Source organism: Nocardioides pyridinolyticus, from assembly GCF_054653575.1.
Window position 1 is genome coordinate 55,757 of record NZ_BAAIFY010000011.1, and the last position, 54,230, is coordinate 109,986.

The window sequence follows — 54,230 nt, forward strand, 5'->3', positions numbered from 1 at the left end:
GGGCTGACCGGTCTGCGAGTCGACGAAGTGCGCCTTGATGCTGCTCACCTCGCGCGACGCGATGGTCTTGGGGTGCACCCGGTAGAGGAGCTGGTCGATCGTGGCGGCCAGGTTCTCCCTGGTCTCCTCGATCTCACGCTCCAGAGCAGACAGCGACGGGTCCTGGCTCACGGGGTGACTCCTCGTTCTCGGCGACGGTTGAGGCTACCAACGCGCCGGCACCCCGGTCAGGGGTGGGGCATGGCCGTCCGCGGGTCGAACCCGAACGGGAGCTCCAGCCGGTGCTCCTTCATCAGCGCCTCGTCGGTCAGGACGTCGTAGGTCGTGCCGTCGGCGACCACGGTGCCGCCGCTCAGCACGACCGATCGGGGGCACAGCTCGAGGGCGTACGGCAGGTCGTGGGTGACCATCAGGACGGTCACGTCGAGGGAGCGCAGGATGTCGGCGAGCTCGCGCCGGCTGGCCGGGTCGAGGTTGGAGGACGGCTCGTCGAGCACGAGGATCTCGGGCTCCATGGCGAGCACGGTGGCCACCGCGACCCGGCGGCGCTGGCCGAAGGAGAGGTGGTGCGGGGGCCGGTCGACGTACTCCTCCATGCCGACCTGCTCCAGGGCGTGCAGGACCCGGCGGTCGAGCTCCTCGCCCCTGATCCCGAGGTTGGCCGGCCCGAAGGCGACGTCCGCGCGCACCGTGCCCATGAAGAGCTGGTCGTCGGGGTCCTGGAAGACGATCCCGACCCGCCGGCGGATCTCGGCCAGGTGGGCCTTCTCGACCGGCAGGCCGCTGACCGTGACGCTGCCCGCGCCGGCGGTGTGGATGCCGTTGAGGTGGAGCACGAGCGTGGTCTTGCCGGCGCCGTTGGGACCGAGCAGCGCGACCCGCTCGCCGCGGTGCACGTGCAGGTCGACGCCGAAGAGCGCCTGGTGGCCGTCGGGGTAGGCGTAGGCCAGGCCGCGCACGTCGAGGACGGGGGTGCTCACGGGTTCATCACCGGGGCATTCTCCCCGTGTAGCCGCGCGACAGCATCGCCAGGTGCACGCGCTCGCCGCGCTCGTAGGACCGGATGAACAGCGCGCCGGCCGAGCGGGCCAGCACCGGCCAGTGCCGCGGGTCGCGGGCCGAGAAGCCGCGGGACTCCCGGGCGACCTTCATCCGCTGCATCTCGCCGGTGACGACGTCGAGGTAGCGGACCATGAACGCCATGATCTGCACCAGCTGCTGCGGCATGCGCAGCCGCTCCAGGCCGAGCAGCAGGTCGTTCGGCTCGGTCGTCGCCGCGAGCGTGAGGCTGGCGACCACGCCGAGCGTGCCCTTGACCAGCAGCGCGATGCCGGCCTCGAGGCCGTGCTCGCTGACGCTGACGCCGAGGACCTCGGTCCGCGGGCCGGTCGCGACGAACGGCAGCAGCACCGCGAACACCACGAACGGGAGCTCCACGACCGTGCGCTTGAGCAGGTAGGTCGGCGGCACCCGGCTGACCCCGATGACGACACCGAGGAGGACGGCGTACGCCGCGAAGAGCGGGTAGGCATCGCGCGGCGTCGCCACCACGACGATCGCGAACGCCAACAGGGCCAGGATCTTCAGGTGCGCCGGGGCCCGGTGGACGGGCGAGTGCCCGTGGAAGTGCAGCTTGTGGCCGTGACCGGCGCCCACGCCGGGACTACCCGCCCTGCGGGTGCCGGCGGCGTACGGCGTAGGCGACGCCGCCCGCGATGCCGAGCACGACCAGGACGCCGACGACGCCGGTCAGGCTGCCGTAGTCGCCGAGGAGGCCGTCGCGCGGCTTCTCGGTGTGGGCGAAGCCCTGGTCCTCCGACACCTTGGTGAGCCCGTCGGGGTCACCGCTGGCGAACCGGCTGACGACGCCGGCGAGCAGCAGCGCGACGACCGCGATGCCGAGGACGAGCCACCTGGTCGGCACCCTGCTCGCGCCGCGGCTCACGCGGCCACCGCGTTCTTGATGACGAGCTCGCGCCGCGCGAGGACCGGGCGGGCGGCGTACACGAGGTCGGGCCGGGCGGCGACGATCGCGCCGACCGCCAGGCCGGTGATCACGCCCTCGCCGATGCCGATCAGCGTGTGCACGCCGAACATCGCGGTCACCAGCGTGTCGAGCGGGATCTGCGCCGTACCGCCGACGGCGTAGAGCAGCACGAACACCAGCGCGGCCGCCGGGACCGACACGAACGCCGCGATGCCCGCCTGGGCCGGCACCAGCGTGAGGCGCTTGGGCAGGACGAGCTGGAGCAGCCGGAAGACGACCCAGCCGACCAGGACGGTCGCGATCGCCATCAGCACGATGTTGGTGCCGAGCGCGGTGATGCCGCCGTCGGCGAAGAGCAGGGACTGCACGAGCAGCACGACGCTGACGCACAGGATCCCGGTCCACGGACCGACCAGCACCGCCGCCAGGGCGCCGCCCATGAGGTGTCCGCTGGTGCCGGCGCCGACCGGGAAGTTGAGCATCTGCACGGCGAAGATGAAGGCCGCGACCAGGCCGGCCATCGGCGCGGTCTTGTCGTCGAGCTCGGAGCGGGCCTTGACCAGCGCCACGCCCACCACCGCGACCGCGACCGCGCCGGTGACGGCGGAGGTCGGGGCGTCGAGGAAGCCGTCGGGGACGTGCATCTGCTCTCCTGCTCAGCAAGTAGGTTTTCCATGGAACCCGAGAACGTGCCCACCCTACGCTATTGCACATGACTTGCAACAAGGAGTCCGACCCGTGACCGAGCGCCTCTCCCCCGGCGACACCGCCCCCGAGTTCACCCTCACCGACGACACCGGCGCGGAGGTCGCGCTCAGCGACCTCCTCGGCCGCAAGGTGATCGTCTACTTCTACCCGGCCGCGATGACGCCGGGCTGCACCAAGCAGGCGTGCGACTTCACCGACACCCTGGACTCGTTCAAGGCCGAGGGCTACGAGGTCCTGGGCATCTCCCCCGACAAGCCGGAGAAGCTCGCGAAGTTCCGCGAGCGCGACCACCTGACGATCACGCTGCTCTCCGACCCCGACAAGCTCGTGATGAAGGAGTACGGCGCGTACGGCGAGAAGAAGCTCTACGGCAAGCTCGTCGAGGGCGTCATCCGCTCCACCGTCGTCGTCGACGAGGACGGCAAGGTCTTCCTCGCCCAGTACAACGTCAAGGCCACCGGCCACGTCGCCAAGCTCCGCAAGGACCTCAAGCTCAACCTGGCCGACGAGCAGCCCGGCAACGGCGCCTGACGCCCGCGTCCCGCCGAGTCGGCGCTGTCTCAGCTGAAACAGCGCCGACTCGGCGTTGCTGTAACACTGGCTCCCGCGCGCCCGTAGCCCAATTGGCAGAGGCACCAGGTTTAGGTCCTGGCCAGTGAGAGTTCGAGTCTCTCCGGGCGCACCGGTCGGCGATCTCCCACCACAAGGAGACCGGCGTCACTAGAGTCCGCGCATGGACTCCGCGCTCACCACCGTCGGGCTGCCGCTGGCGCTCGGCATCATCATGTTCGGCCTCGGGCTCTCGCTGACCCCGGACGACTTCCGACGGGTGGGCCGCGCACCGAAGGCGGTGGCCGTGGCGCTGGGGTGCCAGCTGATCGTGCTCCCGCTGATCTGCTTCGGGCTGGTCAAGGCGCTCGACCTGCCGGCGCTGCTCGCCGTGGGCATGATGCTGCTGGCGGCGTCGCCGGGCGGCACGAGCGCGAACCTGTTCAGCCACCTGTTCCGCGGCGACGTCGCGCTGAACGTCAGCCTCACCGCGATCAACTCGATCGTCGCGATCGTCACGCTGCCGATCATCACGAACGTCGCGATCAACCACTACGACCTGAACGACTCGGTCAGCCTCCAGTTCGTGAAGGTCCTCGAGGTGTTCGCGATCGTGCTGGTCCCGGTCGCCCTCGGCATGCTGGTCCGCGCCCGGGCGACCGCGTGGGCGCTGCGCATGGACAAGCCGGTGCGCATCGGGTCGGCGGTCATCCTGGCCGTCCTGGTGCTCGGCATCCTGCTCGACCAGGCCGAGAACGTCGGTGGCTACCTGGCCGACGTCGGCCTGGCAGCCGGCCTCTTCTGCGCGATCTCGCTCGTGCTCGGCTACTTCCTGCCGAAGGCGGCCGGCGTCAGGGACGAGCAGGCGATCGCGTCGTCGATGGAGATCGGCGTGCACAACGGCACGCTCGCGATCTACGTCGCCGTCGAGGTGCTCGACAACACCGAGATCTCGGTGCCGGCCGCGGTCTACTCGCTCTTCATGTTCGTCCTCGCCGCCCTCTGGGGCTACACGATCGCCAAGCGCCTGGCGCCGAAGCAGGCTCAGCCCGCCTGAGCCAGCAGGTGCGCCACGATCGGCGCCATCCGCCGCAGCGCCCAGCCCCGGTGGGAGATCGCGTCCTTGTCGGCGACCGACAGCTCGGCGGTGGTCAGGCCGGGTCGGTCATCGGCGACGAACAGCACGTCGTACCCGAACCCGCCGCTCCCCCGGCACTCGCGGATGACCCGGCCCGGCATCGTGCCGGACGCGCACTCCTCGCCGCCGGCGTGGACGAAGGCGACCGCGCACATGAAGTGGGCGGTACGCCGCTCGTCCGGGACGTCCTCGAGCTGGGCCAGCAGCAGCTGGTTGTTGCGGTCGTCCTGGCCCTCCTTCGAACCTTGCGGGGGCCCCGACCATCGCGCGGACAGTACGCCGGGCATGCCGTTCAGCGCGTCGACGCAGAGTCCGCTGTCGTCGGCCAGTGACGGCAGCCCGGTCGCCGCGTACCCGGCGCGGGCCTTGAGCAGCGCGTTGCCCTCGAACGTGGGCCGGTCCTCGACCGGCTCCTCGTAGCCGTCGACGTCGTCGATGCCGAGGACCTCGATCCCGGGGAGGCGCTCGCGGAGGATCCGCTCCATCTCCTCGATCTTCTTGCGGTTGCGCGAGGCGAGGAAGACCTGCGTCATGAGCCGATCGCCTGCCGCTGGAGCCGGGTCAGGTCGGCGCAGCCCTTCTCGGCCAGGCCGAGCAGCGCGTCGAGCTCGGCCCGGTCGAAGGCCGCGCCCTCGGCGGTGCCCTGGACCTCGACGAACTTGCCGTCGCCGGTCATCACCACGTTCATGTCGGTCTCGGCACGGACGTCCTCGACGTAGGGCAGGTCGAGGCGCGGGACGCCGTCGATGATGCCGACGCTGACCGCCGCGACCGAGCCGGTCAGCGGCTCGCCGGTGAGCGCGCCGGTCGAGCGCAGGTGCGCGACGGCGTCGGCCAGGGCGACGTACGCCCCGGTGATGGCGGCGGTGCGGGTGCCGCCGTCGGCCTGGAGCACGTCGCAGTCGAGCTGGATGGTGTTCTCGCCGAGCGCCTTGTAGTCGATGACCGCCCGCAGCGACCGGCCGATCAGCCGGCTGATCTCGTGGGTGCGCCCACCGATGCGGCCCTTGACCGACTCGCGGTCCGAGCGGGTGTTGGTGGACGCGGGGAGCATGGCGTACTCGGCCGTGACCCAGCCCAGCCCCGAGCCCTTGCGCCAGCGCGGCACGCCCTCGGACGCCGACGCCGCACAGAGCACGCGGGTGCGGCCGAACTCGATCAGGACCGACCCGGCGGCGTGGTCGAGCCAGTTGCGGGTGATCGTGATCGGGCGGAGCTCGTCGTCGGCCCTGCCGTCTTCCCGGGGCGCGTCCTGGCGTGCAGTCATGCCCCGACCCTAGCCGCGCGCTACTTCACCTCCGCGCGCAGCACGCGCCAGGTGCCGATCGCGAGCGGCAGGCCGAGCCAGAGCAGCCCGGAGACCACCAGCTGCGCCCAGTCCTCGCCGTCCGAGGACCAGTCCCAGATCGCCGTCTGCGCGCTCTGGAAGTCGATCCACGGCGCGACCGACCCGAACCAGCCGACCAGCGCGGCGCCGAGGACGAACAGCCCGGGCAGCACCCACTTGTAGACGAAGAACGCCACGATCGCGGCCGGCGTGTTGAGCAGCAGCGCGGCGAGCGCGAAGCCGCCGAGCATCGCCAGCACCTGGGTGATCAGGAAGGCCGCGAACTCCGTCCAGCCGAAGGTCCAGTCGGCGTTGCCCTCGATCAGGCCGAACAGCACGGTGCAGACGAACCCGATCGCGATCGACACGGCCACGGTGGCCAGCGTCAGCAGCACGCCCACGAGCGCCTTCGCCGCGATGACCAGCGGGCGCCGCGGCTCGAGGGCGAACGTGACCATCGCGGTCCGCTGGCTCCACTCGCTGGTGAGCACCATGATCCCGAGGACCGGCAGCAGGAACGAGGTCAGGAACGCCGCCACCCCGATGAAGTCCCCGAAGCTGATCGCCTCGTCCTGCGTGGTCACGACCGCGAGCACGATCACCTCCGCGGCCAGCACGACCAGGCCGATGATCGCCAGCAGCCAGAACCCGGAGCGGGTGTCGTAGGACTTGCGGAGCTCGGTGCGGACCAGGCGGTGGAAGGGCGTCCGCGGCGTCGCCGAGACGTCCAGCGTCATCGCGGACACCTCACTTCACCTCCGCTCGCAGCACCCGCCAGAACCCGATCACGAGCGGGACCACCAGCCAGAGGAAGCCGGACACCGCGAAGTGCGCCCAGTCCTGGCCGGACATGCCCCCGCCGTCGAACAGCGGGGCCTGCGCACTGGCGAAGTCGATCCACGGCCGCAGGTCGGAGAACCAGCCGATCAGGGTGGAGCCCAGCTCGAACAGTCCCGGCAGGACGAAGGAGTAGACCATGTAGAGCACGATCGCGGCGGGCGAGTTCAGCAGCAGCGCGGCGAACGCGAAGCCGGTCAGCATCCCGATCTCCTGGAGGATCACGAAGTACGCCGTCTGCTCGAGGCTCAGGTCCCACTCGCCGCCCAGGTCGGACATGCCGCCCAGGAGCGCGTTGCAGATCGCGGCGAGCGCGAGGGCGATGACGACCGCGGCGACGCCCAGCAGCAGGCCGACCACGAGCTTGGCGAGGATCACCCGCTGCCGGTTCGGCTCGAGGGAGAAGGTGACCATCGCGGTCCGCTGGCCCCACTCGCTGGTGAGCAGCAGGATGCCGATGACCGGCAGCAGCAGGGCGATGGAGAAGTTCGTCGAGGTGAGGAAGTCGTTGTAGGAGACCACGAGGTCCTGGGCCAGCACGACCGCGAGCTGGATGACCATGACGGCGCCGGTCAGGACCGCGGTCGCGAGCAGCAGCCAGAAGCCGGCCCGGGTGTCCCAGGTCTTGCGGAGCTCGGCCCTGACCAGGCGGGCGAACGGGGTGGGCGACGTACCCGAGATGTCCATCGTCGGGGGCGCGGTCGTGGTCACGAGACCGCCTCGCGCTGGGTCGCCGCGGTGAGCTCGAGGAACAGGTCCTCCAGACCGCCCTCGCCCGCGCGGAGGTCGGTGAGGACGACGCCCGCCTCCAGAGCGGTGCGGCCGACCTCGACCGGCTCGGCCTCGACGCGCAGGCCCTCGCCCGCGCTGGCGACGGTGATGCCCTTGGCGCCGAGCGCCGCGGACAGCGCCTGGTTGTCGAGTGCGGTGACGAGGGAGTGCACGCCGCCGGACGCCCCGGCGAGCAGCGTCTTCTTGTCGCCCTGCGCCACGATCCGGCCGTTGCCGATCAGGATCATCTCGTCGGCGATCTGCTCGACCTCGTGCAGCAGGTGGCTGGAGAGCAGGACGGTGCCGCCGCGCTCCGCGTAGCCGCGCAGCAGGCCGCGCATCCAGCGGATGTCGGCGGGGTCGAGGCCGTTGGCGGGCTCGTCGAGGATCAGCACGGAGGGGTCGCCGAGCAGGGCGTGCGCGATGCCGAGGCGCTGCTTCATGCCGAGGGAGTAGTTGCGCAGCCGGCGCTTCGCCTCGGGCTGCGTGAGCGAGACCAGCTCGAGCATCTCGTCCACGCGGGAGCGGGGCAGGCCCATGGTCGCGGCGCCGAGCTCGAGGATCTCGCGGCCGGTGCGGCCGGCGTGCTGCGCGGACGCGTCGAGGAGCACGCCCACGTGGCGGCCCGGGTTCGGGATGTCCTGGTAGAGGTGGCCGCCGATGGTCACCCGGCCCGACGTGGGCGGGGTGAGGCCGACCATCACGCGCATCGTGGTCGTCTTCCCGGCGCCGTTGGGGCCGAGGAAGCCGGTCACCCGCCCGGGCTGGCAGACGAAGCTGACGTTGTCGACGGCGGTGAAGGTGCCGTACTTCCTGGTGAGTCCCGCGACTTCGATCATGCCCCCACCCTGCCCGACGGGACGGGATCGGCGCAGCGGACCCGCGGATCGCTGCCGCGGAAGGTGCGTCAGATCTCGTAGACCGCGCCGGGCACCGCGAGCTCGGTCGGCCCGTCGTACGCCGCCTTCGCCTCGGCGAGCGCGTCCTGCGGGTCGAACCACGGCGGCACGTGCGTGAGGACGAGCCGCTTCACCCCGGCCCGGGCCGCGACCTCGCCCCCGTCGGCGCCGGTGAGGTGCAGGTCGGGCGGGTTGTCGTCCTGCGAGCGGAAGGACGCCTCGGCCAGGAACAGGTCGGCGTCGCGGGCGAGGTCGTCGAGCACCGGGGCCGGGCCGGTGTCGCCGGTGTAGGCGAGCGTCGCTCCCCCGGCCGCGATCCGCAGGCCGAACGCGTCGACGGGGTGCGCGACCTCCATCGGCGTGACCGCGAACGGGCCGATCTCGACCGGCCCGTCCCAGGTGCGGAAGTCGAACTCCTCGGTCATGCCCGGGTCGAGCGGCAGGTCGTAGGCCCGCGCCATCCGCTGCGCGGTGTCCGGCGGTCCCCACACCGGGATCAGCGGCTGGTGGCCGGTCGGGTGGTACTTCCGCATGACGTAGTAGCCGCAGAGGTCCAGGCAGTGGTCGGCGTGCAGGTGGCTGACCAGCACGGCGTCGATCGACAGCGGGTCGGCGTACCGGTGGAGCTGGCCGAGCGCGCCGTTGCCGAGATCGACGAGCACCCGCCAGGTGCGGCCGTCGGCGTCGTCCGCCTCGAGGAGGTAGCAGCTCGCCGGCGAGGTCGGACCGGGGTAGGAGCCCGAGCAGCCGACGATGGTCAGCCTCATCGGGGTGCTCACACCAGCCCCCCGACGAACTGGCGGGTGCCGGCCATCTCCGGGCCGAGGAACCGGCGGCCGATGGTCTCGAACTCCTCCGGCGAGCCGGTGGTGAGGAAGGTGTAGGTGGGCGTGCCGTCGGGGCGGAGCAGGTCGGCCTGCGTGAGCGTCCGGTAGACGTCCTTGGCGCACTCCTCCGCGCTGCTGATCAGCGTGACGTTGTCGCCCATGACGTAGGAGATGACGCCGGTGAGCAGCGGGTAGTGCGTGCAGCCGAGGATCAGCGTGTCGACGCCCTCGCTGGTCAGCGGGTCGAGGTACTCGTGGGCGAGGCCGATCAGCTCGTCGCCGCCGGTGACGCCGGCCTCGACGTAGTCGACGAACGCCGGGCAGGCGCGCGTGGACAGCCGCACGTGCGGCGCCGCGGCGAACGCGTCGTCGTAGGCGAGCGACTCGGCGGTGGCGCGGGTGCAGATCACGCCGATCCGGCCGGTGCGGCTGGCGGCGACCGCGCGCCTGGTGGCCGGGAGGATCACCTCGACCACCGGGACGTCGTACCGCTCCCGCGCGTCGCGGAGCATCGCGGCGCTGGCGGAGTTGCAGGCGATGACCAGCGCCTTGACCCCCTGCTCGACGAGATGGTCGAGGCATTCGAGCGCGTACTCGCGGACCTCGCCGATCGGCTTGGGGCCGTAGGGCTGCCGGGCGGTGTCGCCGACGTAGACGATCGACTCGTGCGGCAGCTGGTCGATGACGGATCGGGCGACGGTCAGGCCGCCGAACCCGGAGTCGAAGATGCCGATGGGGGCATCGGTCCCGGTCCCCGTCGCCGTCCCCGTCACAGTGCGCACAGCGGCAAGGCTAGGACGTCCCGCCCCCGGACGCATGGGCACGCGACCCACGTCACCAGAGACGGCGATCACTCCGGGTTATGTTGGAAGGGTGTTCACCGCCTTCCTCTCGGCCGTCGTCGCGCTCGCCACGCTGGTCCCCGCCGCGGTGGGCGAGCCGGCGCCCGAGTCCCACCCCGAGTCCCACCCCGAGTCCCACCCCGAGTCCCAGGTCGTCGCGATCTCCGTCGACGGGCTCAACGTCGACGCGATCCGCCGGCTCGGGCGCGCCGGAGCGCCGACCCTCCACCGGATGCTGGACGAGGGTGCGGGCACGCTCAACGGACGCACGGAGTACGAGCAGTCGGTCACGCTGCCCAACCACGCCAGCATGATGACCGGGCGCCGGATCACCGCGCGGTTCGGCGGACACGGCGTCACCTGGGACGACGACCGTCCCGGCACCACCGTGCAGCGCGCGGCCGGGCACGCGGTCGCGTCGGTGTTCTCGACGGTGCACCGGGCCGGCGGCGACACCGCGCTCTACTCCACCAAGGCGAAGTTCGCGCTCTACGAGCGGTCCTGGCCGCGGGCGATCGACACGTTCGTCACCCGGGAGAACCAGCGCCGACTGGTCGCCCTGGCCCGCGCCGACCTGCGCGACGGCGCGCCAGCCTTCACCTTCCTGCACGTCTCGCTGCCCGACCGGGCCGGGCACGCGCACGGCGGCCTGTCCCCGGAGTACCTCGCCGCCGTGCGGCGCACCGACACCCAGCTCGGCACCGTGCTGCGCGCCGTCGCCGGGAGAGATGTCACCGTGGTGCTGACCGCCGACCACGGCTTCTCCCCCGACGGGCTCAGCCACTCCGACCGCACCGATGCCGCGAACTACACGATCCCGTTCCTGGTGTGGGGCGCCGGCGTCGAGCCGGGCGACCTCTACGACCTCAACCCGGACTACCGGGACCCGGGCACCCGCCGTCCGTCGTACGCCCCGGACCGCCAGCCGGTCCGCAACGGCGACCTGGCCAACCTGGCCACCGGGCTGCTCGGTCTGGACCGCGTGCGCGGGAGCCGCTTCGGCTCGGCGCAAACGCTGGTCGTCGCCCCCTGACCGGGTGACAATCGCGGGATGACCGCCGAGGAGCAGCTCGAGATCCTGCGCCAGCGCATGGACAACGCCCAGCAGTTGGCCAACATGGGCGACTACGACTGGCACATCCCGACCGACACGAACCGGTGGTCCGACCAGCTCTACCGCATCTACGGCTACGAGCCGCAGGCCTTCGCGATGACCTACGAGCGGTTCATGGCCCTGGTCCACCCCGAGGACCGGGAGGTGATCCGGAGCATCCACCAGCACGCGTACGCCACCGGCGAGCCCTACGAGATGGTCGAGCGGATCGTGCGGCCGAACGGCGAGGTCCGCTACCTGCACTCCAACGGCCAGGTCATGATGGGTCCGGACGGCTCGCCGGAACGGATGCGCGGCACCTGCATCGACGTGACCGACCAGGTGCTGGCCGAGCGGGAGCGCGAGGCCGCGGCGGTCGCGCTCCACGAGCAGGAACTGCGGCGCCGTCAGACCGTCGAGATCAACGACAACATCGTGCAGGGGCTGACCGCCGCGTTGTATGCCCTCGAGCTCGGCGAGGCCGAGAGCTGCCGCTCCTACCTCGACGCCACGCTGGCGGCCGCGCGGTCGATGATGGAGCCGGACGCCGACCTGGTGCGGACGGAGCCGGCGTCGCTGGACCAGCGCGGCCGGGGTTTCGACTGCTGACCGCCCGGAACCCGCGCTACGCCCAGAGCTGGCCCTCGAGGCGGTCCTCCGCCTCGTCGACCGTGCCCTCGTAGGCACCGGTCGAGAGGTACTTCCAGCCGGCGTCGGCGACCACGAACGCGATGTCGGCGCTCTCGCCCGCCTTGATCGCCTTGGCGGCCTGGCCGAGCGCGGCGTGCAGGATCGCGCCGGTCGAGATGCCGGCGAAGATGCCCTCGAGCTCGAGCAGCTCGCGCACCCGGCGGACGGCGTCGCGCGGGCCGACCGAGAAGCGGCTGTCGATCAGCGCGGCGTCGTACAGCTCGGGCACGAAGCCCTCGTCGAGGTTGCGCAGGCCGTAGACGAGCTCGCCGTACCGGGGCTCGGCGGCGACGATGCGCACGTCCGGCTTCGCGGACCGGAAGTACCGCGAGACGCCCATGAGCGTGCCGGTGGTGCCGAGGCCCGCGACGAAGTGGGTGATCGACGGCAGGTCGGCGAGCAACTCGGGGCCGGTGCCCTCCTCGTGCGCGAGGGCGTTGGCGGCGTTGCCGTACTGGTAGAGCATCACCCAGTCGGGGTGCTCCGCCGCGACCTGCTTGGCCACGCGGACGGCCTCGTTGGAGCCGCCGGCGGCCGGCGAGGAGACGATCTCGGCGCCCCACATGCGCAGCAGCTGGCGCCGCTCCTCGGAGGTGTTCTCGGGCATCACGCAGACGATCCGGTAGCCCTTGAGCTTCGCGGCCATGGCCAGCGAGATGCCGGTGTTGCCCGACGTCGGCTCGAGGATCGTGCAGCCGGGCCGGAGCGTGCCGTCCTTCTCCGCCTCCTCGATCATCCGGAGGGCCGGGCGGTCCTTGATCGAGCCGGTGGGGTTGCGGTCCTCGAGCTTCGCCCAGAGGCGTACGTCGGGCGACGGCGACAGCCTCGGCAGCCCGACCAGTGGCGTGCCGCCGACCGAGGCGAGGAGGTTGTCGTAGCGGGTCATGGCCCGGTCAGCTCAGCGTGCGCCGCCGGCGACCGCCGGCAGGACGACGACCTGGTCGCCGTCGCTGAGCTCCGCCTCGAGGCCGCCGATGAAGCGGACGTCCTCGTCGTTGACGTAGACGTTCACGAACCGCCGCAGGTCACCGTTCTCGATGAGGCGGTCCTTGATGCCCGGGTGGTTGGACTCCAGGTCGTCGATCAGCGCGCTCAGGCTGGCGCCCTCACCGTTGACGGCCTTCTCGCCGCCGGTGTAGGTGCGCAGGATAGTCGGGATCCGGACCTCGATGGCCATGTCTCTTGCTCCTCAGTTTGCGGGCAGCTCATCGACCACGGTGACCTCTTCCTCGGTCACTTCGCCGTCGACGATCCTGTACGACCTGAACTCCACGGGGCCCTCGTTATTCCCGTGCTCGCGTGTGCTGACCAGCACGTAGTGGGCGTTGGGCTCCATCGCCAGGCCGATGTCGGTGCGGCTCGGGTACGCCTCGGTCGCGGTGTGCGAGTGGTAGATGACCACCGGCTCCTCGTCGTTCTGGTCCATCTCCTTGTAGAGCTGGAGCAGGTCGGTCGAGTCGAACTCGTAGAACGTCGGGCTGCCGGCGGCGTTCACCATCTCCACGAACCGCGTCGGGCGGTCGCTGCCCTCGGGCCCGGCGACGATCCCGCAGGCCTCGTCCGGGTGGTCCCTCCTGGCGTGCGCGACGATGGCGTCGTAGGTCGCGCGGTCGATGGTCAGCACGCGTGGTCACCGCCCAGGGATCGGCGAGGGCGGCCCGTGCTCCGGGTGCGTGCATCGCAAGGCGCCGGAGCGAAGCCGTACCGGCTCGTCCCGCGAGCGACGGCAACGCCGCGAGGTGCGTGCCCGGGGCGCGGGACGCGCGACGAGCTCTGGGTGGTGTCCACGTCCCTAGGTTACGAGGGCGCGGGACGGAACCGCGCCGCGGTCTCACCTGCGAGGACGTCGTCGATCCGCTCGCGCAGCCAGCGGGTCATCGGCGGCAGGCCGTCGACCGGCCACCACCGCACGTCGAGGTTCTCGTCGTCGTTGACGCGCGCCTCGCCGCTGACCCAGGTGCAGGCGAAGGTGAGGTCGAGGTAGACGCCGAGGTCGCCGTTGCCGTGCACGACCCGGGGGCTGGCGCCGACCGAGGCGAGCCGGTCGACCGTGACGACGACGCCGGTCTCCTCGAGCGCCTCGCGGGCGGCGCCGACCGCGGGCTCCTCCCCCGGGTCGAGGATGCCGGTGACCGGCGCCCACTCGCCGTTGTCGGCGCGCCGCGTGAGCAGGATCTCGTCCCCGCGCCGTACGACGGCGGTGACGGCGGGCAGCCAGAGCTCGGTGGAGCCGACGAGAGCGCGCAGCTCCGCGACGAAGGGCGGGATCGGCATCAGTCGCCCCTCATGAGCTCAACGCACCGACGAGGGTCTCCTGGAGGTAGCCGACCCACTCGTAGATGTCGTGCGCCTGGGCGCGCGGGTCGTCGTCGGGCAGCGAGTGCCAGTAGGCCTCGTCGCCGTCCTCGATCTCGAGCCGGGTGGCGAGCGCGAGCCGCAGGTCGGTGAAGGACCGCATCCAGGTCTCGGCGGTCGCGTCGTCGAGCTCGACGTCGATCATGAGCCCGTCCTCGGTGAGCTCGCGCGGGAGCCCGGCGTCCTCCAGGCCGTCGATGATCGTGATCGCCGCCGCGGCCTTGCCGTCGCGCAGCGAGCCCTCGGTGAACCGTCGGAACTCGGCCGCCGCCTCCTCGTCGCGGGGGTACGCCGTCGGGAACAGCCGCGCCAGCACCGGGTCCTCCGGCTCCTGGGTGGGGCCGGAGAAGTCCAGCATCGCCTCGAGCGGGTCCGCGGTGTCGTTCGGGACCGCCGCCTCGTTGCGCAGCAGCTCGACCAGCTGGCCCGCGAGCGAGCGCAGCAGGTCGGCCTCGAAGCCGGTGAAGTTCGCGATGATCAGCTTGCTCCGCCGGTGCCGGTGGAAAGCACTCATCTCTGGCAACTCACGTCAGTCAGTCCTGCTTGTCCATGGTCGCCCAGAGTCCGTACTCGTGCATCGCCTGCACGTCGCGCTCCATCTCCTCGCGCGTGCCCGAGCTGACAACCGACTTGCCGTCCTCGTGGACCTCCATCATCAGCTTCTCGGCCTTCGACTTGTCGTAGCCGAAGTACTTCTGGAAGACGTAGGTGACGTAGGACATGAGGTTGACCGGGTCGTTCCACACGATGGTCACCCAGGGCTTCGCCGTCTGGACGGTCTCATCGGGGGTGGTGGTCGGTTCGACCTCGACGGGCGCGGTCACGATGCCCATGTTGGCACACTGACCCACGTGACTCCCCCCGTGACACCATCGACGGCGCTGCTCACCGACCACTACGAGCTGACCATGCTCCAGGCCGCGCTGCGCTCGGGCGCCGCGCACCGCAGATCGGTGTTCGAGCTGTTCCCGCGGCGGCTCCCCGAGGGCCGGCGGTACGGCGTCGTGGCCGGCGTCGGGCGGGCGCTCGACGCGATCGAGGCGTTCCGCTTCGGCCCGGCCGAGCTGGCCGTGCTGGAGGACGTCGTCGACGGGCCGACGCTCGAGTGGCTGGCGGCGCGCCGCTTCTCGGGCGACGTGTGGGGCTACGCCGAGGGCGAGGCCTACTTCCCGCACTCGCCGCTGATGATCGTCGAGGCGTCGTTCGCGGAGGCGGTGCTGCTGGAGACGCTGCTGCTCTCGATCTACAACCACGACTCGGCGATCGCGTCGGCGGCGTCGCGGATGACGCTGGCCGCCGGCGACCGGCCGTGCATCGAGATGGGGTCGCGGCGCACCCACGAGGAGGCGGCGGTGGCGGCCGCGCGGGCGGCGTACGTCGCGGGCTTCGCGACGTCGTCGAACCTCGCCGCGCGGGAGCGGTACGGCGTGCCGACGACCGGCACCAGCGCCCACTCGTTCACGCTGCTGCACGACACCGAGACCGACGCGTTCCGCGCGCAGGTCGACTCGCTCGGGGTGGGCACGACGCTGCTCGTGGACACCTACGACGTCGAGGCCGCCGTGCGCGCCGGCATCGAGGTCGCGGGCACCTCGCTCGGCGCCGTCCGGCTCGACTCCGGCGACCTGGCCGTGCAGGCGTTCCAGGTGCGGGCGCTGCTGGACTCGCTCGGCGCGACGTCGACGCGGATCATCGTGACCAGCGACCTCGACGAGTACGCGATCGCCGCGCTCGCCGCCGCCCCGGTCGACGGGTACGGCGTCGGCACCCAGCTCGTGACGGGCAGCGGCCATCCCACGTGCGGGTTCGTCTACAAGCTGGTCGCGCGCGAGGGCGACGCCGGCGAGATGGTGTCGGTCGCGAAGCGCAGCGTCGACAAGGCCTCGGTCGGTGGCCGCAAGTACGCGCTGCGGCGCCGGTCCGCCGCCGGGATCGCCGAGGCCGAGGTGATCGGCATCGGCGCGCCGCCGGTCGACGACGGCGACGACCGTCCGCTGCTGGTGCCGCTGGTGCGCGCGGGCGAGGTGGTCGGGCGCGAGCCGCTCGACGCGGCGCGGGAGCGGCACCTGGACGCGCGGGCGGAGCTGCCGGTGGAGATCCAGCAGATGTCCCGCGGGGAGGCCGTGATCCCGACCGTTACGGTGTGAGCATGACGCGCGCGCTGCTGGTGGTCGACGTCCAGAACGACTTCTGCGAGGGCGGGTCGCTGCCCGTTGCCGGCGGCGCCGCCGTCGCGGCCGACATCCACACGCTGCTCACCGCGTGGGTCGAGAAGGGGCCCGACGCCCCGGCGTACTCCCACGTGGTGGCGACCAAGGACCACCACGTCGCGCCGGGATCGCACTGGTCCGACGAGCCGGACTACGAGCACTCGTGGCCGGTGCACTGCGAGGTCGGCACCGACGGCGAGGCGTTCCACCCCAACCTCGACCCGCAGCCGTTCGACGCGATCTTCCTCAAGGGCGAGCACGAGGCGGCGTACTCCGGCTTCCAGGGGAAGTCGATCGAGGGCGTGCCGCTCGCGGACTGGCTGCGCGCGCACGGGGTGGACGCGGTCGACGTCTGCGGGATCGCGACCGACTACTGCGTGCGGCAGACCGCGCTCGACGCCGCGAAGTTGGGCTTCCCGACGCGGCTGCTGCTGCCGCTCTGCGCCGGCGTCGCGCCGGAGACGTCCGCGGCGGCGGTGGACGAGATGGCGGCCGCCGGGGTCGTCGTTGAGTGAGCTGCTGGAGTCGTACGCCGACGGCGTGCTGACCCTGACGTTCCACCGGCCGGAGGCGCTCAACGCGGTGACGCCGTCGATGATGACGGGGCTGGCGTCGACGCTGGAGGGCGTGAGCGCTCGCCCGGAGGTCCGGGTGGTGGTCATCACCGGGACCGGCGCCGGCTTCAGCGCCGGCGCCGACACGGCCACGCTGCGGCTCGCGCCCTCGCATCCGGTCGAGACGATGGACGGCGCCAACCGCGTCATCCGCGCGGTCGTCTCGTGCCCGGTGCCCGTGCTCGCGGCGGTCAACGGCATCGCCGCCGGCGTCGCCTGCTCGGCCGCCCTGGCCTCCGACATCATCGTCGCCGCGGAGTCGGCCGCCTTCCTGCTGCCGTTCTCGCGCATCGGCCTGATGACCGACGGCGGCTCCTCCGCCTCGGTCGCCGCCTCGATCGGCCGCGCCCGGGCGATGCGGCTCGCGCTGCTGGGCGAGCCCCTGCCGGCCGCGGAGGCGCTGTCGGCCGGCCTCGTCACGCACGTCGCCCCGGACGCCTCCTTCGAGGAGCTCGTGGCCCGGCTGTCGCGCCGCCTGGCCGCCGGCCCTCCGCTCGCCCTCGCCGGCATCAAGAAGGCCATCAACGCCGCCACGCTCCCCCACCTCGAGGCCGCCCTCGACCGCGAGCACTCCGGCCAGCGGGCCCTCTTCACCACCGCCGACTTCACCGAGGGCCTCGACGCGTTCGCCGAGTCCCGCAAGCCGGTGTTCCGCGGCGAGTGAGCCGGTCGCCGTCCCGCATGTAACGCGGGGTTAGACCTTCTGTGATCCCGTTCGAACGGGGTCACCAGTGTGCGTAACCCCGCGTTACAGCGGTCGTCCGGCTCAGCGCCGGCGACGCCGGATGACGTACGGCGCGAGGTCGTCGATCGAGTCGCCGAACCGAGCGTTCGTGTCGCGGATGTCTCGCAGCAACCACTCCTGCGTGGCGGACCACCGCCCCGGCTGGACGTCTGCCCAGACCACGCGCGACATGCCGAGCTTGAACCCGCACACCCAGTCCTGGCGCCTCTTCTCCTCCCAGACGACCTCGTCCGGGGAGCGTGCGGCGAACCCCCCGGCTTCGACCCGGCGGTACTTGTGACGCCCGTCGAACTCGATCAGGTGTCGCCCGACGCGGAAATCGACCCAGGCGACCCGACCGCGGTCCTGCAGGCCGAACTGCGGGTGCACCAACCCGACACCGAGCTGCTTCAGCATCAGGAGCGTGAGGTCTTCGCCCGGGTTCTCACATCGCGGGTCGGCCCACTCGGCGGCCAGGCGCGGAACGGTGACATGTGGCCAGTGGCGCATCGGCTCCACGGCCGCCCGGAGAGCCCGGATCGACACCCCCGCCCTGAGCGCGGAGTTGGCGGCCACGATCGCGTGCCGGAGTCCGTGCTCCCGGCCGATGTCGGCGACGGTCCGAGGGATGTCGAGCACCGGGTGCTCGTCGACGAACACGATGTGATCGGTCGCGACCGGAGCCTTGTGGTGCTTGACCCCGTGCCTGGTGCGGCCGCCGAGAGCCCCGATCCGCGTCACGTGCACCAGCCGGGGCGTCGCCTCGAGGATCGGCAGGCCGTGGAGGTACGCCGCGGAGTCGTGGCTCAGGAAGTGCGGGAGTCGCATGGTCAGGGTCGCCGCCCAGACCTCGAGTCGAGGGCGCCCGACGTACGGATCGAGCGACTCCCAATGGGCACGGGTCGTGTAGACCCCGCGCCGGACGACGACCCACTCCCGACTCCGCACCAACGCGGCCACCTGCTGGACGGTCATGCCGGCCGCAAGCGCCTGCCGTCGCAGGATCAGCCCGTGTTGACGGGCCATGTGATGGGCGAACCGGGACTGCATGGTCCGACCATTCCCCCGGCCGGGCGCCTCCCACCCACCTCCGTCGCCACCTGTGGACAACGGCTGTAACGCGGGGTTGGACCTTCTGTGATCCCGTTCGAGCAGGGTTCCCAGTGGACCTAACCCCGCGTTACATCCGGAAGGCGCACTCAGCTGACGGTGATCGGCTCTCCGCCGGAGACCAGCCGCCAGTCGACGGAGGCGAAGTCGGTGGGGTCGATGGTGCCGTGCGCGGTGACCCAGTCGATGAGCAGCTGGCGGATCTCGTTCTGCCGGTTGTAGACGACCGGGGCGGCGGACACGGCCGGGAAGCCGCCGCCGCCGGACTGGCGGTAGTTGTTGACCGCCAGCACGAACTGGTCGGCTTCGCCCACCGCGACACCGCCGTAGGACAGCCCGAGGATGCGCGAGCCGACCGGCTGGGAGATGTCGATGTCGTAGGTCAGCGGCGCGTCGAGTCCGGCGACGGAGTCGAAGTTGTAGTCCGGGGTGCCGTTGGGAGCGGTGGTCGTGACGGCGTTCGTCACCTGGCTCATCGTGAACGGGCCGGGGCCGGAGACCTGCTTGAAGTAGCGGGCCGAGTACTCCAGGTACGCCTTCACGTCCGCGCCCGAGACCTGCACGCCGAGCAGCGTGTTGTCGTAGATGTAGAGACCCGCGACGTCGCGGACGGTCACCTCGCCGGCGGGGAACGACGCCGCGCGGTTGAACGGCGCGGCGATCGAGAGCACGGGCAGCGACGCGGCGTCACCACTCAGACCAGCGCGCACCGCGTCGGCCTGGACGAAGTTCACGAAGTCGATGATCGGGACGTCCTCGACGACCGCGCGGGCCGCCGACATCGCCGCGGCCGAGGTTCCGATGACCGAGTTGACGTAGCTGATGACGGTGTCGTGCTGCGACTGCACGGCGGCCGCGATCTTCGGGTCGGCGGCGACGGTGTTCGAGTTCAACACCTGCGAGCCGGACGCCACGAGGGTCCACCGGCGTCGCCCGTGCTTGGTGTAGGTCTCCTGCACGATCAGGTCCATCAGCGCGACCCGCATGCCCCAGTACGCAGGCTCGCACAGCAGCACCTGCTGCCCGGTCCTCTTGTTGCGCACGAACTGCTGGGCGATCTCCTTGTGCGCGTGGCCGACGAGGATCGCGTCGACGTGCGGAACCTCCTGCGCCACGAGCGACGCCGCGTTCTCGGGGTACGGCAGCGCGTCGCCGTACGACGAGGAGGTGTCCGCGCCGGAGTGGGCCGCGATCACCACGAGGTCGCAGCCGCGCCTCTTCAGCTCCGGCACGAACTTCTTCGCCTGCTCGACGAGCCCGGGGAACTCCATGCGACCGTCGACGTTGGCCTTGTCCCAGATCGCGATGCCCGGGTTGGTGAGCCCGAGCATGCCGACGCGGAGGGTGCGGCCGCGGCCCACCCGGAAGGTCTTGATGACGTACGGCTTGAACGCCGGCCGCTTGGTCGCGGGGTCGACGGCGTTGGCGCCGAGGAGCGGGAAGTTCAGCTGCTCCTCGAAGGTCCGCAGCGTGTCGAGCCCGTAGTTGAACTCGTGGTTGCCGAGCGCGGCAGCGTCGTACCGGACCAGGTTCATCGCGTTGGCCATCGGGTGCGTGGCACCTTCGGTGATCGGGTCGATCTTGGCGTAGTAGTACGCGAGCGGCGTGCCCTGGATGGTGTCGCCGGCGTCGAGGGTGAGGATCGGCTCGCCGCGCCGCTCCTTGCGCATCGCCTTGATGAGGGTCGCGGCCTTGGCGAGCCCGATGTCGTCGTGGGCGGCGTTGTCGAACTCCGCGTTCTTGAAGTAGTCCCAGTTGTAGACGTTGCCGTGCAGGTCGGTCGTGCCGAGCACGGTGAGCCGCACGCGGTTGCCCGGCTTCTGGGAGTTGTACTCACCGCCGTACGACGGGGCGGCGAAACCGGAGGCCGCGAGGGCGGCACCTCCGGTGAGTCCGGTGGCGAGCACGGAGCGGCGAGACGGCATGGCAGTGGACACGACAGTTCCTCCCGAGATGTGACCTGGCGGCACGATGTTGTATCCCGGAACCCGCACCCGCGACAAGGGTCCGGTCAGCACCAATTCTCCGCCAGCGTCCTGATCACCGTCAGGTTGCGGTTGGTGGCGACGCCGAGCTCCTTCTCGACGACGGCGTTGGTCAGCCGCGCCTCGTGGTAGTTCTCGCCGAGGAGCAGGTGCACCGCGCGGCCGCCGACGCGGGCGACCTCCTCGGCCGACGACCGCTCCTCGATCGCCGCGATCGCGGACGCCGTCGGCGGCGACTTCAGCAGCGAGACGTAGTGCCGGCCGCCGTGGCCGAAGGTCGCGGCCTCCGCCGCGATCGCGCGCAGCTCGTCGGGGGTGAACACGATCGTCGGCACCTCGAAGCCGCGGTCGGCCAGGAACGCCTCCTCGAGCGTGGCCTCGATCCTCGCGCGCGACCGCAGAGTCGTCTGGAAGCGGACGTTGCCGGTGTTGATGCAGGTCTCCACCGCGGTGAACCCGGCGCCCTCGACGGCCGCCACGATCGCGTCCTTCGGGAACTTCCGCTTCGCGCCCAGGTTGATCGCGCGCAGGAACGCCAGGTACGTCGCCATGGCCACATCCTGCCCGAGCCGGCGGGCGACAACGCCCCGGCTGCCACTGGCGGCCGGGGCGTCGCTCCCTCCCAGAAGGGAGACCGTGGGGCGCAGGCTCAGAGGTTCCCGCGCGCGTCCTGCTCGCGCTCGATGGCCTCGAACAGCGCCTTGAAGTTGCCCTTGCCGAAGCCGAGCGAGCCGTGCCGCTCGATCAGCTCGAAGAACACCGTCGGTCGGTCGCCGAGCGGCCTGGTGAAGATCTGGAGCAGGTAGCCGTCCTCGTCGCGGTCGACGAGGATCGCCCGCTTCTGGAGCTCCTCGATCGGCACCCGCACGTTGCCGATGCGCGCGCGGAGCTCGGGGTCCTCGTAGTAGGAGTCCGGGGTCGGGAGGAACTCCACGCCGTTGGCCCGGAGCGCGTCGACCGAGGCCAGGATGTCGTTGGTCGCGACCGCGAGGTGCTGGGCGCCGGCGCCGCGGTAGAACTCGAGGTACTCGTCGATCTGCGACCTCTTCTTGGCGATCGCCGGCTCGTTCAGCGGGAACTTCACCCGGTGGTTGCCCGACGCGACGACCTTCGACATCAGCGCGGAGTAGTCGGTGGCGATGTCGTCGCCGATGAACTCGGCCATGTTCGTGAAGCCCATGACCCGGTTGTAGAAGTCGACCCACTCGTCCATGTGGCCGAGCTCGACGTTCCCGACGATGTGGTCGAGGGCCTGGAACAGCCGCTTCGGCTCGCCGTCGCGCTTGTGCCAGGTGCTCTCCCTCGCGACGTAGCCGGGCAGGTAGGGGCCGTCGTAGCGGCTGCGGTCGACGAGCGTGTGGATGGTCTCGCCGTACGTCGCGATCGCGGCGATCCGGACGGTGCCGTGCTCGTCGGTGACGTCCTCGGGCTCGCGGACGACCGTCGCGCCCGCACCGCGGGCCTGCGCGATGCACCGGTCGACGTCGGGCACCTCGAGCGCGATGTCCACCACGCCGTCGCCGTGGCGGCGGTGGTGGTCGGCCAGCGGACTGTCCGGATCGACCGCGCCGTTGACGACGAACTTGATCGAGCCCGAGCGCAGCACGAACGACTTGTGGTCCCGGTTGCCGTTCTCGGGACCGGAGTAGGCGAGCAGCTCCATGCCCCAGGCGGACTGGTAGTAGTGCGCCGCCTGGGTGGCGTTGCCGACCACGAAGACGATCGCGTCCCAGCCGGTCACCGGGAAGACGTCCCGCTCCGCGTCGTACTCCACCAGACCCACGAGCTCCTTGAGCTGTTCGAGGGTCAGGTCCGCCTTGAGCTCGTCGGGTGTCAGCGTCATGCCCGGAGCCTGGCGTCGTGCGACACTCTGTGCAACCGTACGGCGAAACGCTGTGCAACCTGTCCAATGATGGAGGCCGACATGGACGCCCTCGACGGCAGATTGATCGAGCTCTTCGCCGCCGACCCCCGCATCGGCGTCCTCGAGGCGTCCCGGCGGCTCGGCGTCGCCCGCGGGACCGCCCAGGCGCGGCTGGACAAGCTCAGCGCCTCCGGCGTGATCACGGGCTGGGGGCCGGACCTCTCCCCCGAGGCGCTGGGCTACCCGGTGACGGCGTTCCTCACCCTGGAGATCCGCCAGGAGACCAGCCAGGGCGGCCACGACGTCGTCGGCACCCACCTCGCCGCGATCCCGGAGGTCCTCGAGGCGCACACGATCACCGGCGCCGGCGACATGTGGGCGCGCGTGGTGGCGCGTTCGAACGCCGACCTCCAGCGGGTCATCGACCTCGTGCTCGAGCACCCGGCGATCGTGCGGTCCTCGACGGTGATCGCGCTGGCCACCCAGGTGCCCTACCGGGTGCGGCCGCTGGCCCGGCGCGCGATCAGCGGCTGACGGCGGCCCGCTGGCAGGGCCGACACACGCCGAACAGCTCGACCGAGTGGCTCACCTCGTCGTAGCCGTTGTCGGCCGCCACCTTGCTCGCCCACTTCTCGACGGCCGGCCCCTCGATCTCGACGGTACGGCCGCACCGCCGGCAGACCAGGTGGTGGTGGTGCGTCCGGCTGCACAGGCGGTACGCCGCCTCGCCCGCGTCGGACTGCACCTGGTCCACCTCGCCACCCTCGACCAGCGCCTGGAGCGCCCGGTAGACGGTCGCGAGCCCGACCTTCTCGCCACGGTCGCGCAGGGCGGCGTGGATGTCCTGCGCACTGCGGAAGCCGTCGGACGCGGCGAGCTCGGCGAGCAGCGCCCGGCGCTGGCGGGTGCTCCGCTGGCGCGGCGCCGAGACCGGGGCGGAGTCCGGGGTGGGGGACGGCATGCCCCCACCGTAGTGGCGTCACCCGCGCGTCTCGTGGATGGCCATCACCGCTCCTCGCGGAAGGTCACGTGTCGTCGTACCCGCGGGTCGAACTTGCGGAGCTCGAGCCGGTCGGGGTCGTTGCGCCGACTCTTACGGGTGACGTAGGTGTAGCCCGTGCCGGCCGTCGACCGCAGCTTCACGATCGGCCGGACGCCGCTGGTCCGCCCGGCCATCAGACCCTCCCGCCGCGCCGGAGGATGTCGGCCACGACGGCGCGCTTGCGCTGGACGTTGACGTCGAACCGGCGGTTCGTGCGCCGGCGTCCCGTCACCTGACACGTGCGTGACATGCGTGAGCTCCTTCGTCATACTGAGAACGATTCTCATTCTATCAAAGGAGTGTCGATGAAGGAGCTCATGAGGACCCCCGTCGTGCTGCTGACCGGCGTCGGTCGCGAGGCGATGACGGCCGCGATGGTGGGGATGCAGTTCGACCTCCCGGCCGCCGTCGCCGTCCGGCACCACATCGACGTCGAGCGCAGCGTGCTGCAGCGGGTCGTCAGCGACGTGACCGGGGTCGTGGAGCACGTCGAGATCGACCTCGAGCACGCGTGCGTGACCTGCGCCGTCCGGGAGGACGTGGTGCCGACCCTGGAGCGGCTGGCCCGCAGCGGCCGCTGGCGCTCGATCGTCGCCCACCTGCCGATCGGCGCCGAGGCCCGCCAGGTCTGCGGCGTGCTCGCCCGGGACACGCGCCTCGCGCGGCATCTCCGGGTCACCGGCGTCGTGACCGCCGTCGACGGGCCGGGCGTCGTGGACGACCTCCTCGGCGACGACCTGCTGGCCGAGCGCGGCGACCACAGCTCGGAGGAGGACCGGCGCGGCGTCGGTGAGGTCGCTGCCGCGATGGTCGAGTACGCCGACGTCGTGGTCACCGACGGGACCGCGGAGCCGGACGGTGTCGAGCTGCTCGTGGCCCTCGCGCGACCGGACGCCACGATCGTCCGCGGGGTCGAGCACCTCGACGCCGCCGCCCTCCTCGCGGGCATCCACGACCACGAGCGCACGAGCGCGTGGACCGATGCGGTGCGCTCGACGCCGCTCCCCCGGGCGGGCTGGGACCACGTCTGGCGTCGCGAGCTCGTCTCCCCCCTGCCGTTCCACCCGGAGCGGCTGCTCGGCGACCTCGCGCGGCTCGGCGGCGGGCGGCACCGGTCCCGCGGCTGCTTCTGGCTTCCCACACGTCCGGACCGGGTCGTCGCCTGGGACGGCGCCGGCGGCCAGCTCAGCATCGGCAACGGCGAGCCCTGGGGCACGCGACCGCCGCTGACCCGGCTGGTGCTGACCGGCGTGGGGACGCCTCCGGCCGGCCTCGCCGACGCGTTCGGCTCGATGCTGCTCACGCCGGACGAGGCGGCCGCCCGTGGGAGCTGGCGTACGGCGGAGGACGGCTTCGAGCCCTGGCTGGGCCCGATCCGGAGGGCTGCATGAAGGTCCGCCCGGGCTGAGCACGCCGATGGGCCGGACACCCGAGCAGCTCGGGTGTCCGGCCCATCGCACGCGTGGAGGCGATCAGTCGCCGGCGACGGCCTTCTTGAACGCCGCGCCCGCCTTGAACGCCGGAGCGGTGGTCGCCGCGATCGCGATCTCCTCACCGGTCTGCGGGTTGCGGCCCGTCCGTGCGGAGCGCTCCCGCGCCTCGAACGTGCCGAAGCCCGGCAGCGTGACCTTGTCACCCGATGCCACGGCGTCGGTGATCGCCGTCAGCACGGCGTCGAGGACCGCGTCGGACTGCGCTCCGCTGAGGCCGGTCTTCTCGGCCACGGCGTTGCTCAGCTGGGACTTGTTCATCTGGTCTCCTAGGTTGTCCGTTCGAGTGCACGTACGATCCTACGCCGACCGATAATCGTTTTCATTATCTTCTCGGCGCGACTGCGCGAGTCCTAGGACAGCCGGGCCGCGACCTCGGCCGCGGCGGCCAGCACGTGCGGGGCGATCTCGTCCACGTCGATGTCGGCGAGGGTGACGATGCCGACGCTGGCCGAGAGGCCATCGACCCCGCGCACCGGGGCGGCCAGACCGCGGGCTCCGGGCTGGAGCTCGCCGGTGGTGATCGCGTACGAGGTCGCCTGAGGTCCCCCCCGTGAGTCGACTGTGGTGACGGCCGTGGGCGGCTGACGCCCCAGGAGGATCGCCCGGCCGGCGGCACCCCGGTCCAGCGGGTGGCGGGCCCCGACCCGGTAGCCGACGTGGAAGTCGGTCCACGAGGGTTCGACCACCGCGAGCGCCAGCGCCTCCTCGCCGTCGGCGACCGTCAGGTGCGCGGTGCAGCCGACGGTCTCGGCGAGGTCGCGCAGGACCGGGACCGCGAGGTCGCGGACGACGGGCTGCACGGCCGAGGCGAGGTGCAGGACGCCGAGCCCGACGTGCAGGCGGCCGCGGGTGTCGCGACGGACGAGTGCGTGCTGCTCCAGGGTGCTGACCAGGCGGTAGACGACCGTGCGGTTGACCTCGAGCCGGGACGCGAGCTCGGTGACGGTCAGCCCGTCGGAGGACGACGCGAGCACGTCGAGGACACGCAGTCCCCGATCGAGCGTCTGCGAGGTCTCGGCGGGCATCGCTCCACCCTAGGGCCGATCAGGAGGTCTTGCGCAGGGCCCACTCGCGGAGACGGTCGATCCGGGCGTGCAGCTGCTCGGCCGTGGCGACCGCCGCCGCCGGCCCGCCGCACTCCTTGCGGAGCGCCGCGTGGGTGATGCCGTGGGCCTGGCCGGTGCGGTGGTGCCACGCGGCGACGAGGCCGTTCAGCTCCCGCCGGAGCACGGCGAGCTGCTCGTGCGTCGACAGCTCGACGAGCGCGTCCGCGGCCTCCTCGGAGCGGGCGCGGCTCGCCTTCTGCTTCTTCGCCCGCTCGCTCTGCCGCGAGTGCAGCAGGTCGCGCACCTGGTCGGGGTCGAGCAGGCCCGGGATGCCGAGGAAGTCCATCTCCTCCTCCGAGCCCACGTGCACCTCGCCCGAGTGGCCGAACTCGCCGCCGTCGAACAGCACCCGGTCGAACCGCGCCTCCGAGCCCAGGGCTTCGAAGTTCCCCAGCAGGTCGTCGGAGGCGCCCTCGCCGGCGTTCGCCTGCGCGAGCAGCTCGTTCTCGGCGGCGAAGACGTCGTCCTCGTTCGAGACCCTCCGGCCGAGCACGTGGTCGCGCTGGACCTCCATCTCGGAGGCGAAGCCGAGCAGGCTCGGCACCGACGGCAGGAAGACCGACGCGGTCTCGCCGCGGGTCCGGGCGCGCACGAAGCGGCCGACGGCCTGGGCGAAGAACAGCGGCGTCGAGGTGGTCGTGGCGTAGACGCCTACGGCCAGGCGCGGGACGTCGACGCCCTCGGACACCATGCGGACCGCGACCATCCAGCGCTGGTCGCCCTCGCTGAACGCGGAGATCTTCTTCGACGCCGCCTTCTCGTCGGAGAGGACGACGGTCGCGGGCTCGCCGGCGATCTGCCGGAGGAGCTTGGCGTAGGCGCGTGCGGACTCCTGGTCGGTGGCGATCACCAGGCCGCCGGCGTCGGGCACGTGGCGGCGCACCTCGTCGAGGCGCATGTCGGCCGCGGCGAGCACCGACGGGATCCACGACCCCTTCGGGTCGAGCGCGGTGCGCAGCGCCTGGGAGGTCATGTCCTTGGTGAGCGGCTCGCCCAGCCGTGCGGCGATCTCGTCGCCGGCGCGCGTGCGCCACTGCATCTCGCCGGAGTAGGCCATGAACAGCACCGGCCGGACGACGTGGTCGGCGAGCGCGTGGGAGTAGCCGTAGGCGTAGTCCGCGACCGAGCGCGGGACCCCGTCGTCGCCGGGGGCGTAGGTGACGAACGGGATCGGGTTGACGTCGGAGCGGAACGGCGTACCCGTCAGCGCCAGCCGGCGGGTCGCGGGCTCGAACGCCTCCCGGACGCCCTCGCCCCACGACAGCGCGTCACCGGCGTGGTGCACCTCGTCGAGGATGACGAGCGTCTTGAACCGCTCGGTGCGGATCCGCATCGCGAGCGGGTTCACCGCGACACCCGCATAGGTCACCGCGATGCCGACGTAGTCGCCGGAGGTCTTGCCCTTGCCGGCGGCGTACGTCGGGTCGATCGGGATGCCTGCCCGCGCGGCCGCCTCGGCCCACTGGAGCTTGAGGTGCTCGGTCGGCGCGACGATCGTGACCCGGTCGACGATCCGGCGGCCCAGCAGCTCGGCCGCGACCGAGAGCGCGAACGTGGTCTTGCCGGCGCCCGGCGTCGCGACCGCGAGGAAGTCGCGCGGGCTCTCGTCGAAGTACTTCTTCATGGCAGCCGCCTGCCACGCACGCAGTGAGGTCGCCGTCCCCCAGGCGGCGCGCTCCGGCCAGGCCGGAGTGAGTGCGTTGGGCTGAGGGTCGGCTTCGGGCCGGCCCGTCACTCGTTCGAGCCCGAGTCGTCGTTCAGGGACTCCCAGACTTCCTTGCACTCGGGGCAGACCGGGAACTTCTCCGGGGCGCGGCTCGGCACCCAGACCTTCCCGCAGAGGGCGACCACGGGGGTGCCCATCACCATCGCCTCGGTGAGCTTGTCCTTCTCCACGTAGTGGGAGAACCGCTCGTGGTCACCGTCGTCGGTCGGGACGGTACGGCGGTCCTCACGGACGTCCGTGTCTGTCGAGAAGCCGATGGTGGTCACAGGCCCAAGGGTACGTCACGAAACCTCCTCGACCGGCGGCCCCCGAGGGCCATCTTCTTCCGGTCGTGGGCACCGGCTGGTCGGCTCGGGCCCGGCCCGCCGCTGATTCATCACGGTAGGCAGGCGAGTCGGCACTCCCCTCGGCATACCCACCGCGGGGAGTGCGGATTCATGTGCCTACCGTGATGAATCGGCAGGCCACGAGCGGCGCGACCGACCTAGTTCAGGTCGGGATCAGCCGGCCGCGTCGAGTGCCAGGCCAGCTCCCCGGGCTGCCGCCGCAGCACGTCGCGCCACAGCTCGCTCGGGTCCAGCCGGAAGACGTCGGGGAGCTGGGCCGGCACGACGTACCAGCTGCCCTCCTCGATCTCGCCGAGGAGCTGGGCGGCGCCCCAGCCGGCGTAGCCCGCGAAGATGCGGACGCCCTCGAGGCTGCCCTCGAGCAGCTCGACGGGGGTGTCGAGGTCGACCAGGCCGAGCCGTCCCTCGACGGCGCGGAAGCCCACGGGCACGTCGTCCTCGGCGCGCAGCGTGGCGACCGCGAGCGCGCCCTCGGTGCTCACCGGGCCACCACGGAAGAGGACCTCGGGCTCGGCGACCACGTCCCCCCAGTCGGCGAGCACGTCGGAGACGGGGATGCCGGAGGGCCGGTTGAGCACGACCCCGAGCGCCCCCTGGTCGTCGACGTCGAGCAGCAGCACGACGGCGTCGACGAAGTTCGGGTCCAGGAGCGCAGGCGTCGCCACCAGGAGCATCCCGGCCCGCGCCTCGGTCATGCCCCCATCATGCGACAACCCCGGGCCCGGCGCCGCGGGGAGGGAGGGATGCGCCGGGGCCGGGGTTGCCGGGAGGGGACGATCAGGCGGCCAGGACGGCCTTGAGCCGGGCCAGCAGCCGGGGCTGCTCGGCGCGGCGGGCGCCGGGCCGGCGCACCGGGCGGTACGTCGCGCGGGCCTCGGCCTCGATGGCCGCACCCACCCGCACCGCGGTGTCGTCGGGGGCGCTGACCCGGCCGGCCATCATGGCCAGCAGGATCCGCTCCTTGGCGGCGGACGTGGCCATCGCGTCGGCGGTGGCGGCGTCCCGGGGCTCGGCGCGCTCGTGGTCGAGGATCGCGAGGACGCCGGGGAGCTCGTCGGCGGTGGCGTGCCAGGCGGCGACGACCGCGCTCTCGAGGTCCATCGGCTGGTTGACCAGCTCACGCTCGATCCGGCCCGCGAGCCGGGTGTGCCACCGCAGCTGGAGGGCGCCGAGCAGCTCGAGGTCGTCCTCGAACACGTCGGCGACGCCGGGGACGTCGAGCGGCAGCAGGCCGTCGCGGCGCTCGTCGGCCGCGGCGATGACGTCACGGAGGATCTCTCCGCGGGAGTGGAAGGACGTCCAGGTCATGGGTGTGCTCCTTCGGGGGCGGGACTCACGTACTCTGAGTACGTACCCAGAGTACGTACACGTACTCTCGGTATGCAACGCCGGCCCCGGTGATCCCGATCACCCGTACCGACAGTCGGTATTAGGCTGCCGGGACTATGAGCAAGTCGACGGTCTCCAAGCTCAAGCCGTTGGTCCCCGGCGTGGTTCCGGGGACGAGCCGCCGTCAGCAGTACTCCGCCTCGACCAAGCGCGCGCTCGTCGACGTCGCCGAGGAACTGTTCACCGAGAGCGGGTACGCCGCCACCTCGCTCGACGCGATCGTCGCCGGCGCCCGGGTCACCAAGGGCGCGCTCTACCACCACTTCAGCGGCAAGCAGGCGCTGTTCGAAGCCGTCTTCGAACGGGTCGAGGACGGCGCCGCCCGGGCCATCCAGCGAGCGCTCAAGGGCCACCGGGACCCGTGGCAGAAGGCCACCGCCGGCCTGCGCGCGTTCCTCACCGTCGTCCAGGAGCCGCGCTACCGCCGGATCGTGATCCAGGAGGGCCCGTCGGTCCTCGGCTACGAGCGGTTCCGCGAGCAGGAGGAGCGCTCGACGTTCGCGAACGTCCTCGAGATCGTGAAGTCCGTCCTCGCCGCCGGCGGCTGGGAGCTCGACGAGGACCTCCAGCAGACCTTCGCCCGGATCTTCTTCGGGGCGATGTCCTCGGCCGGCGAGTCGGTCTCGGGCGCGGAGGACCCCGAGGTGGCGGCCGCCCACGTGGAGACCGCCATCGGGTTCATCCTCTCCGGCTTCCGGGCCCTGGCCGAGAACGGCACCGAGATCACCGGGCCTACCGGCGGGGACGTCACTTCTGGAACGTGACGTTCCCGTTCGCGGCCGGCACCAGCTCGATCCACACGTGGCCGGCCGGGACCTTCAGCTCGCCCGCCTTGGTCGACAGGGAGAGCGGCTGGTCGAGGCCGCCCTTCTGCCACGTGCCGCGCACCAGGCGGCCGTCGTGGAAGATCATCGCCTGGCCCTTGCCCTCGAGCTTGGTCTCGGGGACCGGGTTGCCCGCCGGGTCGCGGTAGCCCGCGTCGCCGACCTGGACCCGCAGCACCAGCACGGTGTCGGCCGGGAACTCGTCGCCGTCGGCGGCGTAGCTGTTCTCGTTGACGTAGTGGTCGCCCGCGAAGGTCCAGTTCGTGGTGTGGCCGCCACCGAAGGACGCCGCGATCGTCTTGGCCGGCTGGCCCTGCGGCAGGTCCTCCTCGGTGCCCCAGGGGAGGTAGTCGGCCGGGCGGGCCGCCTCCTGCTCGGCCTCCTGCGCGACCGTGGTGAGGTCGGCGAAGACGTTGTACGGCGCGCTGCGCGAGCTGTCGCGCGAGATCCCCGCGGCACCCTCGGCGAAGAAGTCGATGCCGGCGCCCTTGATCCGGCTGATCGTCACTCCGGCGGCACCGCTGGTCACGACGTCGGCGTCGACCGGGGCGACGATGCCGATGTCGCTGGCCCGCATCGAGCGGACCGGGCCGACCTCCGTCGGCAGGTCGGAGTGGTAGAACGCCGCGAGCCGGGTCAGACCACCCTCCACGAGCTCCTCCACGACCAGGTCGGCCGAGCCGAGCCCGATCTGCGGGGCACTGGAGGCGGTGTTGTCCATCTTGGTGACCAGCACCGGATAGGTCTGCGCGGAGTTCGCGTCGCCCTCGACCGGGAGGCCGGTCATCGGCCAGGTCGAGGCGAGCTCGTCGGCGCCCGCGACCTCCTGGGCGGCCGGCGCGCCGTCGCCCGCCGGCTCGTCGTCTCCCCCGCATCCGGCGAGCAGCAGGCTCGCGGTCACGAGGAGGGCAGTGGTCAGAGGGGCACGGCGCACGAGATCGCTCCGTTTCGTGATTCTCAAGTGATTCGGTCGACTTCCAGTGTGCAGGGGCGACCGCCCCAGGTGGGGAGGCGCGCCCGCGAGGGTGAGACTCAGCCGAGCTTGGCTCCGCCGTCGACGTACAGCGTCTGCCCGGTGATGTACGACGCCTCGTCGCTGCACAGGAACGCGGCGGCGGCCGCGATGTCCTCGGGGTAGCCGACGCGGCGGACGGGGTTGGCCTCGGCGTTCATCTTCCGGAAGTCGTCGACGTCGAGCTTCAGGCGCGCGGCCGTGGCGTCGGTCATCTCTGTGGCGATGAAGCCGGGGGCGATGGCGTTGGCGTTGATGCCGAACGGGCCGAGCTCGATGCCCAGCGTCCGGGTGAAGCCCTGGATGCCCATCTTCGCGGCGGAGTAGTTGGCCTGGCCGCGGTTGCCGAGGGCGGACACGCTGGAGAGGTTCAGGATCTTGCCGTACTTCTGCGCGACGAAGTGCTTCTGGGCCGCCCGGGTCATGAGGAACGCACCGCGGAGGTGGACGCCCATGACGAGGTCCCAGTCCTCCTCGGTCATCTTGAACAGCAGGTTGTCGCGGGTGATGCCGGCGTTGTTGACCAGGACGTGGATGCCGCCCAGCTCGGCGACCACGCGCTCGACGGCGGCCTCCGCGGACGCGGCGTCGCTGACGTCGCAGCCGATGCCGACCGACTTCGCACCGTCGGCCAGCGGCAGCTTCGCCGCGGCCTCCGCGGCGCTCGCCTCGTCCAGGTCGAGGATCGCGACCGACGCGCCCTCCTCGGCGAAGCGGGTGACTGTGCCGAACCCGATGCCGCGCGCGGCTCCGGTGACGACGGCGATCCGTCCGTCATAACGCCCCATCCGTGTGGCTCCTGTCTCGCGAGTCAGCCTGCTCCAGGTCTGTCAGCTGAACACCCTAGATGAGGGGCAGCACTCGGCTGAGTGTCAGGTCAGGGCGGCGCGCAGGCGGGCGGCGTACTCAGCCGACTCGCCGTCGGCGTACGTCGTCCGGGGCCAGAAGAACCCGCGGAGCCCGTCGCCCTTGGTCCGCGGCACCACGTGGAGGTGCAGGTGGGCGACCGACTGGCTGACGACGTTGTTCATCGCCACGAAGCTGCCCTGGGCGCCGAGGCCGTCGACGACGGCGGTCGCGAGCCGCTGGGCGGCCTCGAGGAAGCCGTCGCGCAGCCCGGCCGGGAGGTCGGGCAGCGTGACCACGTGCTCACGCGGGACCAGCAGCACGTGGCCCTTGAAGACCGGGCGGCGGTCGAGGAAGGCGACGAAGTCCGGCTCGTCGAGCACGACGTCGGCCCCGGCAGCGCCGCCGACGATCTGGCAGAAGACGCAGTCGGCCACGGGACGCCAGCGCTGCCTAGTCGCAATAGCGGTCGCACGCACGGGGCGCGACCATGGCGCGGGCCGAGCTGCCGACGTAGTCGAAGTGCTGGGTGTCGCCGTTGCCGTAGGTCCAGCGGAACCCGTGGCGTCGCATCACCTGGACCACCGGGTGGGAGGTCGAGCGCCACGCGATCCGCGGATGGGAGCGGCTCTGCCACCAGGTGTTGGGGACGATCCCGCGCGCGGAGCGGTACGGGTTCTCCCAGGTGTTGACGTCGAGCGACCGCCCGTAGCTGTGCGGGGACCGGACGCCGGGGCGGCCGGTGACGTCGCGGCAGTTGAACGCCGAGGTGTTGCCGGCCGCCATCGAGGCGTAGTCGTCGCCGCCGCGCGACCGCGCCCCCCACCCGAACCGGTCGACGCGGTACATCGCCCGCACCGGCAGCTTGCGCTGGTACATCTCGGCGAAGGCGGCGCCCATGGCCGCGGCCGCGCTGGTGGCCGCGATCAGCTCACCGCGGCGCGGGTACCCGCGGTAGTCCCAGTAGTTGACCCGGACCAGCCGCAGGCCCGCGCGGCCGACGGGGCACCCGGAGCGCCAGCTGATGCCCGTCATGTGGTTCCAGATCCTGGTCGGGATGCGGGAGACGACGGGGTTGGCGCCCGTGCCGACGGCGTGCGCCTGCGGCGGCAGCGAGCGACGCGGCGCCGGGGCGCCCCTCGGCAGCCGCACCGGGTCGCCCGGCGGGACGTTGTCGATGCGGTGGACCTTGCTGGTGTCGGACTCGACCCAGGACTGACGCACGCCGCGCGCCCGCCAGCGGGAGTCCTGGCGCGGGCGCGTGGTGAAGGCCGCGCGGCCGTCGGCGTCCGTGCGGAGGGTGCGGGCCAGCTGCCAGCGGCCCCCGGCGAGGGAACGGAAGACCTTGACCGGGCCCTGGACCGGTGCGTCCTCGCGGGTCGTCCAGCGCACCCGGATCCGGGCCGTCCGCCCGTCCTTGACCTGCGCCGGCGCCTCGAGGCGGACCAGCCCCGCGCGCCGCTTGAGCTCGAGCCGCTTCTGCCGGGTGGCCGCGGGGTACACGTCGTCGCCGGCGTACTGCGCGCGCACGACGTTGTCGGTCACCTCCCGGCTGAGCCGGACCGGCTGCGTGGCCATGCCGCGGTCGTCGGTGGTGACGATGCCGAGTGGGACCCAGGCGCCGTCCTCCTTGCGCGCGAGCTCGACCGACGCGTTCGCGATCGGCTCGCCCTCATCGGTCTGCAGTCGGAGGTGGAGGGTGGTCTCGGTGTCGGAGTACGCCGGGGCGCTGCTGAGGTCGATGCTGGTGGCCAGCCGGGCGGCCGCGCCCGCCGCGGCCGACAGGCCGGTCAGCGGCAGGGCGAGCACGCAGGCGAGCAGGACGACACGAAGCCCGAGCGACATGGCGTGAGTGTGCCCAGCGGCCGCCAAGACATGCGTGGGACGCGCCCGGGTCGGCTCAGGGAACCTCCACCAGCGAGCTCAGCGTGCTCGAGTTGCCACCGAAGTCGTAGATGGCGAGGTCGGTCTGGAGCGTCGTGCCGGAGTCGAGGGGCACGAACTCGTAGGTGAGGTTGGGGATGTCGGCGTAGAGGCCGACGTCGGTCGTCGGCTCCCACACCTGTTCGCCGGCGGCGGTCACGGTCAGCACGTCGGGGACGATGATCCCCTCCGGGTCGGGGGCGAGCTCGCCGTACCCCCCGGACACCTCGTCGTAGATGTAGATCGTCTCGCTCTCGAACTCGCCCTTCTCGATGTTCATCACCATCGAGAGGAGCGCGTCCTTCGGGTCGCGCTGCCGCGGATCGGTGGACGCGTAGTAGGTCATCGGGATGTCGAAGAACGCCGTGCTCAGGTCGTCGCTCACGTCGAGCGCGACGTAGGCGTAGGCGGTGTCGTAGCCGTCGTCGAGCTGCATCACGCTGAGGTCGTAGGTGCCGACCGCGACCGGGGCGTCGCCGCTGTCGTCGAAGTCGGCGACCTCCTCGCCGTAGTAGGTGATCGAGCTGTCGTCGTTGAGGATCGCGTAGCTGATCGTCGCCTCGGTGATGTTGTCGAGGCCGGCCGGGTCGAAGGTCCCGGTGAGCGTGACGCCGCTGTTGTCGAAGGCGACCTCCGGGCCGTCGGCCGGGTCGGTGAACTTGGCCTGCTCCTCCTCGGGGAGGGCGGCGCCGGCGCCGTAGTAGGCATCGAGGAAGTCCGACCACTCGTCGGCCGAGGAGACCTCCAGGTACGCCGGATCGGCGAGCTCGACCACCGGCGGCAGGTAGATCGAGAGGCCGGTGGCGCCCTCGGTGACGACGCCGGCGACCGAGTCGACCACGGCCGCGTCGAGCGCGCTCACGACGGCGTCGGCCTGGTCGGCGACCTCAGGCGCGGCCTCGCCGATGGCGGACGCGAGGAGGCCGAGGTCGTTGAGGTGCTTGTCCTGCGACTGGTCGGGGCTCTTGCCGAAGCCGAGCGTCACGGCCTCGGCCTTGCCCACCGCCGGGGCGACGGTCGTCGACTCCTCGGCCATCGTCTCCGCGAAGTCGTCGACGGCCTCGTCGACGGCGTCCATGCGGGAGAGGTCGATCATCGACAGGGTGATCTCGTCCTGGGTGCCGGACGCCTCGGCCTGGGCCGCGAAGCCGTCGATCAGGGCGGAGCCGAGCTCGTCCGCGGTCGCCTCGGGGTCGTCCGCGAGCAGCTGGAGCGCGGTGTAGTCCCAGCCGTGGCCGGGCTCGAGCTCCTGGGAGGCCACCAGCCGGTCGGCGAGCGGGGCGACCTCGCTGGCGACCTCGTAGTTGGCCATCAGGCAGGCGTCGAAGCCGAGCAGGTCGAGCTTGTCGACGCCGGCCTGGCGCAGCCCGTCGGAGATGGCCCTGACGATCTCGTCGAGGTCGAGCACGTCGTAGTCCGGCGTGCCCTCGTCGGGGCCGATCCCCGGCCAGGAGGCACCGTGGTCGCTGATGATGAGCGCGTAGTGGCCCGCGCGGTGCGTCGCGAGCCCGTCGGCGATGAAGGCGGCGAGCGTCGCCGGGTCGGCCGAGTTCACGTCGCCGAGCTCCTCGACGACCGTGCTGGTCCCGGGCGCGCCGAGGTCGAGCACCCGGCCGCCGACCCAGTCCCCCTGGTCGAGCAGCGGGTCCTCGCCGTACTCGACCGAGCGGTCCATGAACTCACGGATCTGGAGGTTGTCGTTCGAGCCGACCTGGCCGAGCTCGTTGACGTCGGCGACCATGAACGGCTCGAGGTTCGTGTCGGCCATCGAGTAGTGCAGCACCGTCCACCCGTCGCCCTCGCGGCCCGCGTGGGCCACGGCGGACTCGGTCTGCTGGTCGTCGCCCCCGCCGGACCCGCCGCTGCAGGCCGTGGTGAGCAGGAGGGCGGCCGCGCCGGCGGCTACGAGACTGGTGAGACGGGTGGGACGCACCGGGCGAGACTAGGGGGCGGCGCGCCCGCGGGTCCGGCGAACGCGGAGGTCCGCACAGGCGGGCTAGCCCGGTGGCCGGCAGCCCGAGCACGCGCCGCGCGCGCCGGTCGTCGTCGGGCGGCCGTTTCGTGAGAGCGGGGTCCTCCCGCTTCACGACGTGCCGCCGGTGCTCTAAGGTGAGCCTTGCCTAACTCACCCGCACAGAAGAGACCGCCGTGAACCGTCTGCTCTCCGCCGCCGCCCTTGTCGTGCTCGTCGCCGTCGGTGGCGCGGGCTGCTCCGAGGACGACGGCCCCAAGGTCGTCGTCTACAACGCGCAGCACGAGCAGCTGCTCGAGGAGATCGCCCCGAAGTTCGAGGAGAAGACGGGCATCGAGGTCGAGCTGCGCAACGGCTCGGACTCCGAGCTCGCGGCGCAGCTGATCCAGGAGGGCGAGGCCTCCTCGGCCGACGTGTTCCTCACCGAGAACACCCCCGCGATGTCGGCGGTCGAGCGCGCCGGTCTGTTCGCGCCGCTCGACCCCGCCGCGAGCGAGCCCATCCCCTCCGAGTACCGCCCGGCCAGCGGCCTGTGGACCGGGTTCGTCGCCCGCTCCACCGTGCTCGTGTACAACCCGGACCTCGTTAGCGAGGCCGAGCTGCCGGAGTCGATCATGGAGCTGGCGGAGCCGGAGTGGGCCGGGAAGGTCTCCTTCTCGCCCACGGGGGCGGACTTCCAGGCGATCGTCGCCGCGGTCCTCCACCTCGAGGGCGAGGACGCCACCCGGGCCTGGCTGGAGGGCCTCCAGGCCAACGGCACCGTGTACGACGGCAACAACGTCGTGCTCGAGTCGGTGAACTCCGGTGAGATCGCGACCGGCATCGAGTACCACTACTACTGGTACCGCGACCAGGCCGAGTCCGGGGAGAACAGCGACGACAGCGCGCTCTACTACTTCGGCGACCAGGATCCCGGCGCCTTCATCAGCGTCTCCGGCGCCGGGGTGCTGAAGAACGCCGAGCACCCGGACGAGGCCCAGGAGTTCGTCGCCTACCTCACGAGCGAGGAGGGTCAGCAGGCGCTCGCGGACAGCTACGCGCTGGAGTACCCGCTCAACCCGGCGGTCAGCCTCGAGCCGCCGGTGAGGCCGTTCGACGAGCTCCAGCCCCCGCCCATCGGGCTCAGCGACCTCGACGGCGAGAAGGTGGTGGAGCTGCTCTCCGACGCGGGGTTCGTGCTCTGAGCACCGCCACGCTCCGACCGCCCGCTCCCCTGGTGCTGCTCGGGCTGGTCGTCGCCGCCACCAGCCTGTTGCCGCTCGGGTACGTCGTGGTGTCGACCGCGGGGCTGGGCCCCGCCGAGGCGTGGGACCTCCTGACCCGACCCCGGTTCAACGACCTGCTCTGGAACACCACCCGGCTGCTGGTCGGAGGCGTCGCGCTCAGCACGATCATCGGCGTCGGCTGTGCGTGGCTCGTCGTCCGGACCGACCTGCCCCTCTCGGGGCTCTGGCACGGGCTGCTCTGCGCGCCGCTGGCGGTGCCGGCCTTCGTCAACGGCTACGGGTGGATCTCGACCACGCACGCGGTGCAGTCGTACTGGGGCGCCGTCCTCGTCGTGAGCCTGTCGTACTACCCGCTCGTCTACCTGCCCGCCGTCGCCGCCCTCAGCCGGCTGGACTCCGCGGTCGAGGACGTGGCCGCCAGCCTCGGCACCGCCCCGTGGTCCTCGTTCCTGCGCGTCGTGCTGCCCGCGATCAGCCCGGCCGTGCTGGGGGGCGCACTGCTGGTCGGCCTTCACCTGCTCGGCGAGTACGGCGCGCTCCAGCTGCTCAACTACCCGACATTGACCACCGGGATCCTCGACCAGTACCGCGTCTCCTTCAACGGCCCGGCCGCCACCATGCTGGCCCTGGTGCTGGTCGCCTTCTGCGCGGTGCTGCTCGGACTGGAGACGCTCGCCCGGGGGCACCGCCGGCGCTACCGCGTCGGGTCCGGGGTACGGCGGGCGGCGACCCGCTACCGGCTCGGCGGCCTCGCCCCGGCCTGGATCCTCGGCCTGGTCGGCCTGGTCGTGCTCACCCTCGGGGTGCCGCTGGTCAGCCTGGTGCGCTGGTTCGTCCGGGGCAGCTCCTCGTCGCTGTCCCAGGGCGACCTCGGCGCGGCCATGGGCACCACGGTGAGCCTGGCGGTCGCGGGCGGTGTCCTGGCCACCGTCGCGGCCCTGCCGATCGCCTGGCTCGCGGTCCGCTACCGCGGCGCCGTGGCCACGGTGCTGGAGCGGGCGATCTACCCGGCCAACGCGCTGCCCGGCATCGTGGTGGCGCTGGCGCTGGTGACGATCTCGATCCGCGCGGTGCCGTGGCTCTATCAGACGCTTCCCGTGCTGATCGTCGGCTACGTGATCCTGTTCCTGCCGCGAGCGGCCGTCGGCGTGCGGTCGACGCTCGAGCTGGCACCCCCGGCGCTCGAGGACGTCGCCACCTCCCTCGGCTGCACGCGCGCCGGTGCGGCGCGCCGGGTGACGCTGCCACTGGTGCTGCCCGGACTGGCGGCCAGCGTCGCCCTCGTGGCACTCGCGGTCGGCACCGAGCTCACCGCGACCCTGCTGCTCGCGCCGACCGGCACGACGACCCTGGCCACGGAGTTCTGGTCGCGCGCCTCGGCCGTCGAGTACGGCGCCGCGGCGCCGTCCGCGCTGGCGCTGATCCTCCTGTCCGTGCCGGCGACCTGGCTGCTCGGCCGCGCCGCCGTGTCGCGCAACCCGAGGGGCCTGGCATGACCGCGCTGCAGGTCGACGGGCTGACCAAGAGCTTCGGCGCCGTCCGGGTCCTCGACGGTGTCCACCTGGACGTGCCGGGAGGGATCACCGCCGTGCTGGGCGCCTCGGGCTGCGGGAAGACCACCCTGCTGCGCCTGATCGCCGGGTTCCTCGAGCCGGATGCCGGGGAGATCCGCCTGGGTGGCCGGGTCGTCGCCGGTGACGGGCGGACCGTGCCCCCGCGGCGCCGGCGCATCGGGTACGTCCCCCAGGAGGGCGCCCTCTTCCCCCACCTCGACGTCGCCTCGAACGTGGCGTTCGGGCTCGGGCCGGGCCGTCGCTCGGCGACGGCCCGGCGCACGGTGGAGGAGATGCTCGAGCTCGTCGAGCTGCCCCGCCAGGTGGCCTCCCGGCAGCCCCACGAGCTCTCCGGGGGTCAGCAGCAACGGGTCGCGCTGGCCCGGGCGCTCGCCCCGCAGCCCGATGTCGTGCTGCTCGACGAGCCGTTCTCGTCCCTCGACGCCGGCCTGCGCGAGGAGACCGGCCGGGCCGTGGCCCGAGCGCTGCGGGCGAGCGAGGCGACCGCCGTACTCGTCACCCACGACCAGGGCGAGGCGCTCTCGCTCGCCGACCAGGTCGCCGTCATGTCGCACGGCAGGTTCCTCCAGGTGGCGGCGCCGAGCGAGGTCTACCTGGACCCGGCGAGCCCCGTGGTCGCGTCCTTCGTCGGGCACGCCGCGCTGGTACCCGCCGACGCCGTCGCCGGGGAGGCGTCCGGCGCCCTCGGCCCGGTGCGGGTCCGCGGCGCTCGCGACGGTCGCGTGCTCCTCGCCGTCCGACCCGAGCAGGTCGTGGTGACCGCCAAGGACGAGCCGGGGTGCGTGACCGCCGAGGTCCTCGAGGTGTCGTTCTTCGGTCACGACGCCACCGTCCGGGCACGCGTCGTCGCCGGCGACGACCTGGTCGACCTGACGGCCAGGGTCCCCGCGAGCGAGGTCCCCGCCCCGGGCGGCCAGATCGGGCTGCGCGTCGTCGGCGAGGTGCTCGCCTTCTCCGGGGACGCGTGATGAGCACCCTCCCGGTCGCGCGTCCGGCCGCCGGTCACTGGCTCCTGGGTGGCGCCGCTGCCGATCCGGCGCTGGTGACCGGCGACACTGTCGTCAGCTACGGCGAGCTCGCCGAGCGGGTGACGACCGAGCGCGAGCGCCTCGGGCAGCGCCACCTGGTGGCGCTCGAGGCGCGGCCCACGGTCGAGTTCGTGGTGTCCTACCTCGCCGCCCTCGCCGACGGCCACCCCGTGATGCTGCTGGCGGCGGGCGACCTGGACCGGCATGCGCACCTGCTCGCGCAGTACCCGCCGGGCACGACACACGGCCTCCACCCCGATCTGGCGCTGTTGCTCTCGACCTCGGGCTCGACCGGATCGCCCAAGCTGGTCCGGCTCTCGCGAGCCAACGTGATCGCCAACGCGCGCAGCATCGCCGACTATCTCGGCCTCCGTCCGACGGACGTCGCGATCACGACGCTGCCGCTCCACTACTGCTACGGCCTGTCGGTCCTGCACAGCCACCTGCTGGTCGGCGCGACCGTCGTCCTCACCGACCTCTCGGTCGCCGACGCCTGCTTCTGGGACCTCGCGGAGCGCACCGCCGTGTCCGGGCTGGCCGGCGTTCCGCACACCTACGAGCTGCTCGACACGGTCGGCTTCGGCCGCCAGATCCTGCCTCGGTTGGCGTCGCTGCGGTACCTCACCCAGGCCGGCGGCCGGATGGCGCCCGCACGCGTGCGGGAGTACGCCGAGCTGCTGCGCGAGCGCGGTGTCGACCTGTTCGTCATGTACGGCCAGACCGAGGCGACGGCGCGCATCGCCTACCTGCCGCCCGAGCTCGCACCCGACAACCCCGACGCGATCGGAGTCGCCGTGCCGGGCGGCTCTCTGCGGCTGGCGCCCGTCCCGGACGCGCCGCCGGGCAGCGGCGAGCTGGTCTACTCCGGACCGAACGTCATGATGGGCTACGCCGAGTCCCTGGGCGACCTGGCTCGAGGTGCCGAGCTGTCCGAGCTGCGCACCGGCGACCTCGCGCAGGTCACCGAGCAGGGCCTGTTCCGGGTCGTGGGGCGTCTCGACCGACAGGCCAAGGTGCTCGGTCATCGGGTCGACCTGGACCGGGCCGAGGCCCTGCTGGCCGCGGACGGGCACACGGTGCGCCTGGTCGCCCGGCCGAGCTGCCTCTGGGTCTTCGTGGCCGGCGCGCGGGCGCGGGCGCACGTGCGTGACCGGGCCTGCGAGGCCACCGGGCTGCACGGTGCGGCGGTGCGGGTGGCCGTGGTCGAGGCGCTCCCGGTCACCGCCTCGGGCAAGCCGGACGACGCGGCCCTGCGAGCGCACGTCGAGCGCGAGGAGGCGCTGGTCCGCCCCCAGCCGGACGGCCCGGTGACCGCGGAGGAGATCCGCGACCTGTACGCCGTCGTGCTCGGCCGTCCGCACGCGACCGTCGACGACTCCTTCGTCGGGCTCGGCGGCGACTCGCTCTCCTACGTCGAGGTCTCGACCAGGTTGAGCGAGCGGCTCGGCTCGCTCCACGCGTCGTGGCCCTCGCTGACCGCCACGGCCCTGGCCGCCTCGTGCCGGGCGACCGCCCGCTCGAGCGCGCCGAGTCGCCGCCGGCCCGGTGTCCCGGTGGACATCTCGGTCGCGCTCCGCGCCGTCGCCATCACCCTGGTCGTGGTCACCCACGCCGACCTGTTCCAGCTGCAGGGCGGCGCGCACGTGCTGCTCGCGGTGGCCGGGTACAATCTCGCCCGCTTCCAGCTCGCCGTTCCCGACCGCCGGGACCGGGTGGTCGGCCTGCTGCGCAGCGCCCGCACCGTCACCGTCCCCGTCGTGGTGCTCGTCGGGCTGCTCGCTGTGTGGGGTCACGAGTACCGGTGGTCGACCGCCGTCCTCCTCAATGGCGCCCTCGGCCGTGACGGCTGGGACGCGCAGTGGCAGTTCTGGTTCCTCGAGACCCTGGTCTGGACCTACGTCGGCCTGGCCGTGCTTCTGACGCTGCCCCTGGTCGGGCGAGCCCAGCGCGCGGCGCCCTTCGGCACCGCCGTGGTGGTGCTCGCCGTCGCGCTCGGCGTGCGCTACTGGTGGACCGGCGTCGAGGCCGAGGGCACCGAGCGCTACACCCTCGGCGTGGTGGCCTGGTGCGTCGCGCTCGGCCTGTGCGCGGCGTACTCCCGCACGTGGTGGCAGCGTGGACTCGTCGCCGCGTGCGCCGCCATCGCCACCTGGGGCTTCTTCGGTGACGTCCAGCGGGAGCTGATCGTCCTCGGCGGCGTCCTCCTGCTGCTCCTCGGACGTCCGATCCACCTGCCCCGGCCGGTGGCCGCCGGGGTCGGCGTGGTCGCGTCCGCCTCGCTGTGGATCTACCTCACGCACTGGCAGGTGTACCCGCCGCTCGAGGACGGTGGCCACCAGGTCTGGGCCATCGTCGCCTCCCTCGTCGTCGGTGTCGTGGCCTCCTCGTGCTGGTCGTGGAGCACCCGAGCGATGGCGGACAGACTCCGCGTGTACGGCGAGCTCAGCCCGATCGCCCACCGTCGTCGCCCAGCCGAGCGAGGTCGGGTGCGACGGTGACGTCGGCCCCCGACCCGATGCCCTCGGTGTCGGGCGTGAGCGCGGCGACGACGTCCTCCTCGTCCTCGTAGGAGCGGCGGACGGCCGCGTCGAGGAGCCGGAGCTGGCGGTCCAGCGGTCCCTGCCGGTCGGGTGGCGCGACGGACTTGAGGTCCGCCAGGGCCGCGCACATCCTTCGGGTCACCTGGGGCTCGGATGCTCCGGCCAGGCGGATCTCGTCGAAGGCCAGCCGGACGTAGCCGTCCCAGCTGACCGTCCGCTCGACCAGCCGCACCACGCCGTCCTCGTCGCGGTGCTCACCGCTCGGCAGGGGACGCGCGGCGATCTGACGCAGCAGGTCGTGCAGCCGGTGCAGCGCCTGGACGGCCGTCGTGGGGTCGTTGAACGGCTGGGCGATCGACCGCACGGCGATGTCGACCAGCTTGCGGAAGCCATAGGGGAGGTCCTCGGTGTGCACGCGCTCCTCGGCGAGCAGGACGTGGCGGGTGAGGTCGCTGGCCCGGAGCCGGCCGACAGGGTCTCCGGCCGCGCCCGCCGTCGACCGGGTGTCCGGATGCACCCGGAACAGAGGTGCGCCGCCGACCACGAAGTCCCCGACGACCGGGACGAGCTCCAGCACGCACTCCGCCTGTCGGGCCGCGGCGACGAGTGCCGGGCGGTCGACGCGGGTCACGTTGCCGGGCTCCTCGGCGACGATCGCGTCCGGGCCGCCGGTGAGGACGGGCTGCCGTGCTCACGGACGGTGAACGCGCGGCTGCGGTCGCCGACGAGGTCGATCAGCCCAGCGGCTCGCAGGCCTTGGCCGGCGTGGTGCACGAACAGGACGAGCACGACCAGGCTGGCGAGCATGAGGCCGTAGGAGAGCAGCATCGACACCTCGGGCACCGTGCCGGAGGTCGAGCCGCGGATATCGCGGAGGGTCAGGACGACGACCAGGAAGCTCGCGCCGAACAGCCCGACCGCCAGCTGGCTCCACCGGTCGGCGAGCAGAGCCCCCACGATGCGGGGCGAGAACTGGCCCATCGCCAGCTGGACCGCGACCAGGGTGACCGTCAGGACGAGGGTCGTCAGCGACACCAGCGCGGTGGCGAACGAGGACAGGATCGTCTGGGCGTCGGACGGCGTGCCGGTCAGGCTCAGCGGGACGAGCCCCGTATCCCGTCGCCCGGTCCACGGCGAGCGTCCCGACGGCGAGGAGGACCCCCGCGACCATGCAGCCGATCGGCGGCAGCCACATGCTCGAGCGGACGAAGCGCTGGAGCCGGAGCATGCTCATCCGCTGGCCAGCGGTCCCCCCCGCCGACGTTCGACTCATGCTGGTTCATGTTCTCCCCTCCGTGGGCGCGGACAAGACCCCCGCGACCTCGCGGGGCCCCGGTCCTCTCATCGAACCGGCGCCCGTGGGGCGGCGCCATCGGCAGAACGCCCTATTCGACCTCGGCCGAGCGACGCAGGAGGGCGTGACCTCACCGGGGGGTCCTCGTTGGGGAGACGTGCGTCCGCTGAGGGACTGACGCGCAGACATTGCTCGACCGACCTGCGGCAGACCCGCCGCTGCGATGCGCCGGCCGATCGTCGGCGTGAAGGAGGCAGGAACCCCCCGTGCGCTCACCTCTCAGTAAGAACGGACGACGCAGGGGGATCGCCGCTCTCGGCGTGTCCGCCCTCGCGGTGACCATGCTCGCCACCGGCGTCCCCGCCAACGGCGAGGACCCGGCCGACCCCGACCTGGAGGGCTTCTCGTTCGCCTTCCAGGGCGAGGGCGAGGACCGGATCCAGAACCTCGATGCCCGTCAGGGCTCCGTCGCCCCGACCGCGACACAGGTGTCGGCGGCCAGGGCGCTCGGCGCCGACGCCGTCCGCTGGAACCGCTTCGGCACCCCCCACATCCTCTTCAACCAGCGCGGCTACCTCTCCGGCCCGCAGTCCGGTACGGCGGCCGACGTCGCCCGCGGCTGGGTCGACGCGAACCGCGACCTCTTCAAGCTCGACGCGGACGCCGTGTCGGCGCTCGAGGTCGTCACCGACGCCCCGCTGCTTGACAGTCCGGACCTGCCGCGCCTGCGCGACGGCAAGCCGGCCCGCAACCCCGACGTCCCCCACGTCGTGACCTTCCGCCAGACCTTCGGCGACCTCGACGCCGGTCAGGACGGCCTGCTGACCGTGGGCGTCCAGCGCGACGGCCGGATCGCCTACGTCACCTCGTCGGTCACCGGCGACGACGAGGTCAGCGGCGACCGGGCGCTGTCCGCGGTCGACGCGCTCACGGCCGCCGCCGAGGACGTCCACCTCGACCTGGGCGCCCTGACCGAGGTCGACGTCCCGGGCAGCCCGTGGACGACGTTCGAGTCCGCCAGCATCGGCGACCTGCAGCGGGCCCGCCTGATGGCGCTCCCGACGCCGAAGAACGGCGTGCGACTGGCCTGGGAGGCCACCCTGCTCGCCTCCGAGCACACCGACGAGGACGGCCACGGCCACCCGGCGGCGTACATCTCCTTCGTGGACGCCGAGACCGGCAAGGTGCTCGTGCGCGACAACCGCGTCGACCACATCGCCAACGGCATGGCCGTCCCCGCCGCAGCCGCCCCGAGCGGTGAGATGTTCCAGGGCGCGACCGACGACGCCGGCGCCTGCTCCACCGAGCGGCACGGCCCCTACCCGGTCGAGGACCAGGGCCAGATCAACGTCGCCACGGTGGTGACGATGCCCAACGGCCTCGACGACGACGTCGTGATCAACCTCTACCGCGACGGCACCGCCCAGCCGGTCGCCTCGCAGGACCTGCTCGGCAGCCCGGAGGTCCTCACCTACGCGCCCGCCGGCGGCGTGCCGAACGGCGACTACTTCGTCGAGGTCTGTGAGTACACCTTGGCCGCGGGCTCGATCTCGTACGCCGGCACGGTCGGCGGCGGCCCCGCTGCGAGCGGTGACGTCCAGCTGCCCCGGTGGCGCGAGTTCCGCTCCAACCCCAACTTCACGGACTCCGCGAACCCGGACGAGGACTTCCGCGAGCTGTGGTGCTGGGTCATCGACAGCGACGCCTGCGACGAGGAGCAGCAGAACACCGCGTCGCGCCTGCCCTGGGACGTGCTCGCACCGAGCATCCCCACCTTCACCACCATGGGCAACAACGCGACCACCTCGATCTCCGAGGTGAACTTCGTGGCTCCCGACACGGTCTTCCAGCGCCCGGTGAGCCCCGACCGCCGCTACGACTACCCGTGGACCAACAACTGGTTCAAGACCAGCTGTGACCCCACGTCGTTCGACAAGCCGGGTGGCAACGACGAGGACGCTTCGGTGTCCAACCTGTTCGTCAGCCACAACCGGATGCACGACTGGAGCTACTTCCTCGGGTTCACCGAGCGCACGTCGAATCTGCAGATGTCGAACTTCGGCAACACCGGGCCCGACCGCGAGAACGACCCGGAGTACGGCAACGCGCAGGCCGGGCGTCGTACGTTCAACGGGCGTGACAACGCCAACCAGCTGACGCTGCAGGACGGCATCGCGCCGATCACCAACCAGTACCTCTGGCAGCCGCTGGCCGGTGCGTTCTACGCCGCCTGCACCGACGGTGCCTACGACATGGCGGTGGTCGCGCACGAGTACGGCCACGCCATCAGCAACCGGATGGTGGCCGGGCCCGACACGGGCACCGGCAGCACGCAGGGCCAGACCGAGAGCTGGTCGGACCTGATCTTCGCCGAGTACTTCCGCGGCAACGCGATCAGCACCGGCGAGGGTGCCAACCCGTTCGCGCTGGCGCCGTACGTGTCCGGCAACAAGGAGCGCGGCATCCGCAACTACGGCATGAACAACAGCCCGCTCAACTACTCCGACCTGGACTACGACGGCAACGGCACCACCTCGCCGCATGCCGACGGTGAGATCTGGAGCGCGACGAACTACGACATCGCCGAGGCGCTGAACGCCAAGTACGACGGCCAGTTCCCGTCCTCGAACGACGCGCTGCAGATCCGCTGCGCCAAGGGCCAGCTCCCCGCCGACCAGTGCCCGGGCAACCGGCGCTGGGCGCAGATCATGTTCGACGGGCTTCTGCTGACGCCGTCCGGCTCGACCATGCTCGACTCGCGCGACGCCATGCTCGCGGCGGACCTGCTCCGCTTCAACGGCGCCAACCAGGCCGAGCTGTGGGACGCCTTCGCCGCACGCGGCATGGGCGACACCGCCTCGTCCACCGGTGCCGCCGACCGTGAGCCGGTCCCCGGCTGGTCCTCGCCGCTGGCGCAGGACGAGGCCACGGTGACCTTCGCGGGTCCCGCGGGCATGACCGTCTACACCGGCGTCTACGAGGCGCGGATCAGCCCGACGGCCGACACCGACCCGGAGACCGAGACCGGCAAGACCGTCGAGTTCGTCCCGGGGACCTACGAGTTCATCGCCCAGGCCCCCGGCTACGGTGCGCACCGCTTCAAGGCGACCTTCGCCCCGAACGGCGACCGCACCATCACGGTGCCGATGCGCAAGAACCTCGCCTCGGTCACCAACGGTGCCACCGCCACCGGCGACGGCATCAACCTGGAGAGCCTGATCGACGACACCGAGGAGACCAACTGGGCCTCGCTCGAGTCGGCCGGCACGGCCAGCGAGGGCAACGGCGAGGGCGACCAGGTCAAGGGCCGGCAGGTCACCGTCCAGCTCGGGAAGACCGCGGTGCCGGTGCGCACCGTCCAGGTGAGCGCCGCGCTGCGCCCGACCGATGCGTCGAACGAGGACTCCGGCAGCCAGAGCCGCTTCTCGGCGCTGCGCTCCTTCGAGATCCTCGCCTGCAACGCGACGGTGGACGGCAACACCTGCACCGACGACGAGGCGGAGTTCGACGTGATCTACCGCAGCTCCGCGGACGCCTTCCCGGGCGTCCGGCCGCGGCCGACCGCGCCGGACCTGGCGCTGCGTCCCTTCGACGTCCGTGACGTCAAGGCCACCCACATCCGGATCCGGGTGCGGGACAACCAGTGCACGGGCGGCCCGCTCTACCAGGCCGACGCCAACCCGTCGAACGACCCGGTGTTCAGCAACCCCGACTGCGACAGCACCGAGACCACACCCGACCGCGCGGTGCTCTCGCCGCCGGCCGAGATGGTCCGGATCGCCGAGCTGCAGGTCTTCGGACCGGTGGTCAAGGCGACCCGTGGCGGCAAGCGCGACCGCGGCTGACGCCGTACGACACCGACCGCGGGTCCGGATCCTCGAGGGGTCCGGGCCCGCGGCCATTTCTGCAGGGTGGTCTGCTCGATCACCTCGAGGGGGTTCGAGCTCGTGCGGCGCCTCCGACGCCCGTCACCAGGGCATGAGGGCTACCGTGACAACATCACGCCCCCAGGAGGCGCCATGACCATCGTGGTCGGATACGTGCCCACGCCCGAAGGCATCGCCGCCATCGACTATGCGGTCGACGTGGCCCGTCGCGACTCGGCGAAGATCGTGGTCGTGAACTCCGGTGTGCGCGGCAGCGACGCGCACCCCGCGTTCGCGAGCTCCGCCGACTGGGACGCGCTCCAGCGTCGACTCCAGTCGGATGGCGTCGACTTCGAGCTCCACCAGCCCGCGCAGGCGCAGTCCCCAGCGGACGAGGTCCTCGCGGCGGCGACGTCCGCCGACGCCGACCTGATCGTCATCGGGCTGCGTCGCCGCTCCCCGGTGGGCAAGCTCTTCCTCGGGAGCAGCTCCCAGCAGATCCTGCTCGAAGCCGACTGCCCGGTCGTCGCGGTGAAGCGACCCGGCTGACGAGCCTGGGGGCAGCAGGAGCCCGGACCCACAAGGGTCCGTGAGGCCGAGCCGCATCGATGCTCATCGTCGCCGCGGCTCGGCTGTTCTTTCTGCGTCCTCTCGCTCGCCTGGGTCAACTGGTGAGGAACCCCTTTTCGTGGTGCTGCATCTGGTACACGGTCATCCCTCCGACGATCGCGCCCGCGGGCCCTCCGACCGCGAGTCCGCCGAGGGCTCCGAGCGCGATCTCCGCCGCGTCGACGAAGAAGTCGAAGATGTCGCCCAGGCCGAAGTCCTCGGTCGTGTCGGACCGAGGCGGCTCGACCGCAGCGAGGATGCCGGCGAGCGTCACCGGTGCCGGCGGACTGCTCCGGTCGGAGCGCGGACGACCCACCGGCCTGCCGTTGCGTACGTCGTCGAACCTGGAGTCGATCGCCGCCGACTCGGCAGGTGTCACCACGCCGGCGGCCTCCAAGGCGGCCAGACGCTCCCGGAAGAGGTCGATCACCTGCTGAAGGGTGAGGAACGGGTACACCGTGCTCGAGATGGGGATGAAGGAGGTCGCCCAACTGCAGGTGACTGCTTGCGAAGCGAGCTCTTGGAGCGAGACGGACATGGCGCCCGCGGGTGGCGGAGCAAGGACGCTCGTCCCGGTCGCGGCCGCCGTCGGTCCAGGGGACGGGACCGACGGGGTCGCCGGAGCGGTCGGAGTCGCCGACGCAGGGTCCGTGGTCGTCGTGTTGGTGTTCATGCGTATGCCTCCTTGGTGTGGTTGTGGTGATAGGTGCGCTGGAAGGGCGGGATCGCCGCGTCTGCTTCCCGCTCCGGCGCGAAGGACGGGTCGCTCACGGTTGCGCAGTCGACGTCGACGCCGGCCAGCACCCGCGGGCTGCCCTGGTCGAGCCAGTGCAGGTCGACGCGGCAGTTCAGGCTCATCACGTACTGCCAGGCCGTGGCAGCCGGGAAGTCCGTGTGCATGGCGGCGGGAGCCGTCTCGCTGCTCAGGTCGAACACGACCGTCGGCGGGGTTCCTCCCGCGGGGGTGGCAGGGAGCAGTTGGCGCGGGCCATAGACCCAGATGGGGATGTCTGGGGCGAAGCCCGCGACCTGGGCCGCGCTGCCCTTCTTGGAGCAGTAGACACCGGGCCACACGTTGGGACTGTTGTTGACCGCGTCGATCCACGCCTTGATGTACTCGACCTGGTGAGCCGGCAGCTGGCCGCCGTTCTCGATGTCGAGGTAGACCACGCTGCCGACCGGGAAGCCGGCCTCGGCCATCCGGGCGGCAGCGGAGTCGCCGTCGAGGCGTCCCTGCGCTGCCGTGACCACGTGGCTCCCGAGGCCGATCACCTGTTGGCCGACGAAGGTGGGCAGGAAGCCCCACCCCTGGTCGCGGAGCACCTGGTGCTTCCCGCGCCAGCTCGTGCCGGGGTTGCTGGGCGCCGGTAGGTAGACGCATACGAAGTAGAGCGGGGTGTGCTCGTACAGCGAGGCCATGACGCCGTCGCCGGGGTAGTCGGCCCTGTCGAAACCGAGGAACATGGTGGTACTCCCTCCTGGTGGTTCATCCGGGACGAGCGGCTGCTCGTCCCGGAGACAAAGCCTGTGGTCGGCCGGAGGGTGCTTGACGCCTTCGAACGAAACTGGACAAGCAAGTCCGCCGACACCGCGCCGGCCGGGCCTCGGGAGGTGAGTCGGCACGCCTGGATTGCCCCAGCCCGACCTGCCGCCGGGCCCCGCACGGACACTGGTGAGGCACCTCCACGACCTGCACCACCGGGCGGGGTGGCCGAGCCTGCGGACCATGGCGCGCGACCTCGGGTGCAGCCACACCACCGTGTCGGCGGCCTTCTCGGATGCCCGCGTGCCGCGCTGGGGGTTGCTCGAGCTGTTGGTCGAGAGCCTGGGGGGAGACACGGACGAGTTCCGCCGCCTGTGGTTGGCCGCGACCTCCGATGACTCTGACGACGCTAACGACGCTAACGACGCTGACGACATCGACAACGCTGCCGACACCGTCACGAAGGAGGCCCCGGGGGAGCCACCCGACGGGATCCCGCACCAGCTGCCCGCCACCGCCGCAGGCTTCGTGGGCCGCACCGACGAGCTGGCCGCACTCGACCGATTGACGGCGTCCGCCGGCCGAGCAGACAGCGCGACCACGGTCCTCGTGCATGGTCCCGCGGGGGTGGGCAAGACGACGCTGACCCTGCGCTGGGCCCGACAACGGGCCACGCGGTTCCCCGACGGGGAGCTCTTCGTCGACCTGCGTGGGTACGACGCACGCGCCCCGATCACCGCGCAGCAGGCCCTGGAGATGCTCCTGCACTCCGTGGGCCGCACAGGTGCTGCGGTGCCGGTGGAACAGGACGAACGCGCGGCTGCGTTCCGGACGCTGATGGCGCGCCGGCGGATGGTGGTCGTCCTCGACAACGCGTTCTCCGTGGAGCAGGTCCGCGACCTGCTGCCGGGCACCGAGGGCAGCGTGGTCCTGGTGACCAGTCGGTCCCAACTGCCGAGCCTGGTCGTACGGCACGGCGCGCAGCGTTTGGCCGTCGGCCTGCTGCCCGAGCAGGACGCCCTCGACCTGCTGCGCGGGCTCGTGGGCACCCGCGTGGACGAGGCCGCCGCTGCGTCTGCGGCCCTCGTCGACCAGTGCGCGCGGCTCCCGCTCGCCGTCCGGATCGCGGCCGAGCTCGCCGCATCGCGCCCCGGGAGCGGGATCGAGGATCTCGTTGCGGAGTTGGACGAGGAGACCGAGCGACTGACCAGGCTCGGTGTCGACGACACCTACGGCGCGGTGCGCAGCGTGTTCTCCTGGTCGTGGCAGCACCTGGGTGCGGACGCAGCACGGGCGTTCGCCCTGCTCGGCGCCCATCCCGGTCGCAGCATCTCGCTGCAGACGGCCGCTGCCGTCCTCGGAGTGACGGAGCGGCTGGCCCGCGAGCTCCTCGACCAGCTGGTTCGAGCCAACCTGATCGCGGAGCTCGAGCGCCATCGCTACACCGCGCACGACCTGCTTCGCCACTACGCCACCGAGAAGCTGGCCGCCCTGCCGGAGACCGTGCAACGAGAGGCGATCGATCGCCTGGACGACTCGTACCTCCGCGCGGTGGTGCGCGCCACGAGCGCCGTCCACGGTGTGTCGTTCCGAGGAGCGCGCGGCGTTGTCGTGCCTCCGCCCCAGGAGCGTGGTGACCCCCGCGAAGGCCGGGAGTGGCTGGAGGACGAGCTGGCGAACGTCGTGTCGGTCGTCGGGTCCTCAGGCTCGGACCGGTGGCCGACGCCAGGGATGTTGGCGCGGGTGCTGTCGGACTATCTCGACGAACGCGGGCTGTTCGGTGACGCGATGCGGATGCACGGGCACGCGCGCAGCCTGGCCGCTCAGGTGGGGGACACAGCGAGGCACGCCGACGCCACCGACGACCTGGCCAGGGTGCTGCGCCGGCTCGGCAAGTACGCCGAGGCGGCTGAGCTCCACGAAGCGGCGCTGGCGACGTACCGACAGACGAAGGACAGGACCGGTGAGGCCACGACACTGCATCGGCTCGGCGTCCTGGAGTGGCGTCGAGGCAGGTATCAGCTGGCGAGTGAGTACCTGCGAGCGGCGGTGGACCTCTTCGCGCAGCTGGGCGACGGCGTGGGGCAGGGCAACGCCCGCTTCGCGCTCGGCATCGCGCTTCGCAGGTTGGGCGACTACAACGGCGCCAGGGCCACGCACGAGGAAGCGATCGCGGTGCTTCGGCGGATCGGGGACGAGCGCGGCGAGGCGGCCGCCCTGAACAACGTGGGGATGGTGCTGATGCTGCAAGGAGAGCACGATCTGGCCGAGCGCTCGTTCGCCGAGGCGCTGGAGTGCCATCTCCAGCTGGGCCAGCCGCTCGGCGCCGCGGTGGCCTGGGACAACCTGGGCAGCCTGGCCAGCCGCCGCGGCCGCCACGACGAGGCTCTCGCCTGCCACCGCACCGCGCTATCGGAGTTCGTCCGGCTGGGATACCCGGCCGGAGAGGCCGACTCCCGACGGGGCATCGGCGTAGCGCTCGCCGGTCTCGGGCAGACCGCCGAGGCCCTCGACGCGTTGGTGAGCGCGTTGGAGCTGAGCCGCCGGGTCGGCGAGGCGGACGTGGCGATGAACGCGGGGTGCGAGCTCGGACGGGTGCAGCTCCTCCTCGGGAACCTCGTCGAGAGCGAGGCGACGTACGCCGAGGTGGTGCGGGCGGCGGACGGGTCGGGCGATCGGCTGCTCCGCGCAACCGCCTGGGCCGGCCTCTCGGCAGTGCTCAGGGAACGAGGCGACGTCGACGCGGCCGCGAGACTTCGTCGGCGCGCGTCGGCGGAGTTCGACGACATGGATGTCGAGCAGCCCGCCTCGCTCATCCCCGCGCCCTGATCCGAGTCGCACCTCACCTGCCTCCACCAGGTGCATGCGGGGGGACTTCGCCTCTTCCCTGAAGATGTCGCGAAGGTCAGCGACCCTGAGGGGAGCTGCGGGGTATCGAGCCCAGCGCACCACGCACGCCGCGATCGTTCGCCGTCGGCGGGGATCGCCGACTCGGCTCGGTCCAGAAAAACGCGACGGACCCCGGCACCGTCGCTTCGCTTGGTGCCGGGGTCTGATCACGTTGTGGAGCTGCGGGGAATCGAACCCCGGTCCTCGAGCGTCGATCCAGGTCTTCTCCGGGTGCAGTCCGTGATGTCGCTTTTCTCGGCCTCGGGGCTCGCACGGACACGTCCCCGACAGGCTCAGTCACGGAATAGTCCCGCTCACCCTCCGTGACGCGGAGTGAGCAGCAAGTCTCCTAGATGACGCCAGGGTCCGGGACGGAGACGGATGCCCGGTCTGACGCTTCGATCACCGCTCAGGCGGCGAGAGCGAAGGAACTGCGACTGTTGTTGGCAGTTATAGGTTTCCAGCGACCGTTTACGAGATGACGCTGGCTTCTCGACCCGCTTCCCCTGGAACTAACGTCCCAAGTCGAAACCGATCAGCCCCTCTTGAGTTGTGACTCCATCCTACGGGGGCACAACGACCGCGGGCCACCTGCTATTCCGCCCGCGCGTCCGCGGGCCCCAGCAGGCCGAGCCCGTTCTCCCAGCACACCGCGCGCAGCCAGTCGTCCCCGAGGTCGAGGCGGGCGAGCCCCTCGAGCTGGTGGACGTAGGGGTACGGGATCGTCGGGAAGTCGCTGCCCAGCAGGACCTTGGGCTGGAGGTCGCGCAGCCGCGGCACGAGCTCCGCCGGGTACGCCGGGAAGAAGTCGGTGAACACCATCGTGGTGTCGAGCCGCACCTCGTCGTACCGCTCGGCGAGCGCGAGGAACTCCGCGCACTCGGGCGCACCCATGTGCGCGATCACCAGCGCCAGCCGGGGGAAGCGGCGCAGCAGCCGCTCGGTCGACTCCGGCCCGGTGAAGTCGTTGCCGACCGGCCCGGACCCGGCGTGCACGACGACCGGGGTGCCCGCGTCCTCGAGCTGGCCCCACACCGCGTCGAGCAGCGGGTCGTCGAGGTGGAACTCCCCCACCTGGAGGTGCACCTTGAAGATCTCCACGCCGCCGGCGATCCGCTCCCCGACGTACGCCGCCGCCGACTCCTCCGGGAAGAACGTCGCGGACCGCAGCGACTCGGGCACCTCGTCGGCGAAGCCGGCCGCCCAGCCGTTGAGGTACGCAGCGACGCCCGGCTTGTGCGCGTAGGGCAGCGTCGGGAAGCGCCGCACGCCCATCGCGCGGAGGATCTCGACCCGGTCCTCGTGCGACTGGCGGTAGCGGATCGGCCACTCGCGGCCGATCTTCGGGCCGGCGGCGTCGAAGACGGCGTAGACCGCGCGCTGGATGTTCGGCGGCAGGAAGTGCACGTGCACGTCGAACAGGCCGGGCAGCCCGAGGCCCTCCCAGAACGCCCGGACGGCCGGGACGTCCTCGTGCGGATCAGTCACGCATGCCCTTGAGCCGGCGGCCG

General features: G+C 71.9%; 59 protein-coding genes, 1 tRNA gene and 1 other RNA gene (2 of these 61 running past the window's edge). 18 read left to right on the top strand and 43 right to left on the bottom strand.

Annotation, left to right across the window (positions count from 1 at the left end):
* The 5 genes in view from ACYQ0U_RS11625 to ACYQ0U_RS11645 are tightly spaced (at most 56 nt apart) and all read right to left on the bottom strand, a layout consistent with a single transcriptional unit that may run on beyond the window.
* Window positions 1–171 carry the 5' portion of a DUF3618 domain-containing protein gene (locus ACYQ0U_RS11625; protein ID WP_459972933.1) on the bottom strand. It extends 84 nt beyond the left edge of the window, so 171 of the gene's 255 nt are visible here — the first part of the coding sequence; its start codon is at window positions 169–171; the stop codon falls past the left edge of the window.
* A gap of 56 nt (window positions 172–227) precedes the next feature.
* Window positions 228–980 carry an energy-coupling factor ABC transporter ATP-binding protein gene (locus ACYQ0U_RS11630; protein WP_459972936.1) on the bottom strand — a complete coding sequence of 251 codons (753 nt, stop codon included), beginning with the start codon at window positions 978–980 and terminating at the stop codon, window positions 228–230.
* A gap of 7 nt (window positions 981–987) precedes the next feature.
* Window positions 988–1,656, bottom strand: coding sequence for a cobalt ECF transporter T component CbiQ (cbiQ, locus tag ACYQ0U_RS11635; protein WP_459972938.1), 669 nt, complete (start codon window positions 1,654–1,656; stop codon window positions 988–990).
* A 7-nt stretch (window positions 1,657–1,663) separates the two neighbouring features.
* Window positions 1,664–1,945 carry a PDGLE domain-containing protein gene (locus ACYQ0U_RS11640; RefSeq protein WP_459972940.1) on the bottom strand — a complete coding sequence of 94 codons (282 nt, stop codon included), beginning with the start codon at window positions 1,943–1,945 and terminating at the stop codon, window positions 1,664–1,666.
* Window positions 1,942–2,631 carry an energy-coupling factor ABC transporter permease gene (locus ACYQ0U_RS11645; protein ID WP_459972943.1) on the bottom strand — a complete coding sequence of 230 codons (690 nt, stop codon included), beginning with the start codon at window positions 2,629–2,631 and terminating at the stop codon, window positions 1,942–1,944. The genes ACYQ0U_RS11640 and ACYQ0U_RS11645 overlap by 4 nt, the downstream gene beginning before the upstream one ends.
* Before the next feature lie 94 nt (window positions 2,632–2,725).
* Between ACYQ0U_RS11645 and bcp the strand changes: the two genes are divergently transcribed.
* From bcp to ACYQ0U_RS11660, 3 genes are all read left to right on the top strand, one after another.
* Window positions 2,726–3,226: a thioredoxin-dependent thiol peroxidase gene (gene bcp, locus ACYQ0U_RS11650; protein ID WP_459972945.1), complete on the top strand. Its 501-nt coding sequence runs from the start codon at window positions 2,726–2,728 to the stop codon at window positions 3,224–3,226.
* A 77-nt stretch (window positions 3,227–3,303) separates the two neighbouring features.
* Window positions 3,304–3,377, top strand: a tRNA-Leu gene (locus ACYQ0U_RS11655).
* A gap of 51 nt (window positions 3,378–3,428) precedes the next feature.
* On the top strand, window positions 3,429–4,301 hold the full coding sequence (locus ACYQ0U_RS11660) for a bile acid:sodium symporter family protein (protein WP_459972947.1): 873 nt from the start codon (window positions 3,429–3,431) through the stop codon (window positions 4,299–4,301).
* Here the strand turns inward: ACYQ0U_RS11660 and rdgB are convergent.
* The 7 genes from rdgB to murI form a co-directional block, all read right to left on the bottom strand.
* On the bottom strand, window positions 4,289–4,915 hold the full coding sequence (rdgB, locus tag ACYQ0U_RS11665; RefSeq protein ID WP_459972950.1) for an RdgB/HAM1 family non-canonical purine NTP pyrophosphatase: 627 nt from the start codon (window positions 4,913–4,915) through the stop codon (window positions 4,289–4,291). The genes ACYQ0U_RS11660 and rdgB overlap by 13 nt on opposite strands.
* Window positions 4,912–5,649 (bottom strand): ribonuclease PH, encoded by a 738-nt coding sequence (rph, locus tag ACYQ0U_RS11670; RefSeq protein WP_459972952.1) that lies wholly within the window; start codon window positions 5,647–5,649, stop codon window positions 4,912–4,914. Before rph ends, rdgB begins: the two co-directional genes overlap by 4 nt.
* 20 nt (window positions 5,650–5,669) lie before the next feature.
* Window positions 5,670–6,446, bottom strand: coding sequence for an ABC transporter permease (locus ACYQ0U_RS11675; RefSeq protein WP_459972954.1), 777 nt, complete (start codon window positions 6,444–6,446; stop codon window positions 5,670–5,672).
* A gap of 10 nt (window positions 6,447–6,456) precedes the next feature.
* Window positions 6,457–7,257, bottom strand: coding sequence for an ABC-2 transporter permease (locus tag ACYQ0U_RS11680; protein WP_459972956.1), 801 nt, complete (start codon window positions 7,255–7,257; stop codon window positions 6,457–6,459).
* Window positions 7,254–8,156 carry an ABC transporter ATP-binding protein gene (locus ACYQ0U_RS11685; protein ID WP_459972958.1) on the bottom strand — a complete coding sequence of 301 codons (903 nt, stop codon included), beginning with the start codon at window positions 8,154–8,156 and terminating at the stop codon, window positions 7,254–7,256. The genes ACYQ0U_RS11680 and ACYQ0U_RS11685 overlap by 4 nt, the downstream gene beginning before the upstream one ends.
* Window positions 8,157–8,224: 68 nt before the next feature.
* Window positions 8,225–8,983, bottom strand: a complete 759-nt coding sequence (locus tag ACYQ0U_RS11690; protein WP_459972960.1) for an MBL fold metallo-hydrolase — start codon at window positions 8,981–8,983, stop codon at window positions 8,225–8,227.
* An 8-nt stretch (window positions 8,984–8,991) separates the two neighbouring features.
* Window positions 8,992–9,825, bottom strand: coding sequence for a glutamate racemase (murI, locus tag ACYQ0U_RS11695; protein WP_459972962.1), 834 nt, complete (start codon window positions 9,823–9,825; stop codon window positions 8,992–8,994).
* A gap of 91 nt (window positions 9,826–9,916) precedes the next feature.
* Here murI and ACYQ0U_RS11700 point away from each other — a divergent pair, with 91 nt between their 5' ends.
* Both ACYQ0U_RS11700 and ACYQ0U_RS11705 read left to right on the top strand, forming a co-directional pair.
* Entirely contained in the window at window positions 9,917–10,918 is a 1,002-nt protein-coding gene (locus ACYQ0U_RS11700; protein ID WP_459972964.1) for an alkaline phosphatase family protein, read from the top strand.
* Between the two features lie 18 nt (window positions 10,919–10,936).
* Window positions 10,937–11,587: a PAS domain-containing protein gene (locus ACYQ0U_RS11705; RefSeq protein ID WP_459972966.1), complete on the top strand. Its 651-nt coding sequence runs from the start codon at window positions 10,937–10,939 to the stop codon at window positions 11,585–11,587.
* Window positions 11,588–11,603: 16 nt separating this feature from the next.
* On the opposite strand, the gene ACYQ0U_RS11710 is transcribed toward ACYQ0U_RS11705, so the two are convergent.
* From ACYQ0U_RS11710 to clpS, 6 genes are all read right to left on the bottom strand, one after another.
* Window positions 11,604–12,554, bottom strand: a complete 951-nt coding sequence (locus ACYQ0U_RS11710) for a PLP-dependent cysteine synthase family protein (RefSeq protein ID WP_459972968.1) — start codon at window positions 12,552–12,554, stop codon at window positions 11,604–11,606.
* Between the two features lie 12 nt (window positions 12,555–12,566).
* Window positions 12,567–12,845, bottom strand: a complete 279-nt coding sequence (locus ACYQ0U_RS11715) for a MoaD family protein (RefSeq protein ID WP_459972970.1) — start codon at window positions 12,843–12,845, stop codon at window positions 12,567–12,569.
* A gap of 12 nt (window positions 12,846–12,857) precedes the next feature.
* The gene (locus ACYQ0U_RS11720) at window positions 12,858–13,292 is read right to left on the bottom strand and encodes a M67 family metallopeptidase (RefSeq protein WP_459972972.1); all 435 of its coding nucleotides are present in this window, start codon (window positions 13,290–13,292) and stop codon (window positions 12,858–12,860) included.
* Window positions 13,293–13,465: 173 nt separating this feature from the next.
* Window positions 13,466–13,942 (bottom strand): NUDIX hydrolase, encoded by a 477-nt coding sequence (locus ACYQ0U_RS11725; protein WP_459972974.1) that lies wholly within the window; start codon window positions 13,940–13,942, stop codon window positions 13,466–13,468.
* Between the two features lie 10 nt (window positions 13,943–13,952).
* Entirely contained in the window at window positions 13,953–14,537 is a 585-nt protein-coding gene (locus tag ACYQ0U_RS11730; protein ID WP_459972977.1) for a DUF2017 domain-containing protein, read from the bottom strand.
* A gap of 19 nt (window positions 14,538–14,556) precedes the next feature.
* Window positions 14,557–14,856 carry an ATP-dependent Clp protease adapter ClpS gene (gene clpS / locus ACYQ0U_RS11735; RefSeq protein WP_459972979.1) on the bottom strand — a complete coding sequence of 100 codons (300 nt, stop codon included), beginning with the start codon at window positions 14,854–14,856 and terminating at the stop codon, window positions 14,557–14,559.
* A gap of 18 nt (window positions 14,857–14,874) precedes the next feature.
* Here clpS and ACYQ0U_RS11740 point away from each other — a divergent pair, with 18 nt between their 5' ends.
* Genes ACYQ0U_RS11740 through ACYQ0U_RS11750 form a run of 3 tightly spaced genes read left to right on the top strand, consistent with a single transcriptional unit; the run spans window position 14,875 to window position 17,511 of the window.
* Window positions 14,875–16,170, top strand: a complete 1,296-nt coding sequence (locus ACYQ0U_RS11740) for a nicotinate phosphoribosyltransferase (protein WP_459972982.1) — start codon at window positions 14,875–14,877, stop codon at window positions 16,168–16,170.
* 2 nt (window positions 16,171–16,172) lie between these two features.
* Window positions 16,173–16,748, top strand: a complete 576-nt coding sequence (locus ACYQ0U_RS11745) for an isochorismatase family protein (RefSeq protein ID WP_459972984.1) — start codon at window positions 16,173–16,175, stop codon at window positions 16,746–16,748.
* Window positions 16,741–17,511, top strand: a complete 771-nt coding sequence (locus ACYQ0U_RS11750; protein WP_459972988.1) for an enoyl-CoA hydratase — start codon at window positions 16,741–16,743, stop codon at window positions 17,509–17,511. Before ACYQ0U_RS11745 ends, ACYQ0U_RS11750 begins: the two co-directional genes overlap by 8 nt.
* 102 nt (window positions 17,512–17,613) lie before the next feature.
* On the opposite strand, the gene ACYQ0U_RS11755 is transcribed toward ACYQ0U_RS11750, so the two are convergent.
* The 4 genes from ACYQ0U_RS11755 to hppD form a co-directional block, all read right to left on the bottom strand.
* The gene (locus tag ACYQ0U_RS11755) at window positions 17,614–18,621 is read right to left on the bottom strand and encodes a type IV toxin-antitoxin system AbiEi family antitoxin domain-containing protein (RefSeq protein ID WP_459972990.1); all 1,008 of its coding nucleotides are present in this window, start codon (window positions 18,619–18,621) and stop codon (window positions 17,614–17,616) included.
* Window positions 18,622–18,770: 149 nt separating this feature from the next.
* Window positions 18,771–20,618, bottom strand: a complete 1,848-nt coding sequence (locus ACYQ0U_RS11760; RefSeq protein ID WP_459972993.1) for a bifunctional metallophosphatase/5'-nucleotidase — start codon at window positions 20,616–20,618, stop codon at window positions 18,771–18,773.
* 74 nt (window positions 20,619–20,692) lie between these two features.
* A complete protein-coding gene (locus ACYQ0U_RS11765) occupies window positions 20,693–21,217 on the bottom strand; it encodes a DUF1697 domain-containing protein (protein WP_459972995.1) in 525 nt (174 codons plus the stop codon).
* 98 nt (window positions 21,218–21,315) lie between these two features.
* The gene (gene hppD, locus ACYQ0U_RS11770; protein ID WP_459972997.1) at window positions 21,316–22,509 is read right to left on the bottom strand and encodes a 4-hydroxyphenylpyruvate dioxygenase; all 1,194 of its coding nucleotides are present in this window, start codon (window positions 22,507–22,509) and stop codon (window positions 21,316–21,318) included.
* Between the two features lie 81 nt (window positions 22,510–22,590).
* On the opposite strand from hppD, the gene ACYQ0U_RS11775 reads away from it, so the two are divergent.
* Window positions 22,591–23,064 (top strand): Lrp/AsnC family transcriptional regulator, encoded by a 474-nt coding sequence (locus tag ACYQ0U_RS11775; protein WP_459972999.1) that lies wholly within the window; start codon window positions 22,591–22,593, stop codon window positions 23,062–23,064.
* Here the strand turns inward: ACYQ0U_RS11775 and ACYQ0U_RS11780 are convergent.
* Genes ACYQ0U_RS11780 through ACYQ0U_RS11790 form a run of 3 tightly spaced genes read right to left on the bottom strand, consistent with a single transcriptional unit; the run spans window position 23,054 to window position 23,822 of the window.
* A complete protein-coding gene (locus ACYQ0U_RS11780) occupies window positions 23,054–23,491 on the bottom strand; it encodes a Fur family transcriptional regulator (protein WP_459973001.1) in 438 nt (145 codons plus the stop codon). The genes ACYQ0U_RS11775 and ACYQ0U_RS11780 overlap by 11 nt on opposite strands.
* Window positions 23,492–23,535: 44 nt before the next feature.
* Complete coding sequence (gene rpmG / locus ACYQ0U_RS11785) at window positions 23,536–23,706, bottom strand: 50S ribosomal protein L33 (RefSeq protein ID WP_459973004.1); 171 nt, start codon at window positions 23,704–23,706, stop codon at window positions 23,536–23,538.
* The gene (locus ACYQ0U_RS11790) at window positions 23,706–23,822 is read right to left on the bottom strand and encodes a large ribosomal subunit protein bL28 (protein ID WP_459973006.1); all 117 of its coding nucleotides are present in this window, start codon (window positions 23,820–23,822) and stop codon (window positions 23,706–23,708) included. The genes rpmG and ACYQ0U_RS11790 overlap by 1 nt, the downstream gene beginning before the upstream one ends.
* A gap of 55 nt (window positions 23,823–23,877) precedes the next feature.
* Here ACYQ0U_RS11790 and ACYQ0U_RS11795 point away from each other — a divergent pair, with 55 nt between their 5' ends.
* On the top strand, window positions 23,878–24,963 hold the full coding sequence (locus ACYQ0U_RS11795; protein WP_459973009.1) for a CobW family GTP-binding protein: 1,086 nt from the start codon (window positions 23,878–23,880) through the stop codon (window positions 24,961–24,963).
* Between the two features lie 81 nt (window positions 24,964–25,044).
* Here ACYQ0U_RS11795 and ACYQ0U_RS11800 read toward each other — a convergent pair whose 3' ends face one another.
* From ACYQ0U_RS11800 to ACYQ0U_RS11825, 6 genes are all read right to left on the bottom strand, one after another.
* Window positions 25,045–25,323: an HU family DNA-binding protein gene (locus tag ACYQ0U_RS11800; protein WP_459973011.1), complete on the bottom strand. Its 279-nt coding sequence runs from the start codon at window positions 25,321–25,323 to the stop codon at window positions 25,045–25,047.
* Window positions 25,324–25,415: 92 nt separating this feature from the next.
* A complete protein-coding gene (locus ACYQ0U_RS11805) occupies window positions 25,416–26,090 on the bottom strand; it encodes an IclR family transcriptional regulator (RefSeq protein WP_459973013.1) in 675 nt (224 codons plus the stop codon).
* A gap of 19 nt (window positions 26,091–26,109) precedes the next feature.
* Entirely contained in the window at window positions 26,110–27,795 is a 1,686-nt protein-coding gene (locus tag ACYQ0U_RS11810; RefSeq protein ID WP_459973016.1) for a DEAD/DEAH box helicase, read from the bottom strand.
* Between the two features lie 107 nt (window positions 27,796–27,902).
* On the bottom strand, window positions 27,903–28,163 hold the full coding sequence (locus tag ACYQ0U_RS11815; RefSeq protein ID WP_459973018.1) for a DUF3039 domain-containing protein: 261 nt from the start codon (window positions 28,161–28,163) through the stop codon (window positions 27,903–27,905).
* A 218-nt stretch (window positions 28,164–28,381) separates the two neighbouring features.
* Window positions 28,382–28,939, bottom strand: a complete 558-nt coding sequence (locus tag ACYQ0U_RS11820; RefSeq protein ID WP_459973020.1) for a YqgE/AlgH family protein — start codon at window positions 28,937–28,939, stop codon at window positions 28,382–28,384.
* 82 nt (window positions 28,940–29,021) lie between these two features.
* Complete coding sequence (locus ACYQ0U_RS11825; RefSeq protein ID WP_459973022.1) at window positions 29,022–29,552, bottom strand: hypothetical protein; 531 nt, start codon at window positions 29,550–29,552, stop codon at window positions 29,022–29,024.
* Between the two features lie 137 nt (window positions 29,553–29,689).
* On the opposite strand from ACYQ0U_RS11825, the gene ACYQ0U_RS11830 reads away from it, so the two are divergent.
* The gene (locus ACYQ0U_RS11830) at window positions 29,690–30,397 is read left to right on the top strand and encodes a TetR/AcrR family transcriptional regulator (RefSeq protein ID WP_459973024.1); all 708 of its coding nucleotides are present in this window, start codon (window positions 29,690–29,692) and stop codon (window positions 30,395–30,397) included.
* On the opposite strand, the gene ACYQ0U_RS11835 is transcribed toward ACYQ0U_RS11830, so the two are convergent.
* From ACYQ0U_RS11835 to ACYQ0U_RS11855, 5 genes are all read right to left on the bottom strand, one after another.
* A complete protein-coding gene (locus ACYQ0U_RS11835) occupies window positions 30,381–31,391 on the bottom strand; it encodes a DUF3048 domain-containing protein (protein WP_459973026.1) in 1,011 nt (336 codons plus the stop codon). The two genes, ACYQ0U_RS11830 and ACYQ0U_RS11835, sit on opposite strands and share 17 nt — an antisense overlap.
* A 98-nt stretch (window positions 31,392–31,489) precedes the next feature.
* Entirely contained in the window at window positions 31,490–32,257 is a 768-nt protein-coding gene (locus ACYQ0U_RS11840; protein WP_459973028.1) for an SDR family NAD(P)-dependent oxidoreductase, read from the bottom strand.
* Window positions 32,258–32,341: 84 nt separating this feature from the next.
* Complete coding sequence (locus ACYQ0U_RS11845; RefSeq protein ID WP_459973030.1) at window positions 32,342–32,752, bottom strand: HIT family protein; 411 nt, start codon at window positions 32,750–32,752, stop codon at window positions 32,342–32,344.
* 16 nt (window positions 32,753–32,768) lie between these two features.
* Window positions 32,769–34,160: a M15 family metallopeptidase gene (locus ACYQ0U_RS11850; protein WP_459973032.1), complete on the bottom strand. Its 1,392-nt coding sequence runs from the start codon at window positions 34,158–34,160 to the stop codon at window positions 32,769–32,771.
* 55 nt (window positions 34,161–34,215) lie between these two features.
* Window positions 34,216–36,171 (bottom strand): clostripain-related cysteine peptidase, encoded by a 1,956-nt coding sequence (locus ACYQ0U_RS11855; RefSeq protein ID WP_459973034.1) that lies wholly within the window; start codon window positions 36,169–36,171, stop codon window positions 34,216–34,218.
* Between the two features lie 215 nt (window positions 36,172–36,386).
* On the opposite strand from ACYQ0U_RS11855, the gene ACYQ0U_RS11860 reads away from it, so the two are divergent.
* The 4 genes from ACYQ0U_RS11860 to ACYQ0U_RS11875 are packed head-to-tail and all read left to right on the top strand — an operon-like array spanning window position 36,387 to window position 42,536.
* Complete coding sequence (locus ACYQ0U_RS11860) at window positions 36,387–37,394, top strand: iron ABC transporter substrate-binding protein (protein WP_459973036.1); 1,008 nt, start codon at window positions 36,387–36,389, stop codon at window positions 37,392–37,394.
* Between the two features lie 32 nt (window positions 37,395–37,426).
* Window positions 37,427–38,932 carry an ABC transporter permease gene (locus tag ACYQ0U_RS11865; RefSeq protein ID WP_459973038.1) on the top strand — a complete coding sequence of 502 codons (1,506 nt, stop codon included), beginning with the start codon at window positions 37,427–37,429 and terminating at the stop codon, window positions 38,930–38,932.
* Window positions 38,929–39,978, top strand: coding sequence for an ABC transporter ATP-binding protein (locus ACYQ0U_RS11870; RefSeq protein ID WP_459973040.1), 1,050 nt, complete (start codon window positions 38,929–38,931; stop codon window positions 39,976–39,978). Before ACYQ0U_RS11865 ends, ACYQ0U_RS11870 begins: the two co-directional genes overlap by 4 nt.
* On the top strand, window positions 39,978–42,536 hold the full coding sequence (locus ACYQ0U_RS11875) for an AMP-binding protein (RefSeq protein ID WP_459973042.1): 2,559 nt from the start codon (window positions 39,978–39,980) through the stop codon (window positions 42,534–42,536). The genes ACYQ0U_RS11870 and ACYQ0U_RS11875 overlap by 1 nt, the downstream gene beginning before the upstream one ends.
* Here the strand turns inward: ACYQ0U_RS11875 and ACYQ0U_RS11880 are convergent.
* Together ACYQ0U_RS11880 and ACYQ0U_RS11885 are read right to left on the bottom strand one after the other, a co-directional pair.
* Window positions 42,481–43,209: a DUF2254 family protein gene (locus ACYQ0U_RS11880; RefSeq protein ID WP_459973044.1), complete on the bottom strand. Its 729-nt coding sequence runs from the start codon at window positions 43,207–43,209 to the stop codon at window positions 42,481–42,483. The genes ACYQ0U_RS11875 and ACYQ0U_RS11880 overlap by 56 nt on opposite strands.
* Window positions 43,206–43,676 (bottom strand): DUF2254 family protein, encoded by a 471-nt coding sequence (locus ACYQ0U_RS11885; RefSeq protein WP_459973088.1) that lies wholly within the window; start codon window positions 43,674–43,676, stop codon window positions 43,206–43,208. Before ACYQ0U_RS11885 ends, ACYQ0U_RS11880 begins: the two co-directional genes overlap by 4 nt.
* Before the next feature lie 516 nt (window positions 43,677–44,192).
* Between ACYQ0U_RS11885 and ACYQ0U_RS11890 the strand changes: the two genes are divergently transcribed.
* On the top strand, window positions 44,193–47,717 hold the full coding sequence (locus ACYQ0U_RS11890) for a M36 family metallopeptidase (RefSeq protein ID WP_459973046.1): 3,525 nt from the start codon (window positions 44,193–44,195) through the stop codon (window positions 47,715–47,717).
* Between the two features lie 174 nt (window positions 47,718–47,891).
* Window positions 47,892–48,287: a universal stress protein gene (locus tag ACYQ0U_RS11895; RefSeq protein ID WP_459973048.1), complete on the top strand. Its 396-nt coding sequence runs from the start codon at window positions 47,892–47,894 to the stop codon at window positions 48,285–48,287.
* A gap of 115 nt (window positions 48,288–48,402) precedes the next feature.
* Here the strand turns inward: ACYQ0U_RS11895 and ACYQ0U_RS11900 are convergent, their stop codons facing one another.
* Both ACYQ0U_RS11900 and ACYQ0U_RS11905 read right to left on the bottom strand, forming a co-directional pair.
* Complete coding sequence (locus ACYQ0U_RS11900; RefSeq protein WP_459973050.1) at window positions 48,403–48,777, bottom strand: hypothetical protein; 375 nt, start codon at window positions 48,775–48,777, stop codon at window positions 48,403–48,405.
* Window positions 48,778–49,016: 239 nt separating this feature from the next.
* Complete coding sequence (locus ACYQ0U_RS11905; RefSeq protein ID WP_459973053.1) at window positions 49,017–49,811, bottom strand: glycoside hydrolase domain-containing protein; 795 nt, start codon at window positions 49,809–49,811, stop codon at window positions 49,017–49,019.
* A gap of 262 nt (window positions 49,812–50,073) precedes the next feature.
* Between ACYQ0U_RS11905 and ACYQ0U_RS11910 the strand changes: the two genes are divergently transcribed.
* Window positions 50,074–52,659, top strand: a complete 2,586-nt coding sequence (locus tag ACYQ0U_RS11910; protein ID WP_459973055.1) for an ATP-binding protein — start codon at window positions 50,074–50,076, stop codon at window positions 52,657–52,659.
* 232 nt (window positions 52,660–52,891) lie between these two features.
* On the opposite strand, the gene ssrA is transcribed toward ACYQ0U_RS11910, so the two are convergent.
* The 3 genes from ssrA to smpB all read right to left on the bottom strand — a co-directional run.
* Window positions 52,892–53,262: a transfer-messenger RNA gene (gene ssrA, locus ACYQ0U_RS11915) on the bottom strand.
* 51 nt (window positions 53,263–53,313) lie between these two features.
* Window positions 53,314–54,207 (bottom strand): amidohydrolase family protein, encoded by an 894-nt coding sequence (locus ACYQ0U_RS11920; RefSeq protein WP_459973057.1) that lies wholly within the window; start codon window positions 54,205–54,207, stop codon window positions 53,314–53,316.
* Window positions 54,200–54,230: the end of an SsrA-binding protein SmpB gene (gene smpB / locus ACYQ0U_RS11925; RefSeq protein ID WP_459973059.1), read on the bottom strand. Its footprint extends 449 nt past the window's final position; only the last 31 of its 480 coding nucleotides appear in the window; its start codon lies beyond the right edge, outside the window; the stop codon is at window positions 54,200–54,202. Before smpB ends, ACYQ0U_RS11920 begins: the two co-directional genes overlap by 8 nt.

Bases quoted from the DNA above. Each gene is read 5' to 3' on its own strand.
- ACYQ0U_RS11820 (WP_459973020.1), bottom strand. From the start codon at position 28,939: ATGACCGAGGCGCGGGCCGGGATGCTCCTGGTGGCGACGCCTGCGCTC.
- ACYQ0U_RS11825 (WP_459973022.1), bottom strand. From the start codon at position 29,552: ATGACCTGGACGTCCTTCCACTCCCGCGGAGAGATCCTCCGTGACGTC.
- ACYQ0U_RS11870 (WP_459973040.1), top strand. From the start codon at position 38,929: ATGACCGCGCTGCAGGTCGACGGGCTGACCAAGAGCTTCGGCGCCGTC.
- ACYQ0U_RS11705 (WP_459972966.1), top strand. From the start codon at position 10,937: ATGACCGCCGAGGAGCAGCTCGAGATCCTGCGCCAGCGCATGGACAAC.
- ACYQ0U_RS11745 (WP_459972984.1), top strand. From the start codon at position 16,173: ATGACGCGCGCGCTGCTGGTGGTCGACGTCCAGAACGACTTCTGCGAG.
- ACYQ0U_RS11685 (WP_459972958.1), bottom strand. From the start codon at position 8,156: ATGATCGAAGTCGCGGGACTCACCAGGAAGTACGGCACCTTCACCGCC.
- ACYQ0U_RS11730 (WP_459972977.1), bottom strand. From the start codon at position 14,537: ATGAGTGCTTTCCACCGGCACCGGCGGAGCAAGCTGATCATCGCGAAC.
- ACYQ0U_RS11850 (WP_459973032.1), bottom strand. From the start codon at position 34,160: ATGTCGCTCGGGCTTCGTGTCGTCCTGCTCGCCTGCGTGCTCGCCCTG.
- ACYQ0U_RS11800 (WP_459973011.1), bottom strand. From the start codon at position 25,323: ATGAACAAGTCCCAGCTGAGCAACGCCGTGGCCGAGAAGACCGGCCTC.
- ACYQ0U_RS11790 (WP_459973006.1), bottom strand. From the start codon at position 23,822: ATGTCACGCACGTGTCAGGTGACGGGACGCCGGCGCACGAACCGCCGG.
- ACYQ0U_RS11715 (WP_459972970.1), bottom strand. From the start codon at position 12,845: ATGGCCATCGAGGTCCGGATCCCGACTATCCTGCGCACCTACACCGGC.
- ACYQ0U_RS11645 (WP_459972943.1), bottom strand. From the start codon at position 2,631: ATGCACGTCCCCGACGGCTTCCTCGACGCCCCGACCTCCGCCGTCACC.
- ACYQ0U_RS11765 (WP_459972995.1), bottom strand. From the start codon at position 21,217: ATGGCGACGTACCTGGCGTTCCTGCGCGCGATCAACCTGGGCGCGAAG.
- ACYQ0U_RS11910 (WP_459973055.1), top strand. From the start codon at position 50,074: ATGGCGCGCGACCTCGGGTGCAGCCACACCACCGTGTCGGCGGCCTTC.
- ACYQ0U_RS11675 (WP_459972954.1), bottom strand. From the start codon at position 6,446: ATGACGCTGGACGTCTCGGCGACGCCGCGGACGCCCTTCCACCGCCTG.
- rdgB (WP_459972950.1), bottom strand. From the start codon at position 4,915: ATGACGCAGGTCTTCCTCGCCTCGCGCAACCGCAAGAAGATCGAGGAG.
- ACYQ0U_RS11840 (WP_459973028.1), bottom strand. From the start codon at position 32,257: ATGGGGCGTTATGACGGACGGATCGCCGTCGTCACCGGAGCCGCGCGC.
- ACYQ0U_RS11905 (WP_459973053.1), bottom strand. From the start codon at position 49,811: ATGTTCCTCGGTTTCGACAGGGCCGACTACCCCGGCGACGGCGTCATG.
- clpS (WP_459972979.1), bottom strand. From the start codon at position 14,856: ATGGGCATCGTGACCGCGCCCGTCGAGGTCGAACCGACCACCACCCCC.
- ACYQ0U_RS11690 (WP_459972960.1), bottom strand. From the start codon at position 8,983: ATGAGGCTGACCATCGTCGGCTGCTCGGGCTCCTACCCCGGTCCGACC.
- ACYQ0U_RS11795 (WP_459973009.1), top strand. From the start codon at position 23,878: ATGAAGGAGCTCATGAGGACCCCCGTCGTGCTGCTGACCGGCGTCGGT.
- rph (WP_459972952.1), bottom strand. From the start codon at position 5,649: ATGACTGCACGCCAGGACGCGCCCCGGGAAGACGGCAGGGCCGACGAC.
- ACYQ0U_RS11810 (WP_459973016.1), bottom strand. From the start codon at position 27,795: ATGAAGAAGTACTTCGACGAGAGCCCGCGCGACTTCCTCGCGGTCGCG.
- ACYQ0U_RS11710 (WP_459972968.1), bottom strand. From the start codon at position 12,554: ATGACCCGCTACGACAACCTCCTCGCCTCGGTCGGCGGCACGCCACTG.
- hppD (WP_459972997.1), bottom strand. From the start codon at position 22,509: ATGACGCTGACACCCGACGAGCTCAAGGCGGACCTGACCCTCGAACAG.
- rpmG (WP_459973004.1), bottom strand. From the start codon at position 23,706: ATGGCCGGGCGGACCAGCGGCGTCCGGCCGATCGTGAAGCTGCGGTCG.
- ACYQ0U_RS11875 (WP_459973042.1), top strand. From the start codon at position 39,978: ATGAGCACCCTCCCGGTCGCGCGTCCGGCCGCCGGTCACTGGCTCCTG.
- ACYQ0U_RS11780 (WP_459973001.1), bottom strand. From the start codon at position 23,491: ATGCCGTCCCCCACCCCGGACTCCGCCCCGGTCTCGGCGCCGCGCCAG.
- ACYQ0U_RS11725 (WP_459972974.1), bottom strand. From the start codon at position 13,942: ATGCCGATCCCGCCCTTCGTCGCGGAGCTGCGCGCTCTCGTCGGCTCC.
- ACYQ0U_RS11830 (WP_459973024.1), top strand. From the start codon at position 29,690: ATGAGCAAGTCGACGGTCTCCAAGCTCAAGCCGTTGGTCCCCGGCGTG.
- ACYQ0U_RS11805 (WP_459973013.1), bottom strand. From the start codon at position 26,090: ATGCCCGCCGAGACCTCGCAGACGCTCGATCGGGGACTGCGTGTCCTC.
- ACYQ0U_RS11775 (WP_459972999.1), top strand. From the start codon at position 22,591: ATGGACGCCCTCGACGGCAGATTGATCGAGCTCTTCGCCGCCGACCCC.
- ACYQ0U_RS11660 (WP_459972947.1), top strand. From the start codon at position 3,429: ATGGACTCCGCGCTCACCACCGTCGGGCTGCCGCTGGCGCTCGGCATC.
- ACYQ0U_RS11895 (WP_459973048.1), top strand. From the start codon at position 47,892: ATGACCATCGTGGTCGGATACGTGCCCACGCCCGAAGGCATCGCCGCC.
- ACYQ0U_RS11755 (WP_459972990.1), bottom strand. From the start codon at position 18,621: ATGCAGTCCCGGTTCGCCCATCACATGGCCCGTCAACACGGGCTGATC.